Annotated in this window: 50 protein-coding genes (1 of these 50 cut by a window edge); 29 read left to right on the forward strand and 21 right to left on the reverse strand. The window is 72.7% G+C overall.

The window, feature by feature from the left end; translation table 11 throughout:
- The 7 genes in view from ACFWM2_RS23460 to ACFWM2_RS23490 are tightly spaced (at most 14 nt apart) and all read left to right on the forward strand, a layout consistent with a single transcriptional unit that may run on beyond the window.
- Positions 1-80: the 3' end of an alpha-(1->3)-arabinofuranosyltransferase gene (locus ACFWM2_RS23460; RefSeq protein WP_383283724.1), read on the forward strand. It extends 4,579 nt beyond the left edge of the window; the window shows 80 of its 4,659 coding nt (coding positions 4,580-4,659); its start codon lies beyond the left edge, outside the window; the stop codon is at positions 78-80.
- Complete coding sequence (locus tag ACFWM2_RS23465; RefSeq protein WP_383283129.1) at positions 77-1,393, forward strand: condensation protein; 1,317 nt, start codon at positions 77-79, stop codon at positions 1,391-1,393. The genes ACFWM2_RS23460 and ACFWM2_RS23465 overlap by 4 nt, the downstream gene beginning before the upstream one ends.
- Entirely contained in the window at positions 1,390-2,127 is a 738-nt protein-coding gene (locus ACFWM2_RS23470; RefSeq protein ID WP_383283132.1) for a class I SAM-dependent methyltransferase, read from the forward strand. Before ACFWM2_RS23465 ends, ACFWM2_RS23470 begins: the two co-directional genes overlap by 4 nt.
- A 14-nt stretch (positions 2,128-2,141) precedes the next feature.
- The gene (locus ACFWM2_RS23475) at positions 2,142-3,047 is read left to right on the forward strand and encodes a DMT family transporter (RefSeq protein ID WP_383283727.1); all 906 of its coding nucleotides are present in this window, start codon (positions 2,142-2,144) and stop codon (positions 3,045-3,047) included.
- A complete protein-coding gene (locus tag ACFWM2_RS23480; protein WP_383283135.1) occupies positions 3,044-3,277 on the forward strand; it encodes a Trm112 family protein in 234 nt (77 codons plus the stop codon). The genes ACFWM2_RS23475 and ACFWM2_RS23480 overlap by 4 nt, the downstream gene beginning before the upstream one ends.
- Entirely contained in the window at positions 3,274-4,152 is an 879-nt protein-coding gene (locus tag ACFWM2_RS23485; protein ID WP_383283138.1) for an FkbM family methyltransferase, read from the forward strand. The genes ACFWM2_RS23480 and ACFWM2_RS23485 overlap by 4 nt, the downstream gene beginning before the upstream one ends.
- On the forward strand, positions 4,058-4,660 hold the full coding sequence (locus ACFWM2_RS23490) for a hypothetical protein (RefSeq protein ID WP_383283141.1): 603 nt from the start codon (positions 4,058-4,060) through the stop codon (positions 4,658-4,660). Before ACFWM2_RS23485 ends, ACFWM2_RS23490 begins: the two co-directional genes overlap by 95 nt.
- Here the strand turns inward: ACFWM2_RS23490 and ACFWM2_RS23495 are convergent.
- Positions 4,644-5,528 (reverse strand): RimK family alpha-L-glutamate ligase, encoded by an 885-nt coding sequence (locus ACFWM2_RS23495; protein ID WP_383283144.1) that lies wholly within the window; start codon positions 5,526-5,528, stop codon positions 4,644-4,646. The two genes, ACFWM2_RS23490 and ACFWM2_RS23495, sit on opposite strands and share 17 nt — an antisense overlap.
- Positions 5,529-5,675: 147 nt before the next feature.
- Here ACFWM2_RS23495 and ACFWM2_RS23500 point away from each other — a divergent pair, with 147 nt between their 5' ends.
- Positions 5,676-6,752 (forward strand): MerR family transcriptional regulator, encoded by a 1,077-nt coding sequence (locus tag ACFWM2_RS23500; protein ID WP_383283147.1) that lies wholly within the window; start codon positions 5,676-5,678, stop codon positions 6,750-6,752.
- 60 nt (positions 6,753-6,812) lie between these two features.
- On the opposite strand, the gene ACFWM2_RS23505 is transcribed toward ACFWM2_RS23500, so the two are convergent.
- Together ACFWM2_RS23505 and ACFWM2_RS23510 are read right to left on the reverse strand one after the other, a co-directional pair.
- Positions 6,813-8,057: an MAB_1171c family putative transporter gene (locus ACFWM2_RS23505; RefSeq protein WP_383283150.1), complete on the reverse strand. Its 1,245-nt coding sequence runs from the start codon at positions 8,055-8,057 to the stop codon at positions 6,813-6,815.
- Positions 8,054-8,899: a toxin-antitoxin system, toxin component gene (locus tag ACFWM2_RS23510; RefSeq protein WP_383283153.1), complete on the reverse strand. Its 846-nt coding sequence runs from the start codon at positions 8,897-8,899 to the stop codon at positions 8,054-8,056. Before ACFWM2_RS23510 ends, ACFWM2_RS23505 begins: the two co-directional genes overlap by 4 nt.
- 303 nt (positions 8,900-9,202) lie before the next feature.
- Here ACFWM2_RS23510 and ACFWM2_RS23515 point away from each other — a divergent pair, with 303 nt between their 5' ends.
- The 3 genes from ACFWM2_RS23515 to ACFWM2_RS23525 all read left to right on the forward strand — a co-directional run bounded on the left by ACFWM2_RS23515 (position 9,203) and on the right by ACFWM2_RS23525 (position 13,267).
- Positions 9,203-10,288, forward strand: coding sequence for a S1 RNA-binding domain-containing protein (locus ACFWM2_RS23515; RefSeq protein ID WP_383283156.1), 1,086 nt, complete (start codon positions 9,203-9,205; stop codon positions 10,286-10,288).
- Between the two features lie 68 nt (positions 10,289-10,356).
- Complete coding sequence (locus ACFWM2_RS23520; protein ID WP_383283159.1) at positions 10,357-11,844, forward strand: acyl-CoA synthetase; 1,488 nt, start codon at positions 10,357-10,359, stop codon at positions 11,842-11,844.
- Positions 11,837-13,267, forward strand: a complete 1,431-nt coding sequence (locus tag ACFWM2_RS23525) for a carboxyl transferase domain-containing protein (protein WP_383283162.1) — start codon at positions 11,837-11,839, stop codon at positions 13,265-13,267. Before ACFWM2_RS23520 ends, ACFWM2_RS23525 begins: the two co-directional genes overlap by 8 nt.
- Here ACFWM2_RS23525 and ACFWM2_RS23530 read toward each other — a convergent pair.
- Positions 13,242-16,967: a S8 family serine peptidase gene (locus tag ACFWM2_RS23530; protein ID WP_383283165.1), complete on the reverse strand. Its 3,726-nt coding sequence runs from the start codon at positions 16,965-16,967 to the stop codon at positions 13,242-13,244. The two genes, ACFWM2_RS23525 and ACFWM2_RS23530, sit on opposite strands and share 26 nt — an antisense overlap.
- 289 nt (positions 16,968-17,256) lie before the next feature.
- On the opposite strand from ACFWM2_RS23530, the gene ACFWM2_RS23535 reads away from it, so the two are divergent.
- The 4 genes from ACFWM2_RS23535 (at position 17,257) to ACFWM2_RS23550 (ending at position 23,672) form a co-directional block, all read left to right on the forward strand.
- Positions 17,257-18,294, forward strand: a complete 1,038-nt coding sequence (locus ACFWM2_RS23535) for a rod shape-determining protein (protein WP_383283168.1) — start codon at positions 17,257-17,259, stop codon at positions 18,292-18,294.
- Positions 18,295-18,319: 25 nt separating this feature from the next.
- Positions 18,320-19,750, forward strand: a complete 1,431-nt coding sequence (locus ACFWM2_RS23540) for a GAF domain-containing protein (protein ID WP_383283171.1) — start codon at positions 18,320-18,322, stop codon at positions 19,748-19,750.
- Positions 19,751-19,905: 155 nt separating this feature from the next.
- Entirely contained in the window at positions 19,906-20,655 is a 750-nt protein-coding gene (locus tag ACFWM2_RS23545) for an SDR family NAD(P)-dependent oxidoreductase (protein WP_383283174.1), read from the forward strand.
- A gap of 599 nt (positions 20,656-21,254) precedes the next feature.
- Entirely contained in the window at positions 21,255-23,672 is a 2,418-nt protein-coding gene (locus ACFWM2_RS23550; protein ID WP_383283177.1) for a phosphoketolase, read from the forward strand.
- A gap of 94 nt (positions 23,673-23,766) precedes the next feature.
- On the opposite strand, the gene ACFWM2_RS23555 is transcribed toward ACFWM2_RS23550, so the two are convergent.
- The 3 genes from ACFWM2_RS23555 to ACFWM2_RS23565 all read right to left on the reverse strand — a co-directional run bounded on the left by ACFWM2_RS23555 (position 23,767) and on the right by ACFWM2_RS23565 (position 26,937).
- Complete coding sequence (locus ACFWM2_RS23555; protein WP_383283180.1) at positions 23,767-24,873, reverse strand: HTTM domain-containing protein; 1,107 nt, start codon at positions 24,871-24,873, stop codon at positions 23,767-23,769.
- Positions 24,863-25,456 carry a DUF5819 family protein gene (locus tag ACFWM2_RS23560; RefSeq protein ID WP_383283182.1) on the reverse strand — a complete coding sequence of 198 codons (594 nt, stop codon included), beginning with the start codon at positions 25,454-25,456 and terminating at the stop codon, positions 24,863-24,865. The genes ACFWM2_RS23555 and ACFWM2_RS23560 overlap by 11 nt, the downstream gene beginning before the upstream one ends.
- Before the next feature lie 263 nt (positions 25,457-25,719).
- Positions 25,720-26,937 (reverse strand): ice-binding family protein, encoded by a 1,218-nt coding sequence (locus ACFWM2_RS23565; protein ID WP_383283184.1) that lies wholly within the window; start codon positions 26,935-26,937, stop codon positions 25,720-25,722.
- A gap of 864 nt (positions 26,938-27,801) precedes the next feature.
- On the opposite strand from ACFWM2_RS23565, the gene ACFWM2_RS23570 reads away from it, so the two are divergent.
- Positions 27,802-28,704: a helix-turn-helix domain-containing protein gene (locus ACFWM2_RS23570; RefSeq protein ID WP_383283187.1), complete on the forward strand. Its 903-nt coding sequence runs from the start codon at positions 27,802-27,804 to the stop codon at positions 28,702-28,704.
- Positions 28,705-28,725: 21 nt separating this feature from the next.
- Here the strand turns inward: ACFWM2_RS23570 and ACFWM2_RS23575 are convergent, their stop codons facing one another.
- The gene (locus ACFWM2_RS23575) at positions 28,726-28,926 is read right to left on the reverse strand and encodes a hypothetical protein (RefSeq protein ID WP_383283190.1); all 201 of its coding nucleotides are present in this window, start codon (positions 28,924-28,926) and stop codon (positions 28,726-28,728) included.
- A gap of 190 nt (positions 28,927-29,116) precedes the next feature.
- A complete protein-coding gene (locus ACFWM2_RS23580; RefSeq protein WP_383283193.1) occupies positions 29,117-29,611 on the reverse strand; it encodes an Asp23/Gls24 family envelope stress response protein in 495 nt (164 codons plus the stop codon).
- Between the two features lie 439 nt (positions 29,612-30,050).
- Between ACFWM2_RS23580 and ACFWM2_RS23585 the strand changes: the two genes are divergently transcribed.
- From ACFWM2_RS23585 to ACFWM2_RS23610, 6 genes are all read left to right on the forward strand, one after another.
- Entirely contained in the window at positions 30,051-30,476 is a 426-nt protein-coding gene (locus ACFWM2_RS23585; protein ID WP_383283196.1) for an STAS domain-containing protein, read from the forward strand.
- The gene (locus ACFWM2_RS23590) at positions 30,473-31,138 is read left to right on the forward strand and encodes a hypothetical protein (protein WP_383283199.1); all 666 of its coding nucleotides are present in this window, start codon (positions 30,473-30,475) and stop codon (positions 31,136-31,138) included. The genes ACFWM2_RS23585 and ACFWM2_RS23590 overlap by 4 nt, the downstream gene beginning before the upstream one ends.
- On the forward strand, positions 31,135-31,896 hold the full coding sequence (locus ACFWM2_RS23595; RefSeq protein WP_383283201.1) for an ANTAR domain-containing protein: 762 nt from the start codon (positions 31,135-31,137) through the stop codon (positions 31,894-31,896). The genes ACFWM2_RS23590 and ACFWM2_RS23595 overlap by 4 nt, the downstream gene beginning before the upstream one ends.
- A 78-nt stretch (positions 31,897-31,974) precedes the next feature.
- On the forward strand, positions 31,975-32,691 hold the full coding sequence (locus tag ACFWM2_RS23600) for an ANTAR domain-containing protein (protein WP_383283204.1): 717 nt from the start codon (positions 31,975-31,977) through the stop codon (positions 32,689-32,691).
- 337 nt (positions 32,692-33,028) lie between these two features.
- The gene (locus ACFWM2_RS23605) at positions 33,029-33,241 is read left to right on the forward strand and encodes a hypothetical protein (protein WP_383283207.1); all 213 of its coding nucleotides are present in this window, start codon (positions 33,029-33,031) and stop codon (positions 33,239-33,241) included.
- A gap of 680 nt (positions 33,242-33,921) precedes the next feature.
- Positions 33,922-36,960: a BTAD domain-containing putative transcriptional regulator gene (locus ACFWM2_RS23610; protein ID WP_383283210.1), complete on the forward strand. Its 3,039-nt coding sequence runs from the start codon at positions 33,922-33,924 to the stop codon at positions 36,958-36,960.
- A gap of 38 nt (positions 36,961-36,998) precedes the next feature.
- Here ACFWM2_RS23610 and ACFWM2_RS23615 read toward each other — a convergent pair whose 3' ends face one another.
- The 11 genes from ACFWM2_RS23615 to ACFWM2_RS23665 all read right to left on the reverse strand — a co-directional run bounded on the left by ACFWM2_RS23615 (position 36,999) and on the right by ACFWM2_RS23665 (position 47,615).
- A complete protein-coding gene (locus ACFWM2_RS23615; protein WP_383283213.1) occupies positions 36,999-37,661 on the reverse strand; it encodes a thioesterase domain-containing protein in 663 nt (220 codons plus the stop codon).
- 40 nt (positions 37,662-37,701) lie between these two features.
- Positions 37,702-37,848, reverse strand: coding sequence for a hypothetical protein (locus ACFWM2_RS23620; protein ID WP_383283215.1), 147 nt, complete (start codon positions 37,846-37,848; stop codon positions 37,702-37,704).
- Between the two features lie 113 nt (positions 37,849-37,961).
- On the reverse strand, positions 37,962-38,417 hold the full coding sequence (locus tag ACFWM2_RS23625) for a hypothetical protein (RefSeq protein ID WP_383283218.1): 456 nt from the start codon (positions 38,415-38,417) through the stop codon (positions 37,962-37,964).
- Between the two features lie 6 nt (positions 38,418-38,423).
- On the reverse strand, positions 38,424-38,909 hold the full coding sequence (locus ACFWM2_RS23630; RefSeq protein ID WP_383283221.1) for a dCMP deaminase: 486 nt from the start codon (positions 38,907-38,909) through the stop codon (positions 38,424-38,426).
- A 52-nt stretch (positions 38,910-38,961) separates the two neighbouring features.
- On the reverse strand, positions 38,962-39,987 hold the full coding sequence (locus tag ACFWM2_RS23635; RefSeq protein ID WP_383283224.1) for a formylglycine-generating enzyme family protein: 1,026 nt from the start codon (positions 39,985-39,987) through the stop codon (positions 38,962-38,964).
- Positions 39,984-41,693: a WD40 repeat domain-containing protein gene (locus ACFWM2_RS23640; protein WP_383283227.1), complete on the reverse strand. Its 1,710-nt coding sequence runs from the start codon at positions 41,691-41,693 to the stop codon at positions 39,984-39,986. The genes ACFWM2_RS23635 and ACFWM2_RS23640 overlap by 4 nt, the downstream gene beginning before the upstream one ends.
- Positions 41,690-42,394 carry a GTP cyclohydrolase II gene (ribA, locus tag ACFWM2_RS23645; RefSeq protein ID WP_383283229.1) on the reverse strand — a complete coding sequence of 235 codons (705 nt, stop codon included), beginning with the start codon at positions 42,392-42,394 and terminating at the stop codon, positions 41,690-41,692. Before ribA ends, ACFWM2_RS23640 begins: the two co-directional genes overlap by 4 nt.
- A gap of 11 nt (positions 42,395-42,405) precedes the next feature.
- Positions 42,406-43,680 (reverse strand): MFS transporter, encoded by a 1,275-nt coding sequence (locus tag ACFWM2_RS23650; protein ID WP_383283232.1) that lies wholly within the window; start codon positions 43,678-43,680, stop codon positions 42,406-42,408.
- Positions 43,677-45,587 (reverse strand): PQQ-binding-like beta-propeller repeat protein, encoded by a 1,911-nt coding sequence (locus tag ACFWM2_RS23655; RefSeq protein ID WP_383283235.1) that lies wholly within the window; start codon positions 45,585-45,587, stop codon positions 43,677-43,679. The genes ACFWM2_RS23650 and ACFWM2_RS23655 overlap by 4 nt, the downstream gene beginning before the upstream one ends.
- A gap of 546 nt (positions 45,588-46,133) precedes the next feature.
- Positions 46,134-46,745: an NADPH-dependent FMN reductase gene (locus ACFWM2_RS23660; RefSeq protein WP_383283238.1), complete on the reverse strand. Its 612-nt coding sequence runs from the start codon at positions 46,743-46,745 to the stop codon at positions 46,134-46,136.
- Between the two features lie 255 nt (positions 46,746-47,000).
- On the reverse strand, positions 47,001-47,615 hold the full coding sequence (locus tag ACFWM2_RS23665; protein ID WP_383283241.1) for a PadR family transcriptional regulator: 615 nt from the start codon (positions 47,613-47,615) through the stop codon (positions 47,001-47,003).
- A gap of 96 nt (positions 47,616-47,711) precedes the next feature.
- Between ACFWM2_RS23665 and ACFWM2_RS23670 the strand changes: the two genes are divergently transcribed.
- Both ACFWM2_RS23670 and ACFWM2_RS23675 read left to right on the forward strand, forming a co-directional pair.
- Complete coding sequence (locus ACFWM2_RS23670; protein WP_383283244.1) at positions 47,712-48,173, forward strand: hypothetical protein; 462 nt, start codon at positions 47,712-47,714, stop codon at positions 48,171-48,173.
- Entirely contained in the window at positions 48,170-49,378 is a 1,209-nt protein-coding gene (locus tag ACFWM2_RS23675) for an FAD-dependent oxidoreductase (RefSeq protein ID WP_383283247.1), read from the forward strand. Before ACFWM2_RS23670 ends, ACFWM2_RS23675 begins: the two co-directional genes overlap by 4 nt.
- Positions 49,379-49,636: 258 nt before the next feature.
- Here the strand turns inward: ACFWM2_RS23675 and ACFWM2_RS23680 are convergent, their stop codons facing one another.
- Positions 49,637-51,019: a HAMP domain-containing protein gene (locus ACFWM2_RS23680; RefSeq protein ID WP_383283250.1), complete on the reverse strand. Its 1,383-nt coding sequence runs from the start codon at positions 51,017-51,019 to the stop codon at positions 49,637-49,639.
- 204 nt (positions 51,020-51,223) lie between these two features.
- Between ACFWM2_RS23680 and ACFWM2_RS23685 the strand changes: the two genes are divergently transcribed.
- The 5 genes from ACFWM2_RS23685 to ACFWM2_RS23705 are packed head-to-tail and all read left to right on the forward strand — an operon-like array spanning position 51,224 to position 56,708.
- Positions 51,224-51,868, forward strand: coding sequence for a hypothetical protein (locus ACFWM2_RS23685; protein ID WP_383283253.1), 645 nt, complete (start codon positions 51,224-51,226; stop codon positions 51,866-51,868).
- An 11-nt stretch (positions 51,869-51,879) separates the two neighbouring features.
- Entirely contained in the window at positions 51,880-52,611 is a 732-nt protein-coding gene (locus tag ACFWM2_RS23690; protein WP_383283256.1) for an ABC transporter ATP-binding protein, read from the forward strand.
- Positions 52,598-53,311: an ABC transporter ATP-binding protein gene (locus ACFWM2_RS23695; protein WP_383283258.1), complete on the forward strand. Its 714-nt coding sequence runs from the start codon at positions 52,598-52,600 to the stop codon at positions 53,309-53,311. Before ACFWM2_RS23690 ends, ACFWM2_RS23695 begins: the two co-directional genes overlap by 14 nt.
- The gene (locus ACFWM2_RS23700) at positions 53,308-55,956 is read left to right on the forward strand and encodes an FtsX-like permease family protein (RefSeq protein WP_383283261.1); all 2,649 of its coding nucleotides are present in this window, start codon (positions 53,308-53,310) and stop codon (positions 55,954-55,956) included. Before ACFWM2_RS23695 ends, ACFWM2_RS23700 begins: the two co-directional genes overlap by 4 nt.
- A 29-nt stretch (positions 55,957-55,985) precedes the next feature.
- Positions 55,986-56,708: a response regulator transcription factor gene (locus ACFWM2_RS23705; protein WP_383283264.1), complete on the forward strand. Its 723-nt coding sequence runs from the start codon at positions 55,986-55,988 to the stop codon at positions 56,706-56,708.
- The last annotated feature ends 227 nt before the right edge of the window (positions 56,709-56,935 follow it).

Raw genomic sequence — 56,935 nt, forward strand, 5'->3', positions numbered from 1 at the left:
TGCGCAAGCCGAAGTTCCGGGCGACACCGCCCGAGGACACGGTCCGTCGGGACGACACGGGGAAGGACGGCGCCACATGACCGCGGTGGAGCACCCGGCGCGGGACGGCACGGACGGTCCGCCGCGGCCTCCCGTTCGTGTTCCGTTCCCGGTGGTCGACGAGGTCTCCCGGCACTGCCTCCAGGAGGAGGAGCCCGAGACCGTCCACATCGAGGTCCATCTGCCGGGCCGCCTCGCCCCCGACCGGCTGACCACGGCCTTCACCGAGGCGCTGCACCGCCACCCGCGCATCCTGATGCGCGAGGCGGCGGGCCCCTGGTACCGGCGCCGCTACGAGTGGGAGCTGACCCCGGGCCCGGACGTGGACGTGGTGGCGTTCCCGCCGCCGGACCGCGACGCGCTCAAGCACGCGCGGGCACGGGCGCTGGACGATGCCCCACCGCTGTCCGCGTCACCGCCGATCCGGCTCGAAGTGGTCGACGAGGACGAAAGGACCGAGGGCACCGTCCTCTTCCTCACCATCAACCACACGGCACTGGACGGGCCGGCCTGTCTGCGCATCCTGGCCACCGCGGCCGAGCTCTACGGGGGCCGGGACAACTCCCCCGCCGCCCCTCCGGTGCGCGCCCCCGACACCTCGCCCGCCGTCCAGGTGGAGACCCCCTCCACCTGGACCCCGCCCGCCCGGGTCGCCCAGGGTTCGCCCGAGCCCTCCCCCGGCAACGGCATGCTCGTCACCGAGCTCGCCGTCCCGCACCGCCCCAAAAGCTCGCCCTACACGGTGAACGACCAGCTGATGGCGGCCACCGCCCTGATGATCGCCCACTGGAACCGGGAGCACGGCGCCCGCCCCCGCCCCCTGCGCATCACCATGCCGGTCGACGACCGCCCCCGGGGAACGGACATGCCCATCGGAAACGGCACACGGCTCGTCGAAGTCCCCTTTGCCCCCGAGGAGTTGGACGGGGCCCGGATGAGCGAGCTGCTGCGCCGCACGGCGGACCGCACCCGTGCGCTGAAGTCCCTGCCCCGCCCCCAACTGGGCCACGGAGCCGCGCTGTTGACGGCCCCCGTGGTCCCGGTGGCCTGGCGGGCGGCCGCCACCCGGGGCCTGCGCAGGGCCGCCGCGCCCTGGACGTCGACCACGCTGCTGAGCAACATCGGCCGCATCCCGTACCCCCTGGACTTCGGGGAGGAGGCCGGCCTCGCCCGCGCCGTCTGGTTCTCCGCGCCGGCCCGGATGCCCCGCGGTCTGACCGTCACGACCGCGTCCACCGCGGGCCGCCTCCACCTCGCCCTGCGCTGGTCGCGCAGCCTGCTCAGCCACGGCGACGGCGCCCACCTCCGCGACCTGTTCGAGCACTATCTGCACGCGACGGAGGAGGGCACATGACGACGTCCGCCCCGGTGAGACGACCGGGCCTGCGCGACTTCTACGAGGACCCGGCCGTCCCCGTCGCCTCCGGCACCCCCCGCAGCCTGCGCCAGGCGCGGATGCTGGCCGCCGCCCTCGGCCCGGCCACCGAGGGCGCGAAGACCGTCCTGGACATCGGCTGCGGCGACGGCACCGCCGCGGCCACCGCGGCACCGTTCCTCGCCGGCCACCGTCTCGTCGGCGTCGACTGGTCCCAGGACGCCCTCAGACGCGCCCATGCCCGGCTGCCGTACGCCGTCCGCGGTGAACTCTCCGACGGCGGGCTGCCGTTCGCGGCCGAGTCGGCCGACGCCGTCCTGTTCAGCGAGGTGATCGAGCACCTGGTGGATCCGGACAGCGCCCTGGACGAGATCCGCCGGGTGCTGCGCCCCGGCGGCCATCTGATGCTCTCCACCCCGAATCTCGCCGCCTGGTACAACCGCGCCCTGCTGTTGGCCGGCGTCCAGCCGGTCTTCTCCGAGGTTAGTCTGCGGGCGATCCACGGCCGGCCGGGCAAGGAGGTCGTGGGCCATCTGCGGCTCTGCACGGCCCGAGCGCTGCGGGAGTTCGTGGCCGCCTCCGGCTTCGAGGTCGTACGGCTGCGGGGTGCGCCCTTCCACGGCGTGCCGCGTCCGCTGCGGCCGCTGGACCGGCTGGCCTGCGCGGTCCCCTCGGCCGCCTCGATCCTCCTGCTGCACGCGCGAAGGACGTAGCCATGTGGTGGGGAGTGGCCGCGGCCCTGCTGGCGAACGTCCTCTACAGCACCGGATTCGTCCTGGAGAAACGCGCGTTGGCGGCCCTGCCCGAGGTGGACATCCGTCGCCCGGCCCGGCTGTTGCGGCTGGTCCTCGGCAGCCCGCTGTGGATCGGCGGCTCGCTGTCCCTCGCCGCCGGGTTCGGGGCGCAGCTCGCGGTCTACCGCACCCTGCCGATCGCCGCCGCCCAGGGCATCTTCGTGTCCGGTCTCGTCCTGCTGGTGCTGCTCTCGTCCCGGCTGCTCGGCGAGGAGACCAGCGGCCGGGAGCGGTACGCGCTCGGGGCGATCCTGGCCGCGTTGCTGATGGTCGTGCTGTCCCTGCGCGAGGGCACGGACACGGTCAGCCGCAGCGCGCCCGCCCCGTTGATCCTGCTCGTCTGCGTGCCCTCGCTGGCGGCGGGCGTGTGGCTGTACGGCTCCGCGGAGCGCCGGTCCCGCCACCGGCACCGCATGCCCACCACCGGCGTCGAGTACGGCGTCGCCGTGGGTCTGTTGTACGGCGTGAGCTCGCTGGCCATCAAGGGCGTGTCGAGTTATCTGACGACCAGCGGTCTCGGCGCGGCGGCGCTCGGGCTGCTGCGCTCGCCGTACCCGTATCTGCTGGTGTTCACCGGTGCGTTCGGGCTGGTCATGTCGCAGGCGGCGCTGCAGCGCTGCCGGGCCTCGCTCATCGTGCCGGTCTGCACGACGGTGACGAGCCTGTTCACCGCGGTGCTCGGCACCCTCGCGTTCGGTGAGGCGCTGCCGCACGAGCCGGTGCGGCTCGCGCTGCGGCTGGCCGGCACGGTACTCGCGGTGTCGGTGCTGCTGGTCATGCCCAAGCACGACGCCGCACCCCAACCCTCCCTCGGAGCAAAGGAGTTGACACCCCCATGAACCCCGACGACCCGCTGCTGAAGATCCTGGCCTGCCCGCTGGACAAGGGCCCGCTGCGGCTGCTCCGGCCGGACGAGTCGGCGGCCCCGGCGGCCGACGAGGCGCTCTACAACCCGCGTCTGCACCGCCGTTACCCGATCGTCGACGGCATCCCGCAGCTGCTGCCGTCCTCCGGGGAGCAGGTCACCGAGGACGAACACGAGGAACTCCTCAAGCGGATGGCCCCATGACCACACTCGCCGCCCGGCTCGCCCCGTTCCTGCCCGTCCGCCTGGTGGCCGCCGCCGCCCGGCTGGTCTATCCGCGCTTCGAGCCCGAGCTGGGCCGGCTCGCCGACCTCTGTCCGCCGGGCTGCGGCACCGCCGTGGACGTCGGCGGCTGGTACGGCCCGTGGACGCGCCGGCTGTCCGGCCGGGCCCGCCGGGTGGTCACCGTGGAACCGGTCCCGCATCTGGCCCGGCTCCTGTCATCGGCCACCCCCGGCAACGTGCGGGTGGTCAGGGCCGCCGCCTCCGACCGACCCGGCACCGCCCAGCTGTGGCTGCCCACCGGCGACGCGGGCGACCGGGGCGTGTCCTCCCTGGTCCGCCGGGACATCCACGGCCGCGCCCTGGAGGTCCCCTGCGTCACCCTCGACGGCCTGGACCTGCACGACGTCGGCTTCGTCAAGATCGACGTGGACGGCAACGAACTGGCCGTGCTGCGCGGCGCGGACGCCCTGCTGGCCCGCGACCGTCCTGCCCTCTTCGTCGAGCTGGAGTCCCGTATCCAGCCGGTCGCCCCGGTGGTCTCCCATCTCGCCGAGCGGGGATACGCGGGCTGGGTGCTGCCCGGCGACACCTGGCTGCCCCTGGCGTCCTTCCCGCTGGAGGCTCACCAGGCCCGCACGTCCCACGTCGTCTCCCAGGGCCTGCTGCGCCGCGTGCTGCCGCTGCGCGGTCCCCGGTACGTCAACTCGGTGCTGTTCCTGCCGGACGGCCGCCGACCGGGCGCGTACCGCATGGGCGACCATGGAGCGCATGCCGGCCAAACGACCCGCCACCCCGTTCACCCCTCTCGACTTCCAGCTGGTCCTGCTGCGCCGCATGGCCGATCACAACCCTGACCTGGTCGAGGACGCCCGCCACGAGCTGGGCGTCTCCCTCGCGGACATGCGGGAGGCCAACCGCCGCTGGCAGGCGATGCTGCACGCCCCGCGCTCCCGGGCGGCCACCTCGCGCTATCGCTCGATCCTGGGCACCCCGGAGTCGGTGGAGCAACGCCGGATCGGCGACCTCGCCTGCGAGGCCCTGCGCTGGCCGGTCCCGCTCTGGCCCGACCTCCGCTTCGAGGTGCTCGTCGCCCCGAACGGCGTGGCCTGGAACGAGTGGCTGGTCCGGGCGCCGGGCGCCCCGGGTCCCGGCCTGCAGACGCTGGACGACCTGCGCCCCTGGTCATGCACGGTCGACGAGGCCGCCCGCGCGTTCGCCCCGGCCCGCCCGCTGGAGGGCACGGCGCCGACGCGCTGGGGCCTCGCCTTCTCGGCCCCGGACGCCTCGGGCGTGCGTCACGACTGCGCGGCCGAGTTCACCTGGGGGCTGCTCCAGCGGGTCGCCGTCAGCGGGCGGCCTTGACGACCGCCTCCGTGACGAGGGGCAGCGAGTCCGGGTGCAGCCAGAGGAAGAGGTTGGGCTCGACCAGTTCCAGCTCCATCACCTGCGGCTCCCCGTCGTCGCCGTCGACGAGGTCGACACGGGCGTAGAGCAGCTCGGGACGTCCGGGTACGGCGGCCAACGCGTCCTGCGCGACGGCGAGTTCGGCGGGCGTCGGCTCCCAGCGTGCCAGCCGCGGATGCGGGACCTTGACCCCGTCGTACGGCGTGCCCGGCTCCAGGACCGCGCCCTTGCGGCTGGCGTGCAGGAGGCGCCCGCCGAAGAGCTGCAGCGCCCGCTCCCCCGCGGTGTCGATGCTCGCCACGTACGGCTGCACCATCGCCGTCAGCCCCTCGGCGTGCATGCGCGCGAGCTGCCGTTCGGCCGTCTCCCGTTCCCCGGGCGCGTACCGGGCGGCGAGCCGCGCGCCCGCGCCGGCGGTCGGCTTCACGACGTACGCGTGGTCGTCCGGGAGGTCGAGCGGGTCGCCGGGCGCGAGATACCGGGTCGGGACCACCGCGACTCCGGCGGCCGCCAGCTCCCCGAGGTACCGCTTGTCGGTGTTCCACCGCACGACGTCGGCCGGGTTGGCGAGCCGGGTGAGCCCCGCGCAGCGTTCGGCCCACGCCACGAACTCCGGCACCCGCCAGCTGTAGTCCCACGTGGACCGGATCAACGCGAGGTCGAAGGCCGCCCAGTCGACCTCCGGATCGTCCCAGTACGTCACGACGGCCTCCGCCCCCGCGTCGTCCAGGGCGCCCTTCAGCACCGGCAGATCACGGTCCACCCTCCCCGACCCGTCGGGCCGGTAGGTGACGAGCGCGACACGGGCGGTGGCAATACGGGCCACGACGACCCCTTCCTCGTACGACAGGTCTCCGCCGCAGGCTAACAACCGCCTCGTCGCCCGCAACCGGACAAGGCCCCTTGACCTTCACCTTCGGTGAAGCCACAGCATCGGTGACACACGAGGAACGACGAGTCGACGGGCGGGCGCATGGAGATGCTGACGATCGGGGCCTTCGCGAAGGCGTGCCGGCTCTCGCCGAAGGCACTGCGGCTGTACGACGAGCTCGCGCTGCTGCGCCCCGCCCGGGTCGACCCGGAGACCGGGTACCGGTACTACGCCGTCGGCCAGTTGGAGCAGGCGCGGCTGGTGGCGTGGCTGCGCAGGATCGGGATGCCGCTGGCGCGCATCCGGCAGGTGTGCGCCATGACGCCCGAGTCCGCCGCCCGCGAGATCCGCGCCTACTGGGGTCGGGTCGAGGCCGAGACGGCAGCGCGCCGCGATCTCGCGGAGTTCCTCGTGGACCACCTCGCAGCACAGTCGCCCAGAAAGGACAGCCTCATGCTGGAACTCCGCTTCTCCGCCCTCTCCGACACCGGTCTGGTCCGCCCCGTCAATCAGGACACGGCCCATGCCGGCGCCCGCGTCCTCGCCGTCGCCGACGGCTTCGGGCGCGGCGGGGCGCCCGCCAGTGCCGCGGCGGTGGAGGCCCTCCGGTTCCTGGACGGTGAGCCGCTGCCGGCCGGGAGCGTGCTCAACCTCCTGGAGGACGCGATCCAGGGCGCCGTCCAGGCCGTACGGGACGCCGCACCGGCCGCGGAGGACGGCACCACCCTGACCGCCATGGTGTGGACGGGCTCCCGGCTCGCGCTGGTCCACATCGGGGACTCCCGCGCGTATCTCCTGCGCGACGGCGGGCTGTTCCTGATCACCCACGACCACACCGTGGTCCAGTCGATGATCGACGAGGGCCGCCTCACCCCGGAGGAGGCCGCCGGGCACCCGCAACGCGCCCTGCTTCTGCGCGCGTTGACCGCCGGCGCGACGGCCTCCGTACCCGATCTGCGTCTGCACGACGCCCGTCCGGGCGACCGGTACCTGCTCTGCTCGGACGGTCTCTCCGCCGTCGTGCCGTCCGACGAGATCCGGCGCACGCTGGCCTCGGCCCCCGGCCCGGACGAGGCGGTCCGCGCCCTCGTGGGGGCCGCGAACGACTCCGGCGGTCCGGACAACGTCAGTTGTGTGGTGGCCGACGTGGTGGACGGTGCGGAGACCGGGAGCCGGTAGCGGGGGCGGGGCCGGCCCGGTTTCGAGGGCTCGAGGGGCCTTCGGCGGACGGGGGTCCGGTCAGGGGGCCGGGACGCTCTCCGCCATCGCGGCGGCGCTTTCGCGGACGGCCTCGACGTCGCCGGTCCTGCGCAGCGCCCGGGACACGGACTCGATCTCGTCCAGCAGGCCGGCGATGTCCGGGCGCCCGAGCGGTCCGCCGACCTGGTCGCCGCCGCGGCGCCGCTTGGTCTCGACGGCGTCCTGGACCGTCACGACCTGGGCGAGGGCCCCGGCCTCGGCCGCCTCGAACCCCCGGCCGAGCGCGGCGTCGTACGCGCGCCGGCGGAGGTCTTCGTCGAGGTACCGGCCCAGATGCAGCAGCGCGTCCCGGATGAACGTCTCCCGGCGCGTCAGCCGCAGTTCGGCGCCGGCCCTCAGCCGGAAGGCGACGCCGCAGCCCGTGGCGGACCGCATCAGCAGATACAGGGGTCTCAGACGCCAGTGCCCGAGCCGGGTGCGGACGCGGCGCTGCAGGAACTGGCCGACGTGCGGAAGCACGAAGCCCACGGCGATCAGGACGGCGCCGACACAGGCGACCAGCGGTGCCACGTCCGTACTCAGCCGGTCCAGGTCGTGACCTGTCCACCGGGCGAGTACGGCCACGAACTTCGAGCCGTCGTAGAGCAGGTTCACGGCGTGGCCGACGGCGAGGAACCGCAGGCCGGCGCGGAGCCAGGAGTCGAGCCCGTCGGTGCGGATCCAGTTCTGGATCAGCTTGAACGTGATCACACAGGCCGCGGTGTGCGCGAGCAGATAGAGCAGGATCACTTCCCGCATGAAGGCCGTGGTGGCGTAGTACGTGTCGAGGTCCCGCAGCCGTTCGACGGGGGCGTCGGCGAACGCGAACAGCACCCACAGGGCGACGATCACGCCCGTGTAGGCGGTGATGACCCAGCGCGTGGCGCGGCGGGTCCGGCGCGTGCGGTCGGAACGGCCGTCGCGCCAGGCGATGATCAGCAGCAGACAGGCTCCGCAGAACGCGGTGATCAGGCTGTAGACGACGGGTGCCGCGAAGTTCGGTACGCCGGTGACGCGGTTGGTCCAGGCGAGCATGGACGGCGAGGCGAACACGTAGACACCGCAGCCGAGCAGCAGCAGCCCGCCGACGGCGCGCAGCAGCGGGTCCCGCCAGAGCTTGATGACGCTGGGCAGCTTGATCGCGAGGGCGACGACCAGCACGGCCAGGGGGATCCAGAACGAGACGTACGTCCCGTCGAAGAAGTCGGGATGGGCCGAAGTGCCGGAGGGAGCGCGGGGGTTCATCGCCGGTCGGTCCTGGGGTCGCGGTAGCCCAGTGACGCCTGTACGGCCCTGCCGACCTGGTCGGCGGGTGCCTCGGCGCCGGAGCGGATCACCCACGACCGGAACGCGCTCGCGAGGTGGAGCCCGAAGTCCTCGGCCTCCGCCTCGGCGACCTCGTGGGAGCCGTTGCGGGCGGCCACGGTGAGCGCGATCTGCTGCCAGTCGGGTCCCCGCGACCCGGCGGGCACCCTCTGCCAGGCGGGTCCGGGCCGGTCGGGTCCGGAGGACCCAGGGGACATGACAGGTGTACGTGGCCGGTCGGAGCCCGGGGACCCGACAGGCGTACGTGGCCGGTCGGACCCGGCGGAGGACGCGGCCCCCGCGTCCTCCCAGCCACGCTCCCCCGACAGGGCCTGCGCGGCGACAGCCGCACCGGCGCCGGCACCCGCACCCGCACCCGCACCCGCGACATGGAGATCGCGGTGCCCTTCCTTCATGTGCCACAACTCATGGCCGAGGATCACGAGTTGCTGGAGCGTCTCGGCCCGCTCCTCGACGATGACGAGGTCGAAGTCCTGGAACTGGAGCCAGAGTCCGGTGACCTCGATCTCGTCGGGAAAGCGCTCGAAGCGCAGCTCGACGGGGCGGCCGTCGCGCCGCCGGCTCATCTCCGCGCACAGGGCCTCGGCCAGCTCCCGCACGTCGACCGGCGGGTCGAGCCGCTTGCGCAGCGAGCGGGTGAGCTCCGCCGCCAGCGCCCGCATCTCGGAATCGGTCCGGGGCGGGAAGAGCCCGGCCGTGACGTCGCCGGCCAGCCGGCGCACCCGGGCGGCAAGGCCCCTTCCCTTGCGGGCGAGGTGCATCGTTGCGTCTCCTCGCTGCTCAGCGGCCCGTCGCGGGCGGCAACTTCCAGAGGGCGGAGACCCACTCACCCATGTGCTCCCGGCAGTTGATCCGTCAATTTGTCGCTGACGCCCGAGACTACGTGCCCGGGGTGGGCCCGCGCCATGGTTACCGAGCGTTCGCCGCCCTGGCACGGAGCGAACGAAGGCGGCCTCTTCCCGGGGTCCCACCGCCCGGCTCGTCCGGCGGCGGCGCGGATGCCCACCACAGGTGCGGCTGCTTCGCGCGTGTACGCCGGTGCGCCCACGAGGCACGATCGAATCATGGCGATCTCAGGAACCGACGCGTACGACCGGGCCGCGGAGCCCCTTCCCCCACTCGTCCGGCGCGCGGTCGCCGCCGCCCGGCGCCACGGCTTCACCCACTCCTGCCGTCCCGAACAGGGGCGGCTGCTGCACCTCCTGGCGAGCGGCGCCCGGGGCCGCATCGGCGAGACGGGCACGGGGTGCGGTGTGGGGCTGGCCTGGCTGGCCTCGGGCGCGCGCGAAGGCGTACGGCTCTTCAGCGTGGAACGGGACGCCGAGCGGGCCCGGATCGCCGCCGAGGTCTTCGCCGACCGACCCGAGGTCCGGGTCGTCCACGGCGAGTGGCAGCGGATCGGCGACCACGGCCCGTACGACCTGCTCGTCCTCGACGGCGGCGGCCACGGCAAGGCGCACGACGACGGTACGGCCGGGCTCTTCCCGCTGCTCGCCCCCGGCGGCACGGTCGTGATCGACGACTTCACCCCCGCCGCCAGCTGGCCGCCGCTGCACCGCGGAGTCCCCGACCGGGCCCGGATGCACTGGCTGAACCACCCGTTGCTGCACGCGGCCGAGGTCCGGCTGGCCGACGATCTGAGCACGGTGGTCGGCACCCGCAGACCACCGTCCGCCGACCGGCTGCACGCGCTGGAGCGCGGCCAGGTCTGCCGGGGCGTCGTCACCCACACCCCGCGTTTCGGCGTGTTCGTCGACCTCGACGGCATCGAGGGCTTCATCCGGGTCCCCGAGGTCACCTGGCGGCACATCGACTCGGTGGACGAGGTGGTCCGGGTCGGCCAGGAGATCACCGTGGAGGTGCTGGACATCGACGCGGAGCGGCAGCAGGTGCAGCTGTCGCTCAAGGCGCTGGAACCCGACCCGATGGCGCGGTTCGCCCGGGACGGGCTCGGCCGGGTGGTGCGCGGCGCCGTCACGCACGTCGCACCCTTCGGGGTGTTCGTCGAGGTCGCCGACGGTCTGCAGGGACTCGTGCACAACGACGCGCTCGCCCATCTGTCCGTCCGGCCGGCGACCGGCGACGAGCTGACCGTGGAGATCGTCGGCATCAATCTCGTACTCCGGCGGATTTCGCTGGCCCTGGTGTAGGAACGGTCTTGTCGGTGTCCGTGACACAGGCCCGTACGGCACGTCCCTACGACCAAGGAGTACGCCGCGTGTCCTCCCTCTTTCCGGCCCTGACAGGTGGCTCGGCCGCACAGCGGCCCGCGCTGCGCTTCGGTGACCGCGCCCTGACGTACGGGGAACTCGCCGCCGCGGCGGGCGCGCTCGTCCCGCGCATCGGTGCCGCCGGCCGGGTCGCCGTGTGGGCGACGCCGACCCTGGAGACCGCCGTGGCCGTCGTGGCCGCGCTGCTGGCCGGCGTGCCCGCGGTGCCGCTCAACCCGAAGTCGGGCGGCAGCGAACTCGGGCACATCCTGTCCGACAGCGCGCCCTCCCTGGTGCTGGCCGCCGAGGGCGACCGACTCCCCGACGGACTGGCCGAGTTGGAGCGCGTGGACGTCGACGTCGACGCACGCGGCAGCGGTCCGGCCGGGCCGGCTGCCGAACCGGAGCCCGCCGCGCCCGCCCTCGTCGTCTACACCTCCGGCACCACGGGACCGCCCAAGGGTGCCGTCGTCCCGCGCCGAGCGATCGCCTCCACCCTGGACGCGCTCGCCGACGCCTGGCAGTGGACCGGTGACGACGTCCTGGTGCACGCGCTGCCGCTCTTCCACGTGCACGGGCTGATCCTGGGCATTCTCGGACCGCTGCGCCGCGGCGGCTGTGTACGGCATCTGGGCCGGTTCGGCACCGAGGGCGTGGCGCGCGAACTGGCCGACGGCGCGACGATGCTGTTCGGGGTGCCGACGATGTACCACCGGATCGCGGAGACCGTGGCCGGCGACCCCGGGCTCGCCGAGGCGCTCGGCCGGGCCCGGCTGCTGGTCTCCGGTTCGGCCGCGCTGCCCGTGCACGACCACGAACGGATCGGCGCCGCCACCGGCCGGCGGGTGGTCGAGCGGTACGGCATGACGGAGACCCTGATGATCACGAGCGTGCGGGCGGACGGCGAGCCGCGCGCCGGCACCGTCGGCGTGCCGCTGCCGGGCGTCGAGGTGCGGCTCGTCGAGGAGGACGGCACCGTCATCGGCGGGTACGACGCCGACGGCACCCCCAACGGCGCGTACGGCGCGGAGCACGTGGGCGAGATCCAGGTGCGCGGGCCGAACCTCTTCACCGCGTACCTGAACCGGCCCGACGCGACCGCCGCCGCGCACACCGAGGACGGCTGGTTCCGCACGGGTGACATGGCGGTACGGGACGCCGACGGCTATGTCCGCATCGTCGGCCGCAAGGCCACCGACCTGATCAAGAGCGGGGGTTACAAGATCGGCGCGGGCGAGATCGAGAACGCGCTGCTGGAACACCCGGAGGTGCGCGAGGCAGCCGTCACCGGTGAGCCGGACGCCGATCTGGGCGAGCGGATCGTGGCCTGGGTGGTGCCCGAGGGACCCGCCCGCCCCGGCCTCGGTGCGGAGCTCGCGAACCATGTGGCCGACCGTCTCGCCCCGCACAAACGGCCGCGCGCCGTGCACTTCCTGGACTCCCTGCCCCGCAACGACATGGGCAAGATCATGAAGCGGGCGCTGAAGCATGGCTGAGCGTTTCTCGGCCCGCGAGGCCGTCGCCCTGGTCACCGGCGGCTCCCCGTTCACCGAACTCGCCTCCCGGGAAAGGGAGTTCAAGCCGGACGGACCACTGGAGTGGCAGGGCTACGACACCTCTCGCGCCCGGGCCGCCGCGCGCACCGGCGAGACGGAGTCCGTCGTCTGCGGACACGCGACCGTCGGCGACACTCCCGCCGTGATCATCTCGTTCGAGTTCGGCTTCCTCGGCGGCTCCCTCGGCGAACGCACCGGCGACCGTCTCGAAGCGGCGTACATCCACGCCCGCGAGCACCGTCTCCCGGTCGTCTCGCTCGTCGCCACGGGCGGCAGCCGGATGCAGGAGGGCATGCTCGCGCTGACCCAACTCCAGCGCGTGGCACGACAGTCGGCGCTCACCCGGGAGGCGGGGCTGCCGCAGCTCGCGGTGGTGCGGGACCCGACGACGGGCGGCGGCTGGGCGACGCTCGGCGCGGACGCCGATGTGATCCTCGCGCTGCCGGGCGCCCAGATCGGGTTCGCGGGCTCCCGGGTCCGCCCGGCCGACGCGGATCCGGCGGCGTACACCGCGGAGGCCCAGCTGGCGGCGGGCGCGGTCGACGCGGTCGTACGACCGGAGGACCTGGGCGAGAGGCTGGCCCTGTGGCTCGCCCTGCTCACGCGGCCGACGGCGACACCGGCACCGGTGCCCCTGGCCCTTCCCCCGACCGCCTCCGAGGTCACGTCCGAGCACGGCTCCGCGTCCGCGGCGCCCTCCCGGGTCGCCCCCGACGGTCTCCCCGCCACCGGCTGGGACGCCGTCCTGCGTGCCCGGGCGCCCGAACGGCCGCGCGCGCAGGCCTACTTGGACGCCTACTTCACCCGGCGGGCCGCCCTCAGCGGGGACCGGTGCGGTGGTACGGACGACGGGATGCTGTGCGGCTTCGGCGAGCACGAGGGGCGCGCCGTCGCGTACGCCGCCCAGTGCGGGACCGCCACCCGCCCCGCCGGCTACCGCACCGCCGCCCGGCTGGTCCGCCTCGCGGGCCGGCTCGGCATCCCGGTGCTGACGTTGGTGGACACGCCCGGTGCCGCCAATGACGCGGACGCGGAGCGGCAGGGCGCGGGGGCCGCGATCGCCGACCTCTTCGGCGCCGTCGCCACCGCCCGTACCCCCGTCACCACACTTCTCATCGGCGAGGGCGGTTCGGGCGGCGCCCTCGCGCTGGCCGCGCCCGGCAACACCTGGGCCACGCCGGACAGTTACTTCTCGGTCATCGCGCCGGAGCTCGCCGCCGCGATCCTCAAGCGCCCGCCCGACCAGGTGCGCGCGACGGCCGACCACCTCCACGTACGCCCCCAGGACCTTCTCGCCCTGGGGGTCGTGCGCGGAATCGCCGGTGGAACAGCGGGAGTTACCGCACCCCCACCGCCCGAATGACCTCCTGGCTCACCGTCCCGCCCCGGTCGTCGCTCGCCGAGGCCCGCAGGGAGATGTACTGCGCGTCGCGGGGCACGGTCAGCGTGCCCCGCCAGGCGGCCTCGGCGCCGGACAGCTTCACCGTCCGCCACGACTTCCCGTCGTCGTACGACACTTCGAGCCGGCCGCCCCCGATCGTCCCGGTGCCGGGCGCACCGGCGACGTACTCGGCGAAGATCCCGACCGGCACCCGGCTCCCGCCGCGCACCCGGCCCGCCAGGTCGGTGTCGAGGTCGTAGCCGAGGTTGAGCAGCGGCAGGAAGGTCCAGCGGTCGTCGGGGGTGGCCGCCGAGCGGACGGTCCACTCGGCGTGGCCCTTCGTCGACAGCTGCCAGCGGTCGGGGTCCAGCGTGGTGTCCGTGACGACCTTGTACGTGTGCTCGTCGGCGGGCGCGTCCCACGCGTACGCGCCCGAACCGGTCCGCCGGTCGACGAGAGTGCCGTCCTGGTAGACCTCGGTGACCTGGGCCATGCCGTTGCCCTCGCTCCACACGTCGCCGAAGCCGGTGTGGTCGGGCCCGGAGTCGCCCCAGCCGGGCGTGTTGAACTGGAGGGTGCTGCCCGAGCGCTGCTGGCCCCAGCCCAGCCCGGTGCCGAGCCAGGGGTGCCAGACGGGCTTGAACCAGTCGAGGTCCGGGTGCGTCCCGCCCCGGTACGCGATCAGCCCGCTGCGCTCCTCCAGTGCGCCGTCGCCCACCGTCACGGACTCGTGCCACAGCTGGCCGGGGCCGGTGGAGACGTAGTCGGTGCGCTCGGCCGGGTAGTCGATGCGTTCCTGGAAGCCGATCCCGACCGGGAAGGCGCCGGTGAGCGAGTACCGGAACTCGCTCCCGTCGGCCGGCTTCACCGCATGAAACTTCGTGTCCAGGACGGCGAGTTGGCTGCGGGCCGGGCGGTACGTCAGATCACGGTCCGGGATCCGGTTCCGGTGGCCCTCCGAAAGGTCGTACACATAGGGGGTGTTGAGCGTGCCGGTCATGTCCACCCGGCCGGCCGCCCGCAGCCGGGCCGCGTCCGCGGTGTTCACGGTGGCGATCTGCAGCGGCCGGTCGGCGTTGTCGTCGGTGCCGAACCAGGCGTTGAGACGCCCGGCGTTGTCGTCGGTCACGAACAGCGCCAGGGCGCCGGCGTCCTGGGCCGCCTGGGCGAGCGCGGCGGGCTCGACACCGTCGGTGAGCCGCGCGAGCACCGCCCGGCCGCGCACCGCCGGGGTGAAGGGCCCGTCCCCGACGTCTACGAGCGGCAGTCTGCTGCGCCCCTCGATAAGCGTGCCGCCCGGCTGGGCGACGGCCTCGCCGAGCCCCTTCACCTGGAGCAGCGGTTTCCCGAGCCGCCACACGGTGCGGTACTCGAAGCTGCCCTCGGTGACCTCCGGGGTGGGCGCCGCGAAGACGCTGTCGTACTTGACGGGCACCTGGACCGCGCCGAACAGGTCGGATCCGCCCGCGGCACGGTCGTACTCCATCAGCAGTTGCCGTGTCTCAGTCCGCCGGTCCACCTCGGCGGCGACCTCCCGCAGGGTCCGCCCGTCCAAGGTGATCTCGCGGTCGCGGTCGAGGGTGACCTCGGGCGCGGCGAGGAAGCCGAGGCCGAGCGAGTCGGCGCCGTGGCTGCCGCGCACGTCGAGGAAGGACGTGAGGCTGTACGTGCCCGGGGCCAGCCGCAGTTCCAGGGTCCCGGAGTCGCCGACCGACGCGGGGACGGGGTCGGCGCCCTCGGCGAGCCGCTGAACGGCGAGGTCGGCCGGGGTCGCCGCGCCCGCCCGGTCCTTGACGTGGACGATGAGCGTGTACCGCTCCTCCTCCTTGACCAGCCCGAACGCGGTGTGCGCGACGGGTGCACCGGCCACGGACGCGACGATCCGGCCGCTGGTGCCGCCCACCGGCGCCTTCGAGCCGTCCCCGGTGACCGTCGTGGTCGCGGTGCCGTGCGCCGGCACGGTGAGCGTCGGGTCCGCGAGCCGGGCGACACCGTCGGCGGCGCCCTGCACCGCGAGGCTCAACTCAACTGATTTCTCCGAGGAGTTGGAGTAGGTGAGGGTCCGGGTGACGGGCTTGTTGGTGTCGTAGGGCCAGCGGTAGTAGCCGAGATCGGCGCTGCCCGTGGCGGTCACCGACGAGCCGACCGCGTCCGGCACGCTCACCCGCCCCGCGCCCAGCACATAGGCGGACGCGTCGAGTTGCTTCGAGGTGGACATCAGCGCGTCCTTGAGCTCGGCGCCGCTCCAGTCCGGGTGCCGCTCGGCGAGCAGCGCGGCAACGCCCGCGACATGCGGTGTCGCCATCGACGTACCGCTCATGCTCGTGTAGTCGCCGCTGCCGTCGACGAGCCGGGAGCGGGCGGCGAGGATGTCGACGCCCGGCGCGGAGAGGTCCGGCTTCAGGGCGTTGTCGCCGTACCGGGGGCCCGCACTGGTGAAGTACGCGGCCTCGTCCGCGGAGTCGACCGCGCCGATCGTCAGCGCCGAGTCGGCGGCGCCGGGCGAGCCGATGGAGGACGGGGCGCCGGTGTTCCCGGCGGCGACGACGAACAGCGCGCCGGTCTCGCGGGACAGCGTGTCGAGCGCGGCGGCCATGGGGTCGGTGCCGTCGCTCGGCTCGGACGACCCGAGGCTCATGGACACCACCTCGGCGTGCACGTCCCGCGCGGCCCACTCCATGCCGGCGATGATCTGGGACTCGCTGCCCGATCCCTGGTCGCTGAGCACCTTGCCGACGGCGAGCGTGGCCCCGGGCGCGACCCCCTGCTCCTTGCCGTCCGATGCGGCGCCACTGCCGCCGACGGTCGAGGTGACGTGCGTGCCGTGGCCGTTGCGGTCGGCGACGTCCTCTCCGTCGATGAAGCTCCTGCTCGCCGAGATCCGGCCGGCCAGGTCGGGATGGCCGGCGTCGGCACCCGTGTCGAGGACGGCGACCGTGACGCCCTTGCCGGTGAGCCCGGCCTCCCAGGCCGCCGGGGTGCCGATCTGCGCGTTGCTCTCGGCCAGGTCGGCCGTGACGCGGCCGTCCAGCCACACCTTGCCGATGCCAGCCTGCCGGGTCAGCGACCGCCAGAAGGCGCGCCCCTTGCCGGCGTCCACCGCCATCCCGTCGACGCTGTCCAGCGTGCGCGTCTTCGCGGCGCCGCGCGGCGTCACCGCCCGCGCCCCCTTGTCGTACGTCACGATCAGCGGCAGCGCGTCGGTCCTGCTGTCGGCGAGCCCCTGCCGTATCAGCCCGCTCACGTCGAACAGCCGCCGGTCCAGCGTGCCGGCGCGCAGATACGGCAGCGCCTCGTCCGGTACGACGGTGACCGCGCCGTCCACGACCTGGGTGCGCACGGCGCCGGTGGCCCCGGTGGGCCGATCGACCGTCACCGTCTTCCGGCCGCCGGGGAGATCGGTGACGGTGACCTTGTCGCCGGTGACCAGGGTGACGGTCCTGGCGGCACCCGCCGGCTTCGACGCCGAGGAGCCGGCACCGTCCACGGCCGGCTTCGAGACCGAGGTGCCGGCCCCGCTCGCGGCCGGCTTCGACGCCGAGGAGCCGGCCCCGGCACTCGCGGCGGGCCCCGGTCCCGAGGCGCCGGCGTCCTGTGCGATCGCAGGGCCCAGGGGCAGCAGGGCGAGCACGAGTCCGGCCGGCACCAGCGTCGCCCGGCGTCTGCCCGGTCCTCTGTTCATCAATGCCTCTCTTCGTCGGCACACGCTCCGGACGGGGTGGTGCGCGAGCACTGCGATGAGTGTCGGTTGCCTTGTGCGGCACGGGAGTTGACGGGAGCTGGCGGGAAGGCGCCCTGGCGGCTTCCCGCCAGTCCGGCGGCCGGGGAGCCGACGCCGCGAAAGACCACCCGTCCAGCGGCACCCCGCCCGGCGCACCCCAGGAGGCGACGACCCGTCAGCAGCCGCACGATGCCAGAGAGGACCGTCGCCCGGCGGAGCCTCACGGTCTGTGCTCTCGGGAGGAACCGCCATGACCGGCAGTCTGGATCAGTTGCGCCGCTGTCACTTCGCCGTCGACCTCGGAGCAGCGCGGACCCGCGTGTACGTGAAGGGCGCCGGGCTGGTCGTCGACCAGCCGAGTGCCGCCGCGATCAACACGAAGACGGGCGCGCTGATCGCGGTCGGCGAGTTCGCCGAGAAGATGACGGGCCGTACCCCCCACTACATCCGTGTCGTACGGCCGGTGTCCGGCGGCACGGTCGTCGACATCGAGATGGCCCAGCGCATGCTGCGCCAGCTGCTCGGCGACAAGATCCGCCGCACCCTGCGCCGCAAGCCCCTGCTGCGGGCCGCCGCCTGCACCCCGCACGACGCGGACCCGCTGGCGCAGCGCGCGGCGATCGAGACCCTGGTCGGGCTGGGCGCGCGGCGGGTGGAGCTGGTGGACACGCTCATCGCGGCCGCCGTCGGCTGCGGGCTCCCGGTCGAGCAGCCCGAGGCCACCATGGTCATGGTCTGCGGGGCGGCCGCCACCCAGGTCGCCGTGCTGTCGCTCGGCTCGATCGTCACCGCCGAGCGCATTCCGGTCGGCGGCGAGGCCGTCGACCACGCGATCGTGCAGCACCTGCGCCACCAGCACGAACTGATGCTGCCGAGCCAGTCCGTACGACCACTGCAGCTCGCCCTGTCCGGGAACGGGCTCACGCCGCACGGGCCCGCCTCCACCGAGATCCACGGACGGGACGTCGCCACCGGCCTCGCCCGTTCCGTGCAGGTCGACACCGCCGCCGTACGCGATGCCATCCAGACCCCGCTCACCGCCGTGCTCGACGGCATCGGCAAGGTGCTGCGCGCCTGCCCGCCGGACCTGGTGGCCGACCTCGCCGACCGCGGGATCATGATGGTCGGCGGCAGTGCTCTGCTCCCCGGGCTCGACCAGATGCTGCGGCAGGCGACGGGCATGCCGGTGCACATCGCCGAGCGGCCGGACATCTGCGCGGTCCAGGGCCTCGGCTACATGCTGGAGGGCAAGATCGAGCCGCTGGTCCTCGACCCGCTGGCGGGCTGACCCCCCGCCCGCGGGGAGCCCGCCCATGACCGACCCCGTCCCTCGCCTCCCCTCCCTGCTGGAGGCGGTCCTCAGTGTCGGCACCGACCTGGAGCTGCGAGCCACGCTCCAGCGGATCGTGGACGGCGCCGCCGAGCTGACCGGCGCCCGCAGTGCGGCGCTGGGGATGGTCGATCCGGGGCACGACGGACTGCTGGAGATCCGTACGGCGGGTCTGTCCGCGACCGACCGGAGCCTGGTCGGGCGGACGGACGACTCCCTGGGGGTCCCGATCCGGGTCGACGACGAGGTGTTCGGGAACCTCTGTCTCGCCGGGAAACGCGGCGGCCCGTTCACGGACGAGGACGAGCAGCTGCTGCACGTCCTGGCCGCCCAGGCGGGCATCGCGATCGGCAACGCCCGGCTGTACGAGACGGCACGGCAGCGCGAACGCTGGATCGAGGGTGCCGCGGCCGTCACCAACGCCCTGCTGAGCGGGGTGGCCGCAGCCGACGCGCTGATGACGGTCGCCGAGCGGGCCCGGCTCCTCGCCGACGCCTCCGCGGGGGTCATCCTGCAGCCCACCGACGAGGGCGGTATGGAGATCGTCACCGCCTCGACGCTCGACGACCCGGGCGACCTGGTCGGCACCACGATCGAGCCGGGCAGCCCGGTTCTGGAGCAACTCCTGGGCGGCGAGCCGGTGTTCGTCGAGGACTCCGCGACGGACGCCCGGATGACCACGCGGGTACGGCACCGGTTCGGCCCGAGCATGCTGCTTCCGCTCCAGACTGCGGGCCGGCTGATCGGCACCCTCGCGCTGCCCCGCCACCGCGGTGACCGCCCCTACACCTCGGTGGAACGGCTGCTCGCCACCCAGTTCGCCTCGCAGGCGGCGCTCGCCCTGGTGCTCGCCGACACCCAGCACGGCCGGGAGCGGCTCGCGGTCTACGAGGACCGCGACCGCATCGCCCGCGACCTGCACGACCTGGTCGTCCAGCGGCTCTTCGCGACGGGCATGATGCTGGAGTCGACCCAGCGCCGCAGCACGGACGACGACGTGAGCGAGACCCTCGGCACGGCGGTGGACGAGCTGCAGTCCACCATCCAGGAGGTCCGTACGGCGATCTTCGCCCTGCAGCAGCCGCCCGCCGACGCCCCCACCACCTTCCGCGGCAAGGTGCTGCGCGAGACGGCGGGCGCCGCCGCGGTCCTCGGCTTCCAGCCGTCCACGCGTTTCCTGGGCGCCGTGGAGAGCCGGCTGCCCGAGCCCGTCGCCGGCCATCTGCTCGCCGCCCTGCGCCGCGCGCTCGCCGAGGCGTCCCGCCGCCCCGACGTCTCCCGCATCGAGGTGACGGTCGACGTGACGGCGACGCTGCCGGACGGCCGCCCCGGGGTCCGTCTGACGGTGTACGACAACGGGGCCGCGGACGACGGGAGTTCGACCACCACGGAGACCTGGCAGTCGCCTCTGTGAGCCGCCCGCACCCCGCACCCGCCCGCGGGAACCCCCGCCCCACGTCGACCCCTTGACGACACTTCACAGCCTCCGTAGCGTCACGCCCGATACGTACACATGACCACAGTTCACATACGCGAACCTGCACGAGGGAGAGGCGAGAGCGGATGCCCATGATCCAGCGACGTGTGGTGGTGTCCGGCGGCGGTACCGGGATCGGCCTGGCGACCGCGCACGCGTTCGCCGCGGACGGCGACCGGGTGGTGCTGCTCGGCCGGCGCGACGACGTGCTGCGCAAGGCGGCGGAGGAACTCGACGCCCGGCACGGCGAGTCGACGGCGACCTGGTACGCGGCGGACCTCTCCGTCCCCGAACAGGTCACCGCGGCAACGGAGTTCATCGCCGGCGACGAGACGCCCGTCGACGTGGTGGTCGCCAACGCGGGCGGCAACGTGGCCCCGTCCCACGACGGCACGCTTGAGTCCGTCGCTGACAGCTACCGCCGCAACTTCGACGCCAACGTGCTGACCGCGGTCCTGCTCACCGAGGCCCTGCTCCCCCATCTGCGCCGCCCCGGCGCCCGCATCGTCCAGGTCTCGTCCATCGCCTCCCTCCGCGGCCCCGGCTCCTACGGCGGCTCGAAGGGCTGGATCAACACCTACACGTACGACCTCGCCCAGCGCCTCGGTCCCGAGGGCATCACGGCGAACGCGGTCGCTCCGGGCTTCGTCGGCGACACGGAGTTCTTCGGCGACCGCGCCACCCCGGAGTTCATCGCCTCCCGCGTGTCCCAGTCCCTGACCGGCCGCCCCGGCAGCCCCGCGGAGATCGCCGCCGCCATCCACTACCTGTCCTCCCCCGAGGCCGGCTACATCACGGGCCAGCTCCTCCACATCAACGGGGGTGCGGCCCTGGGCCGCTAGGGCCTGTCCGGCCGATCACGGTGGAGGCGAGCGATCGGTTCGCCTCACTGGAAGCCGTTCCTCACAGTGGAAGCCGTTCCTCACAGTGGAAGCCGTTCCTCACAGTCGAAGCCGTTCGTCGCATGGGAAGCCGTTCGTCGCATGGGAAGCCGTTCGTCGCATGGGAAGCCGACCTCACCCCGTTCACGTCACCGTCGACGGCGGGCCGTGTGCGTGGACGGGGTGGTCGCGGCGGCACTCCGTTGACAAGGGAGGTCACCCGGCGTTGACTGACAGCACGGCGTAGGGCCATGCCACTCCGTCCCTCGGACGACGCATTTCGCCTTCCCGATTCGCCCGGACCCCGCGGAACAGAGGAAACTCCGCGATCTGGAGGCCCGGCGATGTGATGGATTCTTCTCCTTCTGCTGATCCTGGTGGTGTTCGGGTTCGGCTGCACGATGCAGACCCTTTGGCGGGGCGCCGCCGTACTCCTGATCGTCCGGATCACCGGCTTCGCCAGGAGCGGGCTCGGCGGTGGCGGTCGGCACGGCGGCGGCCGCGGAAGCCGGTACGGCCGTAGTCGCAGGTAGTCCACACCAGCGCAGGAAGGGTTCGTCATGCCACTCCGCCCGCCTCCCGAGAGCTCCCTCTACACACTCGGCACCCGCGACGGCCTCGACCGCCTCGACGAGGAGGAACTGGGCGCGCTGGACGCCCACTGGCGGGCGGCGAACTACCTGGCCGTCGGGCAGATCTACCTCATGTCCAACCCCCTGCTGACCGAGCCGCTGGCACCCGAGCACGTCAAACCGCGACTGCTCGGCCACTGGGGCACCTCACCGGGACTGAACCTCGTCCACACCCACCTCAACAGGGTCGTGAAAGCACGGGACCTGGACGCGATCTGTCTCTGGGGGCCCGGTCACGGCGGACCTGCCGTGGTGGCGAACTCCTGGCTGGAAGGCAGCTACACCGAGACGTATCCGGACATCACGCGGGACGCGGCCGGCATGGCCCACCTCTTCCGGCAGTTCTCCTTCCCGGGCGGCATCCCCAGCCATGTCGCACCCGAGACCCCCGGGTCGATCCACGAGGGCGGCGAGCTGGGCTACTCCCTCGCGCATGCCTACGGGGCCGCGTTCGACAACCCGGGACTCCTGGTGGCCTGCGTGATCGGTGACGGTGAGGCCGAGACAGGTCCGCTGGCCGCCTCCTGGCACTCGAACAAGTTCCTCGACCCGGTACGGGACGGCGCCGTCCTGCCGATCCTGCACCTCAACGGCTACAAGATCGCCAACCCGACGGTCCTGGCCCGGATACCGGAGCCCGAACTCGACGCCCTCCTCAGGGGATACGGCCACGAGCCCCTCCATGTCACCGGGGACGACCCTCATGCCGTCCACCAGGCGATGGCGCGCGCCATGGACGAGGCTCTGGACCGTATCGCCGCCTTCCAACACGCCGCCCGCACGGAGGGCGCCGCCGAACGCCCGCGGTGGCCGGTGATCGTGTTGCGCACGCCCAAGGGCTGGACCGGACCCGCCGAGGTCGACGGCCTCCCGGTGGAGGGCACCTGGCGAGCGCACCAGGTGCCACTTGCCGCCGTACGCGAAAACCCGGACCACCTGCGGCAGTTGGAGCAGTGGCTGCGCTCCTACCGGCCCGAGGAACTCTTCGACGAGCACGGACGCCCCCGGGAGCAGGTCCTGGCCTGCGTCCCAGACGGCGCACACCGCCTGGGCGCCAACCCGCACACCAACGGCGGTCTGCTGCTGCGCGACCTGCCCCTCCCGCCCCTGGAGCGGTTCGCCGTCCCGGTCGACAAGCCCGGCGCGACAGCGCATGAGCCGACCCGCGTCCTCGGCGACCTGCTGGCGCAGGTGATGGCCGACACGGGCGAGCGGCGCGACTTCCGGCTGGTCGGCCCGGACGAGACGGCCTCCAACCGCCTCCAGGCCGTCTACGAGTCGAGCGGCAAGGCGTGGGAGGCGCAGGTCCTGCCCACGGACGAACACCTGGAGCGCGGCGGCCGGGTGATGGAGATCCTCTCCGAACACACCTGCCAGGGCTGGCTGGAGGGCTATCTGCTCACCGGGCGGCACGGCCTGTTCTCCTGCTACGAGGCCTTCGTCCACATCGTCGACTCGATGGCGAACCAGCACATCAAGTGGCTGCGCGTGGCCCGCCGGCTCCCCTGGCGCCGCCCGATCGCCTCCCTCAACTACCTGCTCACCTCGCACGTGTGGCGCCAGGACAACAACGGCTTCTCGCACCAGGACCCCGGCTTCGTCGACCACGTGCTCAACAAGTCGCCGGAGGTCGTGCGGGTCTACTACCCCCCGGACGCCAACACCCTGCTGTCCGTGGCGGATCACGTGCTGCGCAGCCGCGACTACGTCAACGTCGTCGTCGCGGGCAAGCAGCCCTGCTTCGACTGGCTCGACCTCGACGCCGCCCGCGCGCACTGCGCCCGCGGCGCCGGGATCTGGGCCTGGGCGGGCACCGAGTCCGACCCCGGCGAGCCCGACGTGGTGCTCGCCTGCGCGGGCGACGTACCCACCCTCGAAGTGCTGGCCGCGGCCTCGCTGCTCCGCCGGCACCTGCCCGAGCTCGCGGTGCGGGTGGTCAACGTCGTCGACATCGCCCGGCTGCTGCCCGTGGAGGAACACCCGCACGGCATGCCCGACAGCGAGTACGACGCGCTGTTCACCCCCGACAAGCCCGTCGTCTTCGCGTATCACGGCTATCCCTGGCTGATCCACCGGCTCGCCTACCGCCGCGCCAACCACCCGCACCTGCATGTGCGCGGTTACAAGGAGGAGGGCACCACCACGACCCCGTTCGACATGGTCGTACGCAACGACCTCGACCGGTACCGGCTGGTCATGGACGTCATCGACCGGGTGCCCGGCCTCGCGGTCCGCGCGGCGGCACTACGGCAGCGGATGGTCGACGTCCGCTACCGCCACCACGACTGGATCCGCACCCATGGAGCCGACCTGCCCGAGGTCGCCGACTGGACCTGGAGCCAGTGACCACCCGCGCGGCAGAACCGCGCACGCGGCGCTTCCCGCCCCACGGCCCGCAGAAGCCCGCCGCGGGCTGTCGCCGCACAGACCCCAGGGGCCCTCAGCGGCTCGACGGTGTGAGCTGCGGTGGCACGTGTGCCCGGTCTCCGCGCGTCGAGAGCCGTGCCCTTCCGCCGTCCGTCGCTCGGCCGGTGCGCCGCCACAGACGTCCGCACGCCTTGTAGAAGCGGTCCGGCAGGAACACGGCGTCCGCGATGATCATCGCGCCGGAGAACAGCGGAAGTCCCATGAGTACGGCGATGCCCAGGTGCATGCCCAGCAGCATGGTCAGGACCGGGTATTTGAGCCGTCCGAACAGGACGAACGGGAACGCGACCTGCAACAGCACGGTCAGATAGCAGGCGACAGCGATCAGCGCGTCGTGCTCGTCCGCCATCAGGGAGAGCTCCGGCCAGGGTCGGAACAGGTCGAGATTCAGGACGTAGTGCAGGGCGGTGCCGTTCCCCCACGAGCCGCCCTGCACCTTGTAGAGACCCGCGGAGCCGTAGAGGAAGCAGACCTGGGCCGCGATGACGAACATGCCGCAGTTGTGCAGCACCGCCGTCAGGGTGTGGCGGGATGCGCGGAACTCGGCCGCTCGCCGGCCCGTCGGCGTACGCGCCGCCCTGCCCTCCGAGGCCCGGAGACGGGTTCTGCGCGCGTCCAGGGACCAGCGGCGGCCGCAGGCGGTGAGGACGAGGTACATGGCCATGAGGAGGATGAGGTTGTCCCCTCCGTCGGTCATGAAGATCGCCCTGGCGTGGAACGACGCGACCACCACGGCGAACAGCACGGACACCGCTCTGGTCCGCCAGCCCAGCAGGAACAGCACGGACGTGACGAGGGCCAGCGCGTAACAGGCCTCGAAATAGGCCCGGTTGTCCGACAGGGTCAGGATGCTGGCCCACCCCGTCTGGTCGAAGAGCTGCCTCGCCAGCTCAGGCGTCCACGGTGAACCAGGACCCCAGATCTCCTCGCGGTTCGGAAACTCCCGCAGCAGGAAGACGAGATAGAGAAACCCGTATCCGATACGCAGGACCGCCGCGGCGTAGAGGGAGACCGGCCGCTCGGTCAGGGCGCCGAGAAGCGCACCGATCCGCTCCGGCACGCCGGCGTCCGCCCCTTCGGGAGTACGCCGATGCGCTGCGCGTGGCTGCTCAGTTTCCATGGGAGTCCACCTTCCACCAGGGCAGGTTCCGCGTTTCCACGGGCTTCGGGGCGGCGGCGGCCGGGTCGGCGCCGTTCGCCCCGGCGGGCGCGGCGATGGGCACCGTGATCACCCGCAGCTGGACGCGCTCGACGGGGCCGCCCAAGTGGGCGGCGAGGCGCTCCGCCGCGATGTTGGCCAGGTAGCGCTGCATCATCAGCGCCCGTTGCGAGCGTGGCCGGTCGTCACCCCCGTGGGTGTCGAGGTAGGAGCTCCAGGCCCGCCGCAGCATGTTCTGGGTCGTGTGACTCGGGAAGGGGTTGTGCCGCACGGCGGCGTTGTCGACGGCGGTCAGGTCGAACCAGCCGCTCACCCGGGTGCTGCCGTCCGGGGCCGTGCGCAGGGTCCGTGCCGAGATCTGCCGGTTGACCGACTCCGGGTCCGGCGCGAAGAGTCGCCAGTTCTGCTCGAAGAGGGGGAAGACCCATGCGTTGACCTGGCGGCTGTACTGCCGGGAGACGGGGTTCGGGGGAGCCACGTGCAGAAACACCAGGAGGACATGGACCAGCGCGGTCGCCAGACACACGACCACCGCGGCGCGCACTCCCGCCTTCAGGAGGAGGGGCGGAGGCTTCGGAGGACCTTGGAACGCCAGGGCCTTCCCCCTTTGTTCTCCTGGCGCTGTCGGCTCAGCGCCGGTCCGGTCCGGTTCATCGACATCCACCGTTTCAACGCCGTCCTGCACGGCCCCACCCGGCCCTTCGGTCCTGGCTTCTCTCACTGCTTCTCCTGAGATTTCGCCAACGGCGCGCGACGGAATCGACCACGATCCGTCGCGCGCCGCTCGTCCTGTCCGCTCAACGGGAGCTAGGCAGATTTCCTGTCGTGACCTGCTTGATCGCTGCCGTAGCCCTCGGGCCCGCCGGGCTTGCCTTGCTCCCCGCCGTATCCATGGTCGTCGGGCTTCCCACCGTGATCGTGGCCGCCGGGCTTGTGGCCGTGGTCATGGCCGCCGGGCTTGTGGCCGTGGCCGGGGTGGCCGGTGCCACCTGTCGCGCCACCGTTGCCACCGCCGGTGGTGGCACCCGTGGTGCCGCTCGTAGTAGCTCCCGCGACGAGGCCGCCGAGGGCGCCACCCGTGGTTCCGCCCGACGTCAGGACGCCGCCGAGGAGGCCGCCCAGGACACCGCCGGTTCCGCCACCCGTCGGCACGCCGGCGATGGCACCGACCGTGGTGCTGCCCGTGGTGCCCGCTGTGGTGCCGCCTGACGTGGCACCCGCGATCACACCGCCCGTGACCAGCCCACCGGTGGTTCCACCGGAGCCGCCGGCGGCACACGTACCCCGGTTGATCGTGTTGTTGTCCAGCGTCACGGCGCCGGTGCGGGCCAGTGCCCTGCCGTCGATGGTCGTTCCCGTGGTGACGGTGATCGACTCCTGGGCCATGATGGTGCCCACGAAGGTGCCGTTGGTGCCGAGGGTGGCCGAGCTGCCGATCTGCCAGTACACGTTGCACGGCGAGGCGCCGTTGACGAGGGACACGTTGCTGCCGGACGCCGTCGTCAGCGTCGAACCGATCTGGAAGACCCATACGGCACTGGGGTCGCCGTGCGCGTCAAGAGTGAGCGTGCCGGTGATACCCGCGGAGATGGGCGCCTTGTAGACCCCCGGGTTCAGCGTCCTGCCACCGAGCTCCACGGGATCGGGAGCGGTGGGATACGTGACGTCCGGGGCCTGTCCGGCGGCGTCGTTGTACGCCGTCACCAGGTCGCTCTTGGCCTGGAGCGCCACCGCGTCCGCGGAGTGCTGGGCCCCGAGCACCGTGCCGGGCGGGAATCCGATGATCGCCGTTCCCGGGTGCACTCCGAGTGCCCCGGTGATCGACGAGGGCCCGGTGTTGGTGACTTGTGAACCGGCCAGTACGGCGAAGCTGCTCGCCGTACCCAGAGATACGGGTGTGGCAACGGCGCTGGCGCGGGTCGGCGTCATCGCGAGTACGACGGCGGCGATCGCCACGGCCGCAATCGCCGCGAGCCACACCGACATGGCGCGCCGCAGCGGCGCATCAGGGATATTCAGCGTCATCGAGGGGCCAACTCCTGTGAGGGGGCAGTGCCTTGGCGGCGGTTCTCGGTCGCAGGGAATCGCCTGTTTTGTGTCGTTGGCATATTACGCAGGAAGAAATTCCACGAGGGCTTCACCAAGTGACTCCGCCGGAATCGGCGAGCCAACTGCGAAGTGCATAGGAATACTTAATGGGCCGGATGGCGTCGACCCCCTGCCCGGAAAGGCACACAGGGAATTCACCGGAGGACAACTCTCCCCACGAGCCGGCCGGTCGCCGGCCGGCGGAAGGGAGGGCGCACCGGAGGAAGACCGCTCGGTGCACCTGCACGAGGGCGGCGGAAGCGACCGCCTCACGGCTGTCACCAGTGGAGAATCACCTGATGATCTCGCGAGCGACCGCGCACGGCCGGCCACCGCAGGACGACTTCACCTGCCTCGATCACGCGGCAACGCCCACACATTCGGCGCAGGGCGGCCGCGGAGGAACAAGCGGGTTGCCACCGCACATGAGCAGGCCCACGCCGAACTCGCCGCAGTCATATTGAATTGCGGGCCGATTCACTCTCGCGTGCGTTCGCCCCGACGGGTCACTCCGGCGTGTTTATGCCGGAGTCATCGCTTCATTCGCCAGGGCGCCGATGGGCGTGAAAAGGCCTCGCGCCATAAGTGGTCCGTGCCTCTTCGGGAAACCATGGCCAATGGACATGCCCCGCCAACTCCCCCGCTATGGAGCCGAGTTCACTTCCCCCTTACGCCGGACAGGTGAACTCCGGCAGACGATCGCGCACGGCCGCGGCGGGGCAGTACACAATGCGCTCACTGATTCTGATCTTGGCAGGCTGCCCACCAGCAGAGGCCCTGGGAGCCGGAGGCACACAGCTCGTGGCGGCGAACATCAACCCCACCGTCGGAAAGCGCCATCTGGGAGCCGAGCTCCGCCGGCTGCGGAAGGCCAGCGGCCTGACGAGTACACAAGTGGCCGAGCGGCTCCTCGTCTCCCAGCCCAAGATCAGCCGGCTGGAGAACGGCCAGCGCGCCATCAGCCCCCGCGACGTGCGCGACCTGTGCACGATCTACGGCGTGACGGACCAGCAGGTCGTCGACTCACTGATGCGGATGGCCAAGGACTCCGGGCAGCAGGGCTGGTGGAATGCCTACGGCGACCTCCCCTACAGCACCTATATCGGCCTGGAGACGGACGCCGTCTGCATCCATGCCTACGAGCCCACGGTGATCCCGGGCCTGCTGCAGACGCCCGCCTACGCCCACGCGGTCATCGAGAACACGATCCCGCTGGTCACCGTCGAACAGGCCACCACCCGCCTGAGGGTGCGGTTGCGCCGTCAGCACCGGATCTACCACCCGGCCCGCCCGCTGCGTCTGTGGGTCGTCCTGGACGAATCGGTACTGCACCGCATCGTCGGCGGTCCCGACATCATGCGCGAACAACTGGAGCACCTGAACGCACTGGGCGCCGAGCCGCACATCACCGTGCAGGTCCTCCCCTACGGCGTGGGGGCCCACCCCGGCCTTTCAGGGCAGTTCTCCATCCTGAGGTTCGCCGACAGTCCTGATGCGGGGGTGGTGTACCTGGAAGGGTCCACCAGCCACGTCTACCTGGAGAAACGATCCGACCTGCAGCACTACGGCACCACGTACGCCCACCTGCAGGCCCTGGCCCTCGATCCGGACAGCACCCGCCACTTCATCGCCGACACCATCAAGACCCACATCGACGCGGAGAACTCCCCGCTCCGCGACCGTGCCTCCACGGAACGGGAATAGCTCACCGGGCCGGCCGGGCGCTCAGCCCTGGACGAGGGCCAGGATTCCGCCGGCCAGGAGGAAGAACCCGCCGGCAATGGCGATCCCTGCGAGGGCGGCGAGAACGGCCGGCCGCAGGATCACCGACGAGGACGCCGGAGCCGCGCCGAGCTGCCGGCGACGGAGCCCGAGCGCCCGGACACCGCCGAAGACACCCATCAGTCCCACGATCAGGTACGGCATGTGCGTCAGCCCTCCAGGCTGTCGAGTGGCTCCGCGAGCTTGCGATCACGGAGAGCGCGCTCCCTTCGGAAAGGGGATCCGAGGCATCTCGACCCCGAAGGCGCGCGTCCACCATAGGAGGACTCAGCAAGGACACGGCACACGGCACCGTCGACCGGTCCGCCGCGCCCGCACAGGTCGACCGCGAGCCCTAATGCGCCCGTTCCTCGCCCGTCCCCGGCGTGTCCTCGTCCGGCAGGTGTACGTCGTTGACGGCGATGTCGACTTCGACGACTTCCAGGCCCGTCATCCGTTCCACGGCTGCGATCACGTTCTCGCGGACCTCGGCGGCGACCTCGGTGATGCCGACGCCGTAGGCGACGACGACCTGGAGGTCGATGGCGGTCTGTTTCTCGCCGACCTCGGCCTTGACGCCGCGTCCCGCGCTGGTGCGCCCGCCCGGGACCCGGTCGCGCACGGCTCCCACGGTGCGGGTGAATCCGCCGCCCAGTGCGTGGATTCCAGGGATCTCCCGTGCGGCGATCCCGGCGATCTTCTCCACCACCCCGTCCGCGATCGTCGTCCGGCCGCGGGTCCCCGGCGGTTCCTGAAGCCCGGGCCGTGAGACCTGCAGCGTCGTACCCATGCCGGGGCGGGGCTCAGCAGGACCAAGGGTCGGCAGGATCGAACCGTTCGGCTCCGTCATGCGAAGCCACCTCCTCGGGCAGTCGCCGGACTGCCATACCCGAGCGGCTGTTCACCGCCGCTCGTGCCGCAGGTCCAAGTACCGTACGGGGCAACGGACATGAGCGCGTCACCGCGCTGTGCCGACGCCCACACTTTGAGACGGAGCGGCAGCGGACCGTCTGCCGCAGCACGCGAGGACTATGCTCCTGAGGAGGCGTCCCAGACCCAGGCGGCTTGTCGTTTCGCGACACAGATGGCTGCGGGAAGCGGACCTTTCGTCCGTCACCCGGCGCATCCCTGGAGAACCGGCTGGGTCCTCCGCCCTGGCGAACAGGGCCTCGGACCGGCCGTCGCTCCGCCTCCGCCGAACGTACGCCCCTGCCGACAGCGCGCCAAGAGGGGCCGGGAAACCCGGCGTTCCCACCTCGCTGCCGGATGGTCTTCCGAACCGAGGCGTCATGCCCCTCCCACAACTCGCCATCTACCGTCATGACCGACGGAACCGAGCACTGATCACCCTGTCCGGTGAGATCGACCTGGAATCGGAACCACTGCTGCGCGCGGCACTGACCAGGTGCCTGAGCGACGGCATCCGCATCGTCGACGTCGACCTCACCCCCGTGACCTTCTGCGACTGCACCGGCCTCAACACCTTCCTCTGCGCCGCGCAGCGGACCACGGAGGCCGGCGGGAGCCTACGGCTGCACAACCCGCCGCAGTCACTGGGGCGGATCCTCGACCTCACCGGCTCCGGGTTCCTGCTGCTCGCCCTGCCACCCGGGCAGACGTCACCCTCCCTCGGGGATGCCTCTGGCCCGGCCGCTCCCCGCGCACCGCACCGGATCGTTTCGCTGGTGGCTGCCCTGTCGAGCGAGGTGCGATGAACGCCCAGCCGGAGCAGCAGCAGCCGAACACGTCGCGGGCAGGCGAGCCGGCGACCCTGAACGCGGCCCGGTTGCGCCGCCTGAACCGCTGGCAGGCGCAGGGCATGGGCGAGGAGCTGGCGGATCTGTACACCGACTCCCGCGAGACGTCCACCCCTGAGGCGTACCGCGGCCGCAAGCGCCAGGGCTTCCTGCACCGTCTCACCGGCGACATCCGGCGGCCGGGGTTCGCCATGGTGATCGCCGAGACGGACCATCTGATGGGATGCGCCTTCGGGTTCCCCGTGGCCAGTGACGGCTTCTGGTGGCTCGGCTTCGACGGAGCACTGCCGCGGAGCATCGAGCAACTCACCGAGTCCGGCGGGGCCTTCGCGATCACGAGCACCCTGGTCCGCCCGCATCCGGGGGACCATGATGCGGCCCGCCGACTGCAGGTACGGCTGCTGAGCGGCCATCAGGCGTCTCTCGGGGCCGCCTTGGTGGATCAGGGCGATCACCCGACCCTCGCGGCGCTCCGCTCCTGGGGATGGCGGGACAGGGGAGAGGTGTGGCGGCCGGCGGGCCGGACCACGTTCCGTGCGCTGGTACTCCCCCGCGGGGAACGAGCCGCGGCGCGGAGGGAGGGCCTGGCGCACGACGCCTGGACGCGGTGGCGCGGATGAGGTCCGGGAGCCGCTCTTCCCGTGTCCAGGTACTGGTCGCCGAACAGGCGGCCCGACGTGGTGCCCGGGTCGGCATGGTCGATGTGTGCACCGCGGCGGTGGCCGCACTGCCGGTCGGCGGAGCCGGGGTGTCGGCGATGTCCAGGACCGCCGCGAGCCACCCGCTGTGCAGCACCGACGACATCAGCGAACAGCTGGAGGAGCTCCAGCTCACCCTGGGTCAGGGGCCCTGCGTGGACGCCTTCGTACACGGCTCGGCGGTCCTGACGCCCGATCTGCTGGCCCGCGCGCTGCAGGACGACTGGACCGTGTTCGCCGACGCGGCACTGGCCGCCGGAGCACGCGCGGTCTTCGCACTCCCCCTGCAGATCGGGGCGATCTGCCCCGGAGTCCTCGACCTGTACGCCGACGTCCCCACCGTGCTGGCCGCCGAGGAACTGGCCGACGCGCTGGCGTTCGCCGATCTCGCCACGCTGCTCCTGCTCGACGCGCGGATCGACGAGACCGGCGCGCGGGGCGACGCGGCACTGGCAGAGCACGGTTTCGAGAACCTGGGCGGGTACCGGGCGGAGATCGACCAGGCCACCGGCATTCTCACCGTCCAGCTCGGCGTCGGCCTCGAAGAGGCCTTCGTCCGCCTCCGCGCCTACTCCTACACGCAGGGACGCCGGCTCGCCGACGTGGCCGCCGACGTGGTGGCCCACCGGCTCCGCTTCTCCCCCGACACCGAACCCGGACGGTCCGACGACGGCACCTGATCTGTCGGCTCCGGCCGACGAACGCGCCGCACTTCTCGCTTCATACCGGCGGGACCAGTACCAATCGAGGGTGTCACGATGAATCAGCAACTCCTGGCCAAGACCTTCGTCGAGCTGGCGGACAACCTGGTCGCCGACTTCGACCTGATCGACTTCCTGCGCCTGCTGACCGACCGCAGTGTGAGCATGCTCGACGCGAGCGCCGCCGGGGTGCTGCTCGCCGACCGGGACGGCAAACTCCGCGTGATGGCCGCCTCCGACGAACAGGTGCGCCTGCTGGAACTCTTCCAGCTCCAGAACGACGAAGGCCCCTGCCTGGAGTGCTTCCGCACCGGCACGCCGGTGATCGTCCCCGACCTCGGCCGGGAGGTCGACCGATGGCCGCGCTTCGCCACGGCGGCCCAGCGCAGCGGGTTCGGGGCCGTCCAGGCCCTGCCGATGCGGCTGCGGGACGAGACCGTCGGCGCCCTGAACCTCTTCCGCACCACTCCCGGTCCGTTCGACCCGTCCGGCACGCCCATCGCCCAGGCCCTGGCCGACGTCGCCACGATCAGCCTGCTGCAACAGCGCTCCAGTGAGCGCAGCACCCTCCTCAACGAACAGCTGCAGACCGCGCTCAACAGCCGCGTACTGATCGAACAGGCCAAGGGCAAACTCTCCGAACGCCGGAACATCGACATGGAACGGGCCTTCTCCGCACTGCGCGGCTACGCCCGCGCCCACAACCGGCGCCTGTCCGACGTGGCCCGTGCCTTCATCGACGACTCCGAGCCCCTCCCCGGCCTGGCCGCCTGACCCCCGCCGCGCCCCCTGCCGGCCCCCGGGCACTTGGCCGTACGACAGTTTGAGTGCCGTACGGTCCTGGGGCTCCGGATGGCCACTTGCCGTCTGTTCAGGCGTCGTTGCGGAGGCTAGCGTGCGAGACACGGCCCCGGCCCCCGGCAGTGTCGATCACCTCTCGCGCTCCTTGGGGGCGCACCTGGCGCATCAGTGCCGGTACCTGCCGCCATGCACGGGCCGCTCCCGCACTCCCCGTCGCTGCGCGCTTCCGGCGCGGTCTCGATGCGCCCCAAGCGGGCACCGCGCCTCGACTGCCCGCCGCGTCGTACGCATTTCACGACAGGCGACACATATGTACGCGCTGATCGTTCCGGCTTCCGCCCCCTTCGTCCTGCTCGCCACCGTGATGGGCCTGTCCTGGTGGGAGGACCGCATCCTGCCGACGCCACCGGCCGCGCCGGCCGACGCTCCCGCCAGGACCGCGTTCACCCCGGCGCCCGCTGCCCAGCTCCCTGAACTCCCCCTTGTCGACGCCACGTTGGCGAGCGAAGCCGCCGTGCGCTGACCGACAGCACGACGCAGGGCTGGGCCACTCGTCGTCCGGATCGTCGGCACCGCCATGCGCGGGCCCGGCGGGATCCGACGCCAAGTCCCGTCCTCAGTCCCGCAGTTCACTCCGGCCGGAAGGGGACTTGGTTTCGTGGGTCCGCCGTAGGTGCGACTCGGAAGGGTTGGGCAGGCCGGTGCGGGCGCCGCGGCGCACGGAGTCGTCGGCTGTGTTGTGCTGCCGCTCGACGGCGTTCTCGATCAGTGTCAGGGGGCGGGCCGCCGATCGCCTCCGACAGGTACAGCGACTTGGGGCCCACGCCGATGCCTGCCCGGCGGGCGGTGAGCTGTCGGCGACGCTCGCGCTGCCGGCCTAGGCGGACGTCCAGGTCGTACCGGAGCGGCTGGGGCACAAGTCCCGCAACGCACGCGGGGGCGCCTCACCGTCACGCGTGAACGAGTGCCACCGGAGTCGCCGGGCCGGACCACCCAGAGCGGTCGAACTTTCCGGTGCCACACGGCTGTTGAGGCCCGCTCAGCTGCGCCGGAAGTGAGGAGAACCCGGATCCCCGACAGTGCATGTTCGACTACAGACCGTGGAAAGGTAGATATGTTCAACGGGCAACGAGAAAGGCCAAATGGGGCCGCCTGGCCTACGGGGGAATCAGTAGCGCCTCACCATGAGTTGGAGCACCGACCATGCACACCACCCCCCACGTGCATTTCAACGTCCTTGGCCCCCTCGAGATCTGGGACGGCGAGAGGCGGATCAAGCCTGGTGGCCCCGTCAACGAACGCGTTCTGGCCATGCTGCTGTTGGAGGCGGGACGGGTCGTCCCCGTCTCCCGGCTGATCCAGGCGGCCTGGGACCAGGAGCCGCCGCCCACGGCGGTGCACCAGATCCGCAAGGCGGTCGCCGGACTGCGTCGGCGCCTGCCCTCCGGGCACGAGCTCATCACCACCGAGCCGCCCGGCTACCGCGCGGTGCTCAGCGACGGCCAACTGGACCTGCGGATGTTCGACATCAGGGTGCGCCGGGCGCAGGAGGCGCGTACCGAAGGCCTTCCCGACAACGCTGTCATGCAGCTGAAAGCCGGACTGGACCTGTGGCGGGGCCCCGTCCTCGGCGGCACGGGCGGCCCCGTCATCGACGCCGTGGCGGCCGCCTGGGAAGAGCGACGCCTGGCCGCCACCGAACAGGGCTTCGAGCTGCGGCTCGAGCAGGGCGAGGCGAGCGGGCTCATCGGCGAACTGCGCGAGGCCGTCACCGCGCACCCCTACGGGGAGGTACTCCGCGGCCAGTTGCTGCTCGCCCTCTACCGCGCCGGGCGGCAGACGGAGGCGCTGGAGGAGTACACGCGACTGCGGATCTCACTGGCGGAGGAGATCGGCATCGACCCCGGCCCCAAACTGGCCGCCCTGTACGAGGCGATCCTGCGCGGCGACCCGGAGCTGGACGCTCCGCCGGCCCCCCAGGACACCCAGGAGCCACCGCTCGCGGTCACCGAGGCCGCTCCGTGCACGCTGCCGTACGACCTGGCTGACTTCACCGGCCGCCAGGAGGAGATGCGCCGGCTCACCGCTGCGCCCCCCGCCACCGGCGAGCGCACCAGCCCGCACATCCTCGTCGTCGACGGAATGGGCGGCAGCGGTAAGACGGCCCTGGCCGTGCACGCGGCACACCGGCTGGCCGACTCCTACCCCGACGGGCAGCTCTACCTCGACCTGCGCGGGTTCACCCCGGGGGAGGAACCGCTGTCCCCGGGGACAGCGCTCGGCGTACTGCTGCGGGCGATGGGGGTGGCCGGGAAGTCCGTGGCCGAGTACTCGCTCAGCCGCTGCGCGCAGTGGCGGGTCACCAGCGCCCACCGCCGGCTTCTGCTGGTCCTGGACAACGCGGCGGACGCGGCGCAGGTCCGCCCGCTGCTGCCCGCCTCCCCCGGCAGTCTGGTCCTGATCACCAGCCGGGTCGGGCTGCCCGAACTGGAGGGCGCCCAAGAGCTCTCCCTGGGCCTGCTGACCGACGAGGACAGCGTCGAACTGATGAGCCGCATCCTGGGCGCCGACCGCGTGGCCGCCGAACCGGACGCCACCGCAAGCCTGGTCCAGCTCTGCGGCCGGCTTCCGCTGGCCCTGCGGGTCTCCGCCGCCCGGCTGCGCAAACGCCCCCACTGGACGCTGCGCCACCTGGCCGAGCGGCTCGGCGACGACACCCGCATCCTGGGCGAACTGGAGTCCGGGGACCGCAGCGTCGCGACGGTCCTGCGCATGTCGTACGACGCCATGAAGCCCGAACACCGCGCCCATTTCCGGCTGTTGAGCCTGCATCCGGGGACCGGTTTCGCGGCGCCCGTCGCCGCCGCCCTCCTGGACACCGATCCGCACAGCACCGAGCGGATATTGGAGTACCTGCTGGACGTACACCTGCTGATGGAGTTCGAGTTCGGGCGGTACTCCTTCCACGACCTGGTGCACAGCTTCGCCCGGACCCTGCCTGCGGACGAAGCCGAGCAGCGGGAGGCCGCGGTGCTGAGACTGGCCGAGCGCATGCTGACCGAACTGGAACGGGCATGCGACGCCCTGTTTCCCGGCCGGGTGCGCTACGGCAACGCCCCGGCGGCCGACGACGGCACGAAGACGCCTCCCCCGGAGCCTCAGGAGGCGCAGCGGTGGTTCACTCAGGAGTGGCGCAACGTCGTCGCCGTGGTCCACCTCGCCGACCAGTACGGCCTGCACTGGCACGCCGCCTGGCTCAGCCGCGGCATCGGCTTCTACCTGCATACCCAGAGCTATTTCTCCGACTTCGAGCAGATGGCCCGCCTGGCGGTCGACAACGCGCGCAAGCAGGGCGATCCCGAGCTGCTCTGCGTTTCGCTGATCAACCTGGCGGTCGCCCAATGGCATCGCGACCTGTTCCAGGAGGGCATCGCCTCCTCCGAGGAGGCCCTGGCGATCGCCTCCGGCCTCGCCGACCCCCGCACCGAGGCGGCCTGCCTGAGCCGACTCGGCGTACTGTGCACCAGCGTGGGGCGGCTGGAGGACGCCGTCGAATATCTGGCACGCGCGAGTGAGGCGCACCGCGTGCTGTGCTCCGCACGGGAGGAGGCGCAGGCCCTGGCCAACCTGTGCTTCGCCCGGGAGCGTCTGGGGCGACTGCCCGAGGCCGTGCGGGCCGGGCAGCGGGCCGCCGCACTGGCCTGGAGTACGGGTGACGCGGGTATCGAGGTGACCGCGCTGGCCAATCTGTCGCTGGCCCATCTGGGCCTGGAGCGGCTCGAGGACGCGGCCCACTGCCTCACCCGCGCCCGGGCGCTGTGCGAACCGCTGCGAGCGCCGGCGCTGACGTCCCTGGTGCTGTGCAACCTGGCCGAGGCGGAACTGCGGGCCGGACGGCCCCACACTGCTCACGACCACGGGACGGCCGCGCTCGACCTGGCCCGCGGCCACGGCTCACGGGCCCGGCAGGCCGCGGCCGAGAACATGCTCGGCCGGGTCGACCGGGCGCAGGGAGAGCACCGGCGCGCCGTGGGCCGCCACCGGACGGCGCTGGAGCAGGCGACGGCCATCGGCTTGCGGACGGAGACCGTCCGGGCCCACCGCGGGCTGGCCGAGTCCTTGCGGACGCTGGGGGATGCGGCCGCCGCCGACTGGCACGACCGCGCGGCACGCGAGCATGCCACGGCGATGGCACTGCCCCCGGACGCGGTGGTGGACCCGGTCCCCGCGCCCGGAGCGTGACGCGTCCGGACGCGGGCCGACCGCAACGGGAGCGGCTCTCAAGGCCCCGAGCGGGCGGCGACATCCGGCTCGTACACCCGGGCCACCGGCATCCGGGCCGCCCGGACCGCAGCCGGGAGCAACCGCGCGGCAATCAGCCGGGAGAGGGCCGACGCCGGGTCCGTCCCGAAGCCGGGCGGCAGGGTGACGAACTCCGTGCCGGAGGTGGAGTGCCGGCACCACGGCTCCAGGCCGGCCGCGGGAATCCCCGCGGACGCCTGGCCGGTGCAGACCACCAGCCGGCTCTCGGTGACTGTGCGCCGGACGGCCTGCGTCAGCAGGCCGTCCGGCGACGGCGTCGAGTCGAGTCGCGCGGAAACCCAGCCGGGAGCGGCCGCGTCCGACACGAACAGGGTCGTGCACACGGCGTGCCCGACCGCCCTCTCGAACGCGCCGGCCAGCGCGAGCCCCAGGTAGGCGCCGGCTCCCCAGCCGTGCAGCGCGAACGGGTCGCTCACGCCCGCGTCGCGGACCTGGCGGACGAGCCCGTCCACCAGGTCGGGCAGGGCGCGCACCGATTCCCGGGTGCGGGCCCCGTCGGCCGCGGGGCGCACAACGACCGGCCGGAGGGCGGCAGGCAGGGTACGCACCAGGCGGGCCACGTCCGTGACCGAGGTGTCCGGTCCCGGCAGCAGAACCAGCGGGAACCGCGCTCCGCTCACCGTCCGCACGGTCGCCTCCCGGCTCGCAGCGGCACGGGCGTCAGTCGGCGGTGGGGCCGACATCGGTGGCCAGAACCTGACTGTGTCCGTGGGCGCCATGCGCGCCGGCGGATTCCGTCGTGGTGCCCGCCCAGCCGATCACGGCCGCCATGACCACGGCCAGTGCTACATGTCCCAACCACCGCATGTCGCGTTCCTTTCGAGCTGTCCGTTCTCGATCCGCGACGACAGTACGACGCAGAGATCCCGATTACGTCCCGGTGCGATACCGCCCGGTCGACCCGCAGGTCAGCGGTGCGGTCAGGGTGTGCCAGGCGGCATGGCACCGCGTGCGAACCAGTACGCCTCGGCGAGCAGGTGCTGGACGACGGCCGTCTCCGCCTCGTCGCGCGGGCCGTAGACGAGCAGCGAACCGCGCGGTGCGACGACCACGCCCCAGCCCGCCGCCACCACCGGCTCCGCCCAACGGCACGGCAGCATCAGGTGAACGCTCCCGTCGTACGGCGGATGCGCGTGCGCGAACTCCGAGCCCGCCAGGAACGCCTCGGCCGGTCCCTGGGCCAGGACCGGCGCGAGCTGGAACGCGCAGGTCCCTCGTACGCACACGTACGAGGGACCGATGCGGACCCCGTCGAGCGCGGCGACCGCGTCGACGAGCCGCTGTCTCAGCGCGGCCGGCGCCGGATCGGTGAGCTGCTCGACCGGATGGCCGGTCACGACCAGCGGGGCCGGCCCCGCGCGCGGCGGCAGACGCATGCCCGCTCACCCTCTCCCCGCGCCGGGCGACAGCAGATGCCGGTTCACGGACCGTGCCGCCGCGGCCAGTTCGTCGCGGCACACCACCTCGACGCCGGCCGCGCGGAGCGTCTCCACGCCGGTGCAGTCCGCCACGAACAGCGGCGGTTCCCGCCACGCCACCACGACCCGCCCGACGCCCGCGGCCAGCACGAGCCGCGCGCACGGCGACGGGGAGGAGGCCCGGCGCGTACACGGTTCCAGGGAGGTGTACAGGGTCGCCCCGCGCAGCGAGGGCCGGGGAGGTCCCAGCGAGCGCAGCGCCGCCTGCTCGGCGTGCACCCGGCTGCCGTCCTGGCGGGAGTAACCCCGGGACAGCTCCCGGCCGTCCGCGCCGACCAGGACGGCCCCGACCGAGTACGCGGTCGGCGACGGCGGGCAGTGGCGGGAGAGGTCCACCGCCCGCCGGAGCCACTCCAGGTCCGTGCCGGGACCCTCGCCCCGGGCCGTCACGGCGGCACCCGCCGGCCCGCCGGCCGGGCGGGCGCGAGGTGCGGACAGTGGCTCACCGCGCGTCACCTGCTCCGGTGTCCTCGGCGGGCGGCGTCTCGGCGAGACGGAACCCCATGGCGTAGATGTCCCGCCGGTACCAGCCGTGACGGCGGCGGCAGCGGGCCAGGTCCACGTAGCGGGTGAAGCTCCCCCCGCGCGCCACCCGGTAGGTGACGCCGTCTTCGCCGTACAGGTCGTCGTCCACGTACCGCCCGCCGGGATAGGGCCGGTAGTCGTCGGCGACGTACTCCTCGACGTTGCCGGCCATGTCGTACGCACCGAAGGGGCTGCGTCCGGCCGGATACATGCCGACCGGGGTGGTGGCCAGCGGGCCGTACTCCACGGTGTTGGCCAGGTCCTCGCCCGGCTCCTCGCCCCACGGGTAGGCACGGCCGTCGCCGCCCGAGGCCGCGTACTCCCACTCCGCCTCGGTCGGCAGCCGGAAGGCGCGCCCGGTGCGCCGGGCGAGCCAGGCCGCGTAGGCGTCGGCGTCCTGCGGAGACACGCTCCACACGGGGTGGTTGGCCAACTGGGGCGGATACACGCCGAACCGCCAGGACGTGGGCAGCCCGGCGCCCGGGTTCTCGGTCAGGAACAGCCGGTACTCCGCGTTCGTCACGGGATGGCGGGCGATCCGGAAGGCGGCGATCCCGGCCTCGTACTGCGGGGCCTCCTTCGCTATCCACGCCCGGGTCACGCCCACGTGCCGCCAGGCCGCGGCGACGGCGTCGACCCGGTCCGCCGCCAGCCCCAGCCGCACCCGCGCGGCCGGGACGTCCGCCATCGCCGGTGCCAAGGGGTCGAGGCGCGGATCGCCCAGCAGGGCCAGCAACTGGCCCGCGGCCAGCCGCAGGAGCGGATCGGCCGTCGGATCCTCCACCCCCCGGGCCAGCTCCCGCGGGTCCTGGCCCGCGACCGTGCCGGTCAGCTGCCGCAACCGGTCCTGGTCGACGCGGTCCGTGAAGGCGGCGGGAAGTCCCATCGCCGACCGGTCGTCCAACTCGTTGGGGTTGACTGCCGTGGCCTCGGCCGTGGTCATGCCGCCGGCTCCGGATCCGGCTCCAGCGGGTAGATCCGGCCGTCGTAGGACGAGGCGAGGAACCGGCCGCGGGCGGCGTCGTAGTGCAGGCTGGAGATGCCGGCCGTGGTGGGCCGCACCACGTGCGGCCAGTCCCCGGTCGTCACGTCGTGCACGGCCACCGTCCCCGCGTACGACCCCGTCGCCACCAGCCGCCCGTCCGCGGAGGCCGCCACGCACTTGATGGAGTGGTCGTGCGGCGTCGGCACGGTACGGCTCGCGTGCCCGTCCCAGAGCCGCAGGGTCAGGTCGCGGCTGATGCTGGCGAAACGGCCGCCCGGCAGCGCGGCGCACCCGTTGGCGATCCGTGCGTGGGCCTCGTCGACCCGGCCGGTCTCGGTGAACGTGTCCAGGGAGAACCAGGAAGCCGAGGCGTCGGCGCACACGGCGAACAGCGTGTCGCCGGAGACGGCGACGCCCTTGACCGCGTTGGTGTGCAGCGGCAGCGTGGCGACGTGCTCGGGCTCCTGTCCCTCGCGGACGGCGAACACCAGGCCCTCGCCGGTGTAGGCGCCGACCACCACATGTGGCACACCGTCACGGGTGAAGGCCGCCGCGCAGTTCAGCGGTGAGCGGTGCTGGTGCAGGACGCGGCCGTCGCGGGCGTCGAAGAGCCGGCCGAGCTGACCGCCGGTCAGCACCCGGTCGCCGGCCTCCACGAGGAAGTTGCACAGGCTGCCGGTGGCGGCCTGCTGCCGTCCGTCCACCCACACCAGTCCCGCGTCGCCGGTCGTCCACACCGCGCCGTCGGCGGTGGTGACGACCGCGTTGACGCACGCGGTGGGTTCGACCCCGGTCAGATCCCACGTGCCGTCCGTGATCCGGTACACCGCGTAGGACGAGCCGAAGGTGCCGAAGACGAGCGTGGAGTCGTCGAGGAAGGCGCACGAGCGGGCCCACACCTCGGCGGGGAACTCCGCGGTGTGGACGAGCCGGAGACCCGGCTCCGGGCCGGCGGCGTCCCACACCCGCAGGGTGCGGTCGTAGCTGAGGCTCACCAGGGAGTCGGTGGCCGCGTTGTACACCAGGCGCTTGATGCCGGCCTCGTGGGCCGGGGCCTTGCCGGTGCGCCCGTCGGCGATGGTGATGATCTCGCCGTCGTCGTTGCCCGCGTACACCACGCCGGCCCGGGTGATCGCGATGGTGTCCGTCTCCACGCCGCCCAGGTCGACCTCGCCGACCATGCCGCCGGTCTCCAGCGACCAGCGCTTGACGGTGCCGTCGTCGCTGGAGGTGAGCAGCTCGTCGCAATCGCCCAGCCAGGCAACGGAGATGACGTCCGCGGTGTGGCCCTCGAACCGGGCCACCGGCGCGCCCGAGAAGTCGTAGACGCGTACCAGGTGGTCCCGCGAGGCGGTGGCGACGAGTTCCCGGGTCGGGTGGAAGACCGACATCTCGACGTCGTCCTTCTGCTCGCTCAGGACCGCTCGCAGTTTCAGGTCGGGCACCGACCACAGCCGGGCGGTGTAGTCGCTCGACGAGGTCAGCAGCAGCGTGCCGTCCGGGCTGAACTCCACCTGGTTGGCCAGGTGGTCGTGGACGGCGCGGGCCAGTGGCGCCCGGCGCGCCGCGTCCCACAGGATGACGTGGTTGTCGTAGCCGGCCGTGGCCACGTACGCGCCGCCGAAGGCCGCGACGCCGCTGATCGGGCCGTGATGACGTATCACGCTGACTCCTCCAGTCGGATGGTGTGAGCGGTGCGGGCGACCTTCGCCGTCAGGTAGCCGGTGTTGTGCGGGTTGGCGAAGACGCCCGTGGCGACGGTGCGCCGCACCTGGATGCCGTACCGGCGCAGTTGCTCGCACTTGTTGGGGTTGTTGGTGAGCAGGTCGATCTCGTCGTGGCCGAGGGCGCGCAGCATCTGGGCGGCCGCGGCGTAGTCGCGCATGTCCTCGCCCAGCCCCAGGGCCCGGTTGGCCTCATAGGTGTCCAGGCCCCGGTCCTGCAGCCCGTACGCGTCGAGCTTGTTGTACAGGCCGATGCCACGTCCTTCCTGGCGCAGGTACAGCAGCAGGCCGCCAGCGGTGTCGATCAGGCGCAGCGCCTCGCGGAGCTGGGGACCGCAGTCGCACCGGGCGGAGCCGAACAGGTCGCCGGTCAGGCACTCGGAGTGCACGCGCACCAGCGGCACGTCGTCCTGGAGGGTGCCCAGCCGCAGCGCCAGGTGCTCGCGTCCGTCCACCAGTCCGCGGAAGGTCGTGACGCCGGCCGTGATCGGGTCGCCCTTCGCCGGGTACAGGGGGATGCGTACGGTCTGGCGCACCTCGGCCCGCGGCAGGGCGTCACCGGCGCCGTCGCTGTGGCGCAGCGCGGGCACGGAGGCGGCCGGGAGGTCGGTGGTACGGGTGTCGCCGGGTGTGTGGGGCATGATTTCTTCTCCTAGGCCGGCTCGGTTGTCACCGGGTTCGTCGAGGTCCAGGCGGTGCGGGCACGGTGCAGGTGGACCAGCACCAACGACGACACGACACCGAGCACCAGGAACGTGGCGTGCGGGCCCGCGGCGTGGTCGAGCGGAGGGATCACAACAGGGGACAGCAGCGCGGCGGCCCCGGTCAGCAGCCACATCAGTCCCGAGGCCCGGCCCATGACGGCCTGCGGCAGGTACCGCACCCGCAGCATCACCACGGCGGCCAGCAGCGCGCCCTGAGCGACGGCTCCGACGGCCAGGGCGACGAGGAACAGCGGCCACACCGGCACCGCCAGCAGGGCCAGTGACACCGCGCGGGCGGTCACGGCCGCGGTCAGCAGCGTCCTGGGGCGCAGCCGGCCGCGCTGCGACACCAGCAGGTTGCCGGTCAGCAGGCTCAGGTTCACGGCCGCGACGACCCAGCCGGCCTGCTGTCCGGACAGCTGCCAGGAGTGGCGCAGTTCGAAGAGGACCAGGGACGTCAGACCGATGCCGCAGACGGCCTCCAGCACCATCTGCAGGACGAGCGTGACGGCGAGGCGCCGGTCGGCGGTGATGTCGTGCCAGACGCTGCGCATCCGCACCGGGTCGCGCCGCCTCGCGTCGCTCGCGGCGCGGCGCGGCGGGTGCACGCCCACCGCCCACACCACCAGCGGCGCGAAGAACGTCGGCAGGTTCAGCCACAGCACGCCCAGGTAGCCCAGCAGGGGCAGGGTCGCCGCGACCAGGACCGGCCCGGCCAAGGTGGTGGCGAGGAACAGGCTGTTGAGGGAGCCGCGGGCCCGCGCCGGGCAGCGCGGGAACATCACGGGTACGTCCGTCATCCAGCCGGTCCGGTAGGCGACCCCGCCGCCCGCCATCACCAGGGCGCACACGAACAGCACCCAGGGCCGCGGCTGTCCGTTCCACAGCAGCAGGTTCATCGCCAGGGCCGCCGACGCCTGCGCCACCAGCCCGTACAGGACGAGGGGGGCCGAGCCGCGCCGGTCGGCCACCGAACCGAACCAGGGGGCGAGGAGCATGCTCATCGGTACAGCGGCGGCCAGCCACGTCATCACCGTGAGCGAGCCGGTCAGACGGTACGCCAGCAGCGGCAGCGCGGTCGCGTACAGGGCCTCGCCCAGGTTGTTGACCGTGTTCCCGGCGGCGAACACCAGGAAGGCGCGCTCGGTGAACGGGGACGGCTCCACCACCTCGTCGGCGCGAGCGGAGCCCTGCCCGGCGCGCACCCTGTCGGCCGTGGTCACGGCCGGGCCGCGGCCGCCGCGGCAGGGAAGGGACGGGCACCGGAGGAGCGCGGCAGCCACAGGTCGCGCAGCACGGTGAGGACCGGCCCCCCGCCGCTGCGGTCCAGGGCGTACAGCCGCAGGTAGCCGCCCCGGCCGCCGACCACCACGTAGGCCCGGCCGTCCGCGCCGTGCAGCGCGGTCATCCCCTTGGGGAAGTCCGGCAAGTCCTCGTGCAGGGCCAGCAGTTCACCGCTCTCGTGGTCGTACGCCGCTATCTGCATGCCGTAGGTGACCACGCAGAGCGTGCCGTCGATCAGCGCGCAGCTCTCGGCCGTGTTGTCGAGGAGTTCCACGAACTGCCGCACCGGCTTGTCCTCGCCGACGACCAGTTCCTTGACGCCTCCGCCACCGGTGACGCGCAGCCGGTCGCCGTCGACCAGCAGCCGCTTGGGATAGCTCTCCAGTTCCGTCTCCCAGGAGACCCGGCCGGTGTCGTCGTAGGCCGCGAGCCGGCCGGTGCGGCACCCCAGCACCCGGCGTCCGTCGGGCAGATAGGCCGACGCCCACGCGCTCGCGGGCAGCCCGTCCACGTGCAGGAGCTGCCGGCCGGTGTCCGCGTCGAACTCGAAGCCGCCGGCGTTGCAGGCCACCAGGACCCGGCTGTGGCCCGGCGAGACCGAGACGGTGTGCACGATGCCCGGCAGACGGGCCTCCCAGACGGTGGTGCCGTCGGGAGTGAAGCGGCGCACCGTGTCGGGCCAGAAGACCGCCACCCGGTCGTCGCCGCACGGTTCGGCCCGGCGGGCGAACCCCGGCGCGTCGTGATACTCGTCGACCAGGTCCAGCCGGGCGTGGTCGCCGCGGATGTCGAGGCGGACCACGGCGGTGCCGTCGTCGGTCGCGGCCAGGACGCTCGTGCCGTCGCCGGGCAGCGGGCGCAGGTCCCACACGCACTGGCGGGCGTGGTTCAGCCGGTGCAGCAACTCGCCTTCCGGCGACAGGGCCGTGATCTCGCCGTCCTGGGTGAGGGTGTAGACGCGCCCCGCCTCGTCGATCGTGACGTCGATGATCTGGTGGCTGAAGCCGGTGACCCGCTTGCGGACGGTCAGTTCGGGAGCGGTGTTGTCGAACAGGAGCAGCTCCCCGTCGAAGCCGCCGATGTACGCGGTGGCGAAGTCCGGGGAGAAGACGAGCCCTTCGACGTCGTTGCGGGCGAAGTGCATGCGCTCGCCGACCGTGCCGTCCAGCCCGATCGTCACCACGCCGTTGGAGACGTTGCGCGTGTCGTCGATACCGGCGTCGCCGATGGCCCAGAAGCGGCGGTGCCGCGCGTCGTAGATGACGCGGTGCACGTTGGAGGCGTCGATCCGCACCGTGGTCGGGAAGGACCACTCCTCCAGGGAGCCCAGGTGGACACGACCGTGCCGGTCGGCGACTGCGTGCACATCGGGGGCATCGGTGCAGAACCATTCGAGCATGTCGTAGCCGTGCGGCCACTGGACGATCCGCTCGACGGCGAACGTCTCCACGTCGAGGACGACCACCTGGAAGTACCCGTTGTCGAGGTACGCCTTGCCGTTCCACAGACCGATGCCGCGCAGCATCGTGGGGGAAGGCTGTTCACCGTCGAGCAGCAGGGAGCGGTCGGCGGTGGCGCGGGCGTCGAGGCGGTCGGCCAGCTGCAGGGTGTCGGCGTGCCAGCGGCAGATGGTGCCGGTCTTGTCACGGGTGATGATCCAGTCGCCGGCGAGGGCAACGGCGTACACCGGTTCGCCGGCGGGGTCCTGGGCCGCGGCGGGTGCGCCGGACGACTGCCGCAGGGTCAGATCGTGGTCGAGGCGGTGCAGGCCGCCGCGGACGTCACAGGCCAGGAGCCCGCTGCCGGGCAGGCTGACGATCCGTGTGATGCGTTCGGGGATCCCCATGGCGAAACTCCACTCCTGTCGGACGGGTGAAGGGCAGCAACAAAGGTGAGCGGAAGGGGTTGAGAGGCAACTGGAAAGGCGGGCCGCGTTGCTGACCGACCCTCGGGAGGGCGAGTGCGGCCGGGCAGGTGGAACACATACGGGCACGTACGGCGTGCGGACGTGACGTGCCCCCCGGGGCTGGGAGACCCTGCCCCAGGGGGCGAATCCTCACTGCGCTACAGGGTGAGGAGACATCAGATGGCGGCGCGGGTCACGCGGCGGACGAGCTTCGTCATGGGACTGCACCTCCTTCGCATTCCTACTTCGCGGCAGGGGGACTGACAGGGCGCCTCAGATGGCGGGCCGGGTCACACGGCGAACCAGCTTCGTCATGAGGGACACCCCCTTCCGGAGATTCGGGCTCCACGTCGCGTGGTGCCGGACCGACGCGCCGTCCGTGGTCCGGACGGGCGTTCCTGCCGTCGGCGCATGCCTCATGGACACCGCGCGCGGGGCAAGTCTGTGGTGGGCGGCCGGAATTCGGCCGCCGGGCGGGTACCGCTCTCAGACGGCGGCGGGGCGCAGTTCGCCCTCGCCGGCCGGCAGCCCGGGCAGGTGGGTGACGGAGGCGCGCCGGGCCGCCCACACGGCGTCGGTCAGCTCCTCCAGCAGGCCGACGACCGACGGATCGGCGAACCCCTGATCCGTACGCGGCAGGGCCTCCACGTCGCCGAGCGCGAGCGGTGGATGGCCGATGAGGACCGCTCCGGAGCACTCGAGGTTCACCCGCAGCCCCGGCTGGGCGTCCGCTGCACCGCGCGGTCCCGGTGAGGCGCTCAGCAACGCCGTCGGCAATCCGGTCAGGGCGCTGTCGCCCCAGGGGCGGGACAACCAGTCCAGGGCGTTCTTCAGCACACCCGGAGCGCCTCCGTTGTAGGAGGGGGTGCTGATCACGAGGGCGTCCGCGGATCCGAGCACCCGACGCGCCTCGGCCACTGGCGCAGGGCCGTCCGCCACGTCCAAGTCCTGGTCGTAGTAAGGAAGAGCCCGCAGATCCAGTACGGGCGTGTGCACCCCCGGGTCCCGCCGGGCCAGTAGCCGGCGGATCGTGGCGACGGCGGTGCTGTTCACCGAGTCGCGCCGCAGACTGCCGGACATCAGCACGATCCTGGTCACCCCGGCCTCCCTGTCGTTTCCGGCGGTTCCCCCTGCGGGGCGCCCGCCTTCGGCTGACTCGAGAGTGGCACAAGGGGTTCCCGACCCGGTCCCGATCCGGTACCGCCTCCTCCGCTCCCGGCGGAGAGGCCTTCGCCGGGAGGCGGCGGTCGTCGAGAAGTGGCGCGGACCGCACGCGGCCGCCCCGGTCGAGCGGCCTGGTGCCGGGCGGAAATGCAGCGCTTCAGCCCGCCCGCGGACGCATCGTGGGCGGGCTCACTGCTGCGCCGGCCCCGCCGCGAGGGCGTCCAACTGCTCCGTCGACCACGAGAGTCCGCCGGCTCGCAAGTCGTCGACCACCGCGCGGACCCACTCCAGCTCCGCCGCCGTCACGGTCCGCAGGTACTCGGTCTCCAGGCGGGTGATGCGCGGCAGCCCCCGCTCCGCCTCCGCGGCCATGGCCGCTTCCAGTCCGTCGAGCTTCTCCGCGAGTGCGTCGGCCCGCCGCTCCAGTACGTCCGCCATCTCCTCCGGCGTGAGCAGCAGCAGATTCGACAGGGCGGCCGGGAACTCCGGGAACTCCTGCTTGGGCGCGGAGACCATCTCCTTCAGCCACGCGCGGGCCGTTTCGCGCCCCGCGCCAGTGACTTCGTACACGGTCCGCTCGGGGTACTGCTGATCGCGCCCGGTCTCGCGGACCGCGATCAGCCCCTCGCGGTTGAGGCGCTCGATCGTGCGATAGAGGCTCGCCCGCTGGCTGACGTTGACGACCTGTTCCTTGCCCCAGTCCTTGACCAGGCGCTGGATGCCGTACGGGTGCAGCGGCTTGTGGTGCAGCAGGGCCAGGACGGTCAGGGCGAGGGGCGAGCTGCGGGGAGCGGATGAGGTCATGGACTTGATTCTAGACCCAGGATAACTAGTTGACGCGAGACTAGTTTCAGTGCAACTATCAAATCGTTCGCACCACACCAGAGAGGAACCACCGAGATGTCCAGCACCGAGCGCATCCACTCCGACCACCGCCTCGTCAAGCACCTGGGCAACTGGACCGAGGCCGGCCGCTTCGAGGTCAAGGCCCGCCACGGCGCCGCCGTCCTCGACCTCCGGTCGCCCGCCCTCCCCGACGACATCGAGATCGACCTCGACATGGACCGGGCCATGGTGAAGCTGCTCGTCGACGACACCACCGCCATCGACCACTGGAATCTGACCTGGACCGCCCGCGGCAGGATCAAGGGCTCCCACTCCCCGTCCACCGGCGACCGGGCGGCCGGCCGCCGCATCCGCCTGACGGGCTCTGCGTCGAACAGCGAGATCCGCATCCACCGCGGCGGTATCGCACTCCTGTCGGCGATGTTCTCCCGCGCCTACGTTCAGGATCTGCGCCACGCGCACAAGAGCGGCGGCGTAACGACGGTCGACGATCCGACGAAGGAGCACCAGTCATGAACCGCGCCGGCAGAGCCCGCACCGCGCTCGTCATCGGCGGCGGTATCGCAGGCCCGGTCGCCGCGATGGCCCTCCGCAAGGCGGGTATCGAGGCCGCCGTCTACGAGGCGTACGACACCACGGCCGACGGGACCGGCGGCGGCATGACCATCGCCCCGAACGGCCAGAGCGCCCTCGACGCGATCGGCGCGGGCCACATCGTCCGCACCATCGGCACACCGGTCACCGCCATGGGCCTACGAAGCTGGACGGGCAAGCACCTCGCGCAGTTCGCCCCGCCCGCCCGTCTCCCGGCCCTGCAGTTCGTCTGGCGCGCCGACTTCTACCGCGCGATCTACGACGAGGCGGAGCGCCGCTCGGTGCCCGTCCACCACGGCAAGCGGCTGACCGACGCGACGGAGACCGACTCGGGCGTCACCGCGCACTTCGCGGACGGTACGCAGGCCGGCGCCGACATCCTGATCGGCGCCGACGGCATCCGCTCCACGGTTCGCACCCTCATCGACCCGGCCGCACCGCAACCGAACTACGCCGGCCTGGTCTGCTTCGGAGCCCGGATGCACCGATCCGGACTCCCCTCCACCAACGGCCTCATGTACCTGTGCTTCGGCAAGCGGGCGTTCTTCGGCTACCAGGTCTTCGACGACTCCTCGGCACTGTGGTTCGCGAACCTGCCCCGCGGCCTCCCGATGACGGTCGCCGAGGCCCGGGCGATCGGCGCAAAGGAGTGGATGCGCACCCTGCGGACCGCCTTCGCCGACGACCGCACCCCGGCCCTCGACATGATCAGCCGTACCGACGCCGGCCAGTTCCTCATCACCGGTCCGATGGAGAACATGCCAAGGGTCCCGACCTGGACCCGCGGCCGCATGACCCTGATCGGCGACGCGGCGCACGCCGCCTCGTCCAGCTCCGGGCAGGGTGCCTCCATCGCCATCGAAAGCGCCGTTGAACTGGCACGCTGCCTGCGGGACCTGCCCTGCGACCAGGCTTTCGCCGCGTACGAACAACTGCGCCGGCCCCGCGTCGAACGCATCATCAAGCTCGGCGCCCGCACGAACAGCAACAAGACCGCGGGCCCGGTCGGCCGCGTACTGCGCGATCTCGTGATGCCGGCGAGCATGAAGCTGATCAACCCGGAGAAGACGGCGTGGCAGTTCGACCACCACATCGACTGGGACGCGAAAGCGGCCCCGCTCGCCTGAACTCCAGTCCGTCCTCGGCCGCGACGCCGGGGACGGACTGTTCCGTGTCCGCGTCGGCCCTCCAGCTGCCCGCGTTCTGCGGCCCGACGCCGGGGCCGCCGCCTCCCCCACCCCCGCCTGTGGCATGCACAACGGCAGCGCGAGCGCGGTCCTGATCACCACCACCCCGCCCGACGGCCCGCACCTGCTGCTGCCGGTCCTCGCATACGGGCTGCCGCAGAAGACGGCCGCGAACAGGGTCGTACACCTGACTCGCCCTCAGCGGCCGCCCGGACCGCCCTGCCCCGCCTCGTCCTGAGGATCGGCATCACCACGGCGGCCGTCCGACACGTTCCGGCCATCCACCCCGCGTCCTCCTGCGGGCCGCACCGGGAGCAGCAGCGTGAACGTCGTCGGCGCGCGGTGTGTCAGAGAGAGCCGGCCCCCGAGGGAGAACGCCAGGTCGCGGGCGAGCGCGAGGCCGATGCCCGTGCCCGCCCCGCCCTCGGTGTGTCCGCGCTCGAACAGACGCGCCGAGTCGCGCGCTGCGGTGCCCTCGTCGGCGATGTCGAGGGCGACGGCGTCGTCGAGGTCGCGGACCGTGACGCGCACGGTGCCGTGTCCGTGGACGCGGGCGTTGTCGAGCAGCACGCCGAGGATCTCGGCGACGGGCCCGCCCGGGACACGTACGTCGTCCGGCGCCTCGTCCGTGTCGCACTCCAGGCGTCTGCCGTCGCGGGCGAACAGCCCGTGCCACCGCTCCTCGGTCTCCCGCAGCAGCCCCGCGACCGACCGGTCCGGCGCGACCGACCGGGGCAGCCCCGCGGAGCCGGACAGCCGAAGCACCTCCTCCACGGTGTGGTGCAGCCTGCGGGTGGCGTCCAGGGCCTCCTCCAGCACGGGGCGGGTGTCGTCCTGCGCGAGCCCGGCCTCCAGGGTGAGCTGAAGGCCGGTCAGCGGGGTGCGCAGCTGGTGGGAGGCGTTGGCGGTGAAATTGCGTTCGTGGCGCAGGAGTTCGGCCAGGCTGTGCAGCATCTCGTTGTGGGTGCGGGCGACCTGGTCGATCTCGTCGATGGTGCTGGGGGCGGCCCTCGCGGTCAGGTCGCCGCCGGTGACGGCCCGGCAGTGCCGTGAGAGGTCCTCCAGGGGAGCGGCGAGCGCCCGCGCCTGGCGGCGGGCGACCAGGACGGCCACGGTCAGCGCCAGCACGGCCACGCCGAGCAGGATCGTCCAGCCGACGAGGACGCGCTCGCGTACGTCCTGGACGGCGGAGGAGACGCGGACGACGCCGATGACCCGCTCGGCGTGGGAGACGGGGACGGCGGCGACGAGTTCACCGCCCCCTGTCGACCGAGCCACCGCGCCGGCCAGGGCCCGGCGGGCGGTGGCGTCGCCGGTCCGGGGGCCGCTGCCCGCGCGCAGCCGCAGCTGCGGGTCGTACAGGCCCAGGCGCCCGCCGCCCGGCGGAGGCGGCAGCTCCACCGGGTCACCGGTCGCGTAGTCCGGACTCACGCGGACGGCGCCGGCCAAGGCCGCCCGCTCCAGCGCGTCTCGCTGGTCCGCGTACAGGGAGGACCTGATGGCGAAGGCCAGCGGGACGGCGAGCAGGACCAGGGCGACCAGGACGGCGGTGAGGGCCACCCGCACCACGCGCTGTCTCATGCCCCCATGATGCGCGCCGCCGACCTGCCCGTACGGGACCCGCCGCGCGCTTTTGCCGTCGTCTAACCCTCGCCGTGCGGGGCGTTAACCGGCCGCCTTCTAGCGTCGGTGCCATGACGGCGCGGTCGGCGCACAGCACCGGCCGGCAGATCGTCTCCCGCGCTTTGCAGGCGCTTCCCGTCGTTTCCCAGGAGGGCAGTATCGATGGCACGCATCCATGTCTTCGGCGTCGTCGGACTCGTGGTGGCCGCGGCGGTGTCCGCCGGGTGTTCCGGGGCCACCTCCGGCTCAGGGTCCGGCTCGCATTCCGGTGCCGCTTCCACCGCTGCCTCCGCCGGCGGCACGGGCGGCAGTCCGGCGCCCACCGAGTCCAATCCGCCCGGTGACATCCCCGACAACCAGGCGTTCGTCGCCTACCGGCCGACCGGCGGCGCGTTCACGGGATTCACGGTGAAGGTACCCGAGGGCTGGGCCCGTACCAGCCAGGGAGGCACCACCGTCTTCACCGACAAACTCAATCGCGTCCAGATCTCCGCCGCCGCCACCTCGACGGCGCCCACCACCGCCTCGGTCACCACTCGCGTGGTTCCCCAACTCCGCGGCCAGGTACCGAAGTTCGCGAGCCCGAAGGTGTCTTCGGTGACCCGGAAGGCCGGCCCGGTCGTGCTGCTGACCTATCAGGGCGACTCCGGCGCGAATCCGGTCACCGGCAAGGTCGTGCGCGACGCGTTCGAACGGTACGCCTTCCACCGGCAGGGTCACGAGGTGGACCTCACCCTGTCCGGCCCGGTCAAGGCGGACAACGTGGATCCCTGGCGCATCGTCAGCGACTCCTTCACCTGGAAGTGAGGGTGAACACCATGCCGGTCCAACCGTCCGACGAGGCCCTCACCGCACGGGAGTTGTACCGCTTCTTCCGAGCCGGCGAGGAGGAGACGCTCGCGCTGCGCGGGGTGTCCCTGCGGGTGGGGCGCGGTGAGACGGTCGCCGTGGTCGGGCCGTCCGGGGCGGGCAAGTCCACCCTGCTGTCCTGTCTGGCCGGGCTCGACGAACCCTCGGGCGGTGAGGTGCGCGTGGCCGGCCTACGCATCAGCCACCGGCCGGAGACCGAACGGGCCCGGCTGCGCGCCCGGCACGTCGGCATCCTGCTGCAGGCCCGCAACCTGGTCGCCCACCTCAGCGTGCGCGACAACGTCCGCCTGGCGCACAGCGCCGTGCGCGGCCGGCCCTCCGCGCCCGTCGGAGACCTGCTGGCCGAGGTCGGCCTCACCGGGCGGTCGCACGCGCTGCCCCGGCAGCTGTCGGGCGGCGAGCTGGCGCGCGCCGGGCTGGCCGTCGCGCTCGCCAACTCCCCGGCCGTCCTGCTGGCGGACGAACCGACCGGCGAACTCGACGGCGGCACCGAGCGCCTGATCCTGCAGATGCTGCGCGACCGCGCCGCCCTGGGCTGCGCGGTGCTGCTCGTCACCCACAGCGCCGAAGCCGTCCGCATCGCCGACCGGGTGATCGCTCTGGACGACGGCAGGGCCCACGAGACCTCCACGTTCCAGCCCGGCACGCACCAGCAGGAGGCCCACGATGTCGCCCCATGATCACGCGGTACCGGCCGACAAGCCCGCGACGGCCGTGGACGAGGTGCTCGTCGACTGCCGGGACGCCGCCCTCACCTTCGGCCGGGGCGCGACCGCCGTGGTGGCGGTGCACGGGGCGAACCTGCGGGTCCGGCCCGGAGACCGGCTCGCCGTCGTCGGCCCGTCCGGGTCGGGCAAGTCGTCCCTGCTGCACCTGATGGCCGGGCTCGAAAAGCCCACCAGCGGCACCGTCACCCGGCCCGCCCCGGACCGCCCGAACGGCATCGGGCTCGTCTTCCAGGGCGACAGCCTGATCCCCGCCCTCGACGTGATCGAGAACACCGCGCTGCCGCTGGTCCTGGCCGGAGTGCCGGACGCCGAGGCGCGGCGGTCGGCCGCCGAGGCCCTCGCCCTGGTGGACGCCGCCGACCTGGCCGAGCGGCTGCCTGAGGAGATCTCCGGCGGTCAGGCACAGCGCGTCGCCGCCGCCCGTGTCCTGGCCCAGGGCCCCCGGCTGATCCTCGCCGACGAGCCCACCGGCCGGCTCGACCGCACCACCGGCGGGCACGTCCTGGACGCCCTGCTGACCGCGGCCGACCGGACAGGTGCGGCCCTCGTCGTCACCACCCACGACCCGGCCGTCGCCGCGCTGCTCACCACCCGACTGGCCATGCGCGACGGCCGACTGCTCACCGTGGCCGAACCGCAGGAGGCGTCATGAACACCGCATGGGCCGGCGGACTGGCCCGCCACCGCACCGGACGACTCCTGGCCGCCCTGGCCGGCGTCGCCCTGGCCGTCGCCCTCGTCGCCGCGCTCGGTTCGTTCCTCACGGCGTCCAAGGCGACCATGACGCAGCGCGCCGTGCGCTCGGTCGCCGTGGACTGGCAGGTCGAGGTGCAGCCCGGCGCAGACCCGCAGTCGGTGCTGTCGCTGGTGCGGAAGGCACCCGGCATCCACGACGCCGTCCCGGTCGGCTTCGCCCACAGCTCCGCGTTCACGGCCCAGGTCCAGGGCAGCGCGCAGACCACCGGCCCCGGCATGGTGCTCGGCCTCCCCGACGGCTACCAAAAACTGTTCCCCGGCATGATCCGACCGCTCAGCGGCGGCACCGGCGGCGTACTGCTGGCCCAGCAGACCGCCTCCAACCTGCATGTCGCCCCCGGCGACACCATCGGCGTCCGGCTCCCCGGAACGGGCGTACGCCAGATCCGGGTGGCCGGCGTCGTCGACCTCCCGCAGGCCGACTCGCTGTTCCAGAAGGTGGGCGCCCCCACCCAGTCGCAGCCCACCGCGCCGCCTGACAACGTCGTCCTGCTTCCCTCCGCCGACTTCGCCTCGCTGACCGCCCATGCGCCGGCCGCAGGCGTGACCTCGCAGATCCATGCCGCACGCGACGCCGGGCTGCCCTCCGACCCCGCCTCCGCGTTCAACAGCGTGACCCGCGCCGCCCACAACCTGGAGGCCCGTGCCTCGGGCGCGGCAGTCGTGGGGAACAACCTGGGCGCCGCCCTCGACTCCGCCCGCCAGGACGCCCTCTACGCACAGGTCCTCTTCCTGTTCCTCGGCGTGCCCGGCGCGCTGCTGGCCGCCGCGCTGACCTCCGCGGTGGCCGCAGCCGGTGGTGAACGGCGCCGTCAGGAGCAGGCGTTGCTGCGGCTGCGCGGACTGCGGCCCGGCCGTATCGCCGCCCTGTCCGGTGTGGAAGCCGCGCTGGTGGGGGTCGGCGGTGGCGTCGCCGGACTCGGCATCGCCGCGCTGACGGGCCGCCTCGCCTTCGGGTCGGCCTCGTTCGGGACGAGCGCGGGCTCCTGGAGCCTCTGGTACGCCGTCGCCCTGGTGCTCGGTGCCGCCGTGGCCGCGGGCGCCGTCCTCGTCCCCGCGCTGCGCGACCTGCGCGGCGTGACGGTCGCCGACACACGCAGGACCGGGACCCGTACGGGCTCGGTGTGGTGGATGCGCTACGGCCTGGACTTCGCCCTGCTGATCGGATCCTGGCTCGTCTTCCGCGCCTCGTCGGGCAACCAGTACGCCCTCGTCCTCGCCCCGGAGGGCGTGCCGAGCATCTCCGTGTCGTACTGGGCTTTCCTGGGCCCGGCCCTGTTGTGGGCCGGCGCCGCGCTGCTGCTGTGGCGGCTCGTGCTCCTCGCGCTGACCCACGGCCGCCAGGTGCTGACTCGGCTGTCGCGCCCGCTGGCCAAGCACCTGGCCGGGACGACGGCCGCCGTCCTCTCCCGCCGCCGTCGGCCGCTGGCCCGCTCGGTGGTGCTGCTGGCGCTCGCGGTGTCCTTCGCGATCTCCACGGCCACCTTCAACGCCACGTACAAGCAGCAGGCCGAGGTCGACGCGCGGCTCACGAACGGCGCCGACGTCACCGTCACCGAGCCGCCCGGGGCACAGCCGCCGCCCAGCGCGGCCGCCTCCCTCAAGGTTCCCGGCGTACGTCATGTCGAGCCGCTCCAGCACCGGTTCGCCTATGTCGGCTCCGACCTCCAGGACCTCTACGGCGTACGCCCGGACACGATCGCCTCGGCCACCTCGCTGCAGGACGCGTACTTCTCCGGAGGCAGCGCCGGCACCCTCATGCGCAAACTCGCCGTGCAGCCCGACGCGTTGCTGGTCAGCGCGGAGACGGTCACCGACTTCCAGCTCTCACCCGGCGACAGGGTCAACCTGCGGGTCCAGGACGCCCGCACGAAGGCGCTGCGCACGGTGTCCTTCCACTACGTGGGCGTCGCGAAGGAGTTCCCGACCGCGCCGAAGGACAGCTTCTTCGTCGCCAACGCCTCGTACGTGGCCAAGGCCACCGGCAGCGGCGCGGTCGGCGCGTTCCTCCTGGACACCGGCGGCACCCACCAGGAGCAGATCGCCGCGCGCCTGCGGGGGCAGCTCGGCACCAGTGCAACGGTCACCGACCTCACGCAGACCCGCGGCACCGTCGGCACCAGCCTGACCTCCGTCGACCTGGCGGGACTCACCCGTATCGAGCTGGCCTTCGCGGTGCTCCTGGCCGCCGGGGCCGGTGGCCTGGTCCTCGCGCTCGGCCTCGCGGAACGCCGCCGCACCTTCGCCGTCGCCACCGTGCTCGGCGCGACCCGACGGCAGCTGCGCGGGATGGTCCTCACCGAGGCGATCCTGCTGACCGCGGGCGGTCTGGCCGGCGGCGCGCTGATCGGCTGGGCCCTCTCCGAGATGCTGGTCAAGGTTCTGACGGGCGTGTTCGACCCGCCGCCCGCCGCCCTCGCCGTCCCGGGCGCCTATCTGGCGCTCACCGGGTTCGCCGCGACCGCGGCCGTACTCGCCGCCGCGCTGAACGGGGTACGCCGCGCCGCCCGACCCGCCGTCGAGGAACTCCGGGATCTGTGAACGCCCCGCCCGGCTCTACGCTGCCCAGCATGCGAAAGCCCGCCGCACCGGACCGCAGCCGCTGTCGCGTCCTCGTCGTCGAGGACGACGACACCATCGGCCGCCATCTCGAAACGGGGCTGCGCAGCAACGGCTACGCCCCGACGTGGAGCCGGACCGGCGCGGGCGCCCTCACGGAGTCCGCGCAGACCCCCTACGACGTGCTGCTCCTGGACCTCGGCCTGCCCGACATGGACGGCCTCGACATCGCCCGCACCCTGCGGGCCCGCTTCCCCGACCTGCTCATCGTCATCCTCACCGCCCGTACGGACGACATCGACGTCATCGCGGGGCTCGACGCCGGAGCCGACGACTACCTCGTCAAACCCTTCAGCCTGACGGTCCTGCTCGCCCGGCTCCGCGCCCACCTGCGCCGCCGTACCATCGCCTCCCCGGCTCAGGAGCCGATCCCGCTCGGCGACCTGGTCGTCGACGTGACCGCGCGCCGGTGCACGCTCCACGACCGGGAAGTCCCGCTCAGGCCCAAGGAGTTCGAGCTGCTCGCCGTACTCGCCCGGCACCTGGGAGAGGCGGTGCCCCGCGAGACGCTCATGGCCGAGGTCTGGGACGAGAACTGGTTCGGGTCCACCAAGACGCTCGACGTCACGCTGGCCGGTCTGCGCCGCCGTCTCGCCGACGCGGTCGTACGTCCCTCTCGGATGCCGCGCATCACCACGCTGCGCGGGCACGGCTACCGCCTGGAACTCATCTGACGGACCGGTCCGCGTCAACGCCCCGTCTGCGTACGGCTGTCCCCCGCCTCGCGGGCATCCCGCGTTGCTTCCCCGGGCGCGGCGTCGGCTGAACCTCCGGAGCGGGCGTTGCGTATCAACCCCAGAGGAACAGCTCAGGTCTCTGCCACGGGACGGAAGGAGAGCACCGTGCCCACACCGACCGCGTCCGACTCGCCGGGCGACCGCCCCGCGCTGGAGACCGTCCG

The organism is Streptomyces sp. NPDC058371, assembly GCF_042723265.1.
Lineage (GTDB): Bacteria > Actinomycetota > Actinomycetes > Streptomycetales > Streptomycetaceae > Streptomyces.

Coding starts and splice junctions, on each gene's coding strand:
- ACFWM2_RS23540 (WP_383283171.1), top strand. CDS start 18,320: ATGACCGACCCCGTCCCTCGCCTCCCCTCCCTGCTGGAGGCGGTCCTC.
- ACFWM2_RS23690 (WP_383283256.1), top strand. CDS start 51,880: ATGCCGGTCCAACCGTCCGACGAGGCCCTCACCGCACGGGAGTTGTAC.
- ACFWM2_RS23600 (WP_383283204.1), top strand. CDS start 31,975: ATGAATCAGCAACTCCTGGCCAAGACCTTCGTCGAGCTGGCGGACAAC.
- ACFWM2_RS23505 (WP_383283150.1), bottom strand. CDS start 8,057: ATGAACCCCCGCGCTCCCTCCGGCACTTCGGCCCATCCCGACTTCTTC.
- ACFWM2_RS23490 (WP_383283141.1), top strand. CDS start 4,058: ATGGAGCGCATGCCGGCCAAACGACCCGCCACCCCGTTCACCCCTCTC.
- ACFWM2_RS23545 (WP_383283174.1), top strand. CDS start 19,906: ATGATCCAGCGACGTGTGGTGGTGTCCGGCGGCGGTACCGGGATCGGC.
- ACFWM2_RS23580 (WP_383283193.1), bottom strand. CDS start 29,611: ATGACGGAGCCGAACGGTTCGATCCTGCCGACCCTTGGTCCTGCTGAG.
- ACFWM2_RS23555 (WP_383283180.1), bottom strand. CDS start 24,873: ATGGAAACTGAGCAGCCACGCGCAGCGCATCGGCGTACTCCCGAAGGG.
- ACFWM2_RS23700 (WP_383283261.1), top strand. CDS start 53,308: ATGAACACCGCATGGGCCGGCGGACTGGCCCGCCACCGCACCGGACGA.
- ACFWM2_RS23515 (WP_383283156.1), top strand. CDS start 9,203: ATGGCGATCTCAGGAACCGACGCGTACGACCGGGCCGCGGAGCCCCTT.
- ACFWM2_RS23605 (WP_383283207.1), top strand. CDS start 33,029: ATGTACGCGCTGATCGTTCCGGCTTCCGCCCCCTTCGTCCTGCTCGCC.
- ACFWM2_RS23655 (WP_383283235.1), bottom strand. CDS start 45,587: ATGGGGATCCCCGAACGCATCACACGGATCGTCAGCCTGCCCGGCAGC.
- ACFWM2_RS23620 (WP_383283215.1), bottom strand. CDS start 37,848: ATGCGGTGGTTGGGACATGTAGCACTGGCCGTGGTCATGGCGGCCGTG.
- ACFWM2_RS23465 (WP_383283129.1), top strand. CDS start 77: ATGACCGCGGTGGAGCACCCGGCGCGGGACGGCACGGACGGTCCGCCG.
- ACFWM2_RS23675 (WP_383283247.1), top strand. CDS start 48,170: ATGAACCGCGCCGGCAGAGCCCGCACCGCGCTCGTCATCGGCGGCGGT.
- ACFWM2_RS23470 (WP_383283132.1), top strand. CDS start 1,390: ATGACGACGTCCGCCCCGGTGAGACGACCGGGCCTGCGCGACTTCTAC.
- ACFWM2_RS23485 (WP_383283138.1), top strand. CDS start 3,274: ATGACCACACTCGCCGCCCGGCTCGCCCCGTTCCTGCCCGTCCGCCTG.
- ACFWM2_RS23510 (WP_383283153.1), bottom strand. CDS start 8,899: ATGCACCTCGCCCGCAAGGGAAGGGGCCTTGCCGCCCGGGTGCGCCGG.
- ACFWM2_RS23610 (WP_383283210.1), top strand. CDS start 33,922: ATGCACACCACCCCCCACGTGCATTTCAACGTCCTTGGCCCCCTCGAG.
- ACFWM2_RS23585 (WP_383283196.1), top strand. CDS start 30,051: ATGCCCCTCCCACAACTCGCCATCTACCGTCATGACCGACGGAACCGA.
- ACFWM2_RS23625 (WP_383283218.1), bottom strand. CDS start 38,417: ATGCGTCTGCCGCCGCGCGCGGGGCCGGCCCCGCTGGTCGTGACCGGC.
- ACFWM2_RS23565 (WP_383283184.1), bottom strand. CDS start 26,937: ATGACGCTGAATATCCCTGATGCGCCGCTGCGGCGCGCCATGTCGGTG.
- ACFWM2_RS23635 (WP_383283224.1), bottom strand. CDS start 39,987: ATGACCACGGCCGAGGCCACGGCAGTCAACCCCAACGAGTTGGACGAC.
- ACFWM2_RS23705 (WP_383283264.1), top strand. CDS start 55,986: ATGCGAAAGCCCGCCGCACCGGACCGCAGCCGCTGTCGCGTCCTCGTC.
- ACFWM2_RS23480 (WP_383283135.1), top strand. CDS start 3,044: ATGAACCCCGACGACCCGCTGCTGAAGATCCTGGCCTGCCCGCTGGAC.
- ACFWM2_RS23590 (WP_383283199.1), top strand. CDS start 30,473: ATGAACGCCCAGCCGGAGCAGCAGCAGCCGAACACGTCGCGGGCAGGC.
- ACFWM2_RS23530 (WP_383283165.1), bottom strand. CDS start 16,967: ATGAACAGAGGACCGGGCAGACGCCGGGCGACGCTGGTGCCGGCCGGA.
- ACFWM2_RS23535 (WP_383283168.1), top strand. CDS start 17,257: ATGACCGGCAGTCTGGATCAGTTGCGCCGCTGTCACTTCGCCGTCGAC.
- ACFWM2_RS23595 (WP_383283201.1), top strand. CDS start 31,135: ATGAGGTCCGGGAGCCGCTCTTCCCGTGTCCAGGTACTGGTCGCCGAA.
- ACFWM2_RS23525 (WP_383283162.1), top strand. CDS start 11,837: ATGGCTGAGCGTTTCTCGGCCCGCGAGGCCGTCGCCCTGGTCACCGGC.
- ACFWM2_RS23500 (WP_383283147.1), top strand. CDS start 5,676: ATGGAGATGCTGACGATCGGGGCCTTCGCGAAGGCGTGCCGGCTCTCG.
- ACFWM2_RS23550 (WP_383283177.1), top strand. CDS start 21,255: ATGCCACTCCGCCCGCCTCCCGAGAGCTCCCTCTACACACTCGGCACC.
- ACFWM2_RS23695 (WP_383283258.1), top strand. CDS start 52,598: ATGTCGCCCCATGATCACGCGGTACCGGCCGACAAGCCCGCGACGGCC.
- ACFWM2_RS23665 (WP_383283241.1), bottom strand. CDS start 47,615: ATGACCTCATCCGCTCCCCGCAGCTCGCCCCTCGCCCTGACCGTCCTG.
- ACFWM2_RS23575 (WP_383283190.1), bottom strand. CDS start 28,926: ATGCCGTACCTGATCGTGGGACTGATGGGTGTCTTCGGCGGTGTCCGG.
- ACFWM2_RS23670 (WP_383283244.1), top strand. CDS start 47,712: ATGTCCAGCACCGAGCGCATCCACTCCGACCACCGCCTCGTCAAGCAC.
- ACFWM2_RS23680 (WP_383283250.1), bottom strand. CDS start 51,019: ATGAGACAGCGCGTGGTGCGGGTGGCCCTCACCGCCGTCCTGGTCGCC.
- ACFWM2_RS23685 (WP_383283253.1), top strand. CDS start 51,224: ATGGCACGCATCCATGTCTTCGGCGTCGTCGGACTCGTGGTGGCCGCG.
- ribA (WP_383283229.1), bottom strand. CDS start 42,394: ATGCCCCACACACCCGGCGACACCCGTACCACCGACCTCCCGGCCGCC.